The sequence below is a fragment of the Pseudoxanthomonas sp. USHLN014 genome, from assembly GCF_037153335.1.
Taxonomy (GTDB): Bacteria; Pseudomonadota; Gammaproteobacteria; order Xanthomonadales; family Xanthomonadaceae; genus Pseudoxanthomonas_A; species Pseudoxanthomonas_A winnipegensis.
This window is the reverse complement of sequence record NZ_JBBCKO010000009.1, coordinates 113,907-169,161: the sequence shown is the minus strand read 5'-3', so window position 1 is coordinate 169,161 and position 55,255 is coordinate 113,907. Positions and strand designations below refer to the sequence as shown.

The window sequence follows — 55,255 nt, the reverse complement described above, 5'->3', positions numbered from 1 at the left end:
CAGGCCGCGCCGGCGCAGGACGCCAAGGCCAAGCAGCCGTGAGCGCGCGTCCGCTCGAACACCGGCACTTCCTCAGCCTGGAAGGCGGCGAGGGTGCCGGCAAGACCAGCGCGCTTGGCGCGATCCGCGAGACCCTGCAGGCGGCCGGGCACGAGGTGCTGCTGACCCGCGAACCGGGCGGCACGCCGCTGGCCGAGCGCATGCGCGACATCGTGCTGCAGCCGGGCGACGAAGCCCTGGCGCCGGAGGCCGAACTGCTGCTGATGTTCGCCGCGCGCGCCCAGCACGTGCAGCGCGTGATCGCCCCGGCGCTGGCGCGTGGCGCCTGGGTGGTGAGCGACCGCTTCACCGATTCCAGCTACGCCTACCAGGTGCATGGGCGCGGTCTGGATCGCGCGCTGGTGGAAGACCTGGAGCAGCGCGTGGTGCATGTGGCGCCGGCGCTGACCCTGCTGCTGGACCTGGACGTGCGCGTGGGCCGCGCACGCACCGCCGGCCGCGACCTGTGGCCGGACCGCATCGAGCGCGAGCAGGACGACTTCTTCGAACGGGTGCGCGAAGGCTACCGCCGGCGCGCGCAGGCCTTCCCGCAGCGTTTCCGCGTGATCGATGCGGCGCAGTCGCCGCAGGACGTGGCCGCGGCCGTGCGCCAGGCCGTGCAGACGTGGCTGGACGCGCAGGCATGAGCGCGGCCGCGTTCACGCCCTGGCAGCAGCGCGCCTACGATCAGGCGCTGGCCGCGCTGCAGGCCGGGCGTCTGGGCCACGCGCTGGTGCTGGCCGGTCCGGCGGGCGTGGGCAAGCGTGCGGTCGCCGATCGCCTGGCGCGCTACGTGCTCAGCGCAGGCGCGCCCGATGGCGACAGCCGCGACACCCAGCTGATCGATGCCGGCACCCATCCGGACCTGCAGCGGGTGTCCTTCATCCCCACGCGCGATGGCACCAAGCTGCGCACCGAGATCGTGATCGACCAGATCCGCGAGCTCTCGCAGAAGCTCTCGCTGACCCCGCAGTACGGCCGCGCGCAGGTGGCGATCATCGATCCGGCCGACGCGGTCAACACCGCGGCCTGGAACGCCCTGCTCAAGACGCTGGAAGAGCCCCAGCCCGGCCGCTACCTGTGGCTGCTCAGCGCCGAGCCCATGCGCCTGCCGGCCACCATCCGCAGCCGCTGCCAGCGGCTGGAGATCCGCCTGCCGGCGCGCGAGGAGGCGCTGGCCTGGCTGGCGGCGCAGGACTATCCGCAGGGCGCGGCGGCCGAGGCGCTGGACGCCGCGCGCGGGCATCCCGGCCTGGCGCTGTCGTGGCTGGCCGAGGGCGGCATGGCGCTGCGCCGCGAGGTCGCCAGCGATTTGGCCAAGCTCGAACGCGGCCAGGTGTCGGTGGTCGAGACCGCCCAGCGCTGGGCCGGCGACGAGCACGCCGCGCTGCGCCTGCGCTTCGCCGCCGAGCTGGCGCTGACCCAGTCGGCCGATGCGGCCTTGACCGATCCTGCGCGATTGAACAAGCTGGCCGCGTGGTTCGACGCGGCCAACCGCACGCGCGACCTGCTGCGCACCACGGTGCGCGCCGACCTGGCGATCGTGGACCTGTTGCTTGCCTGGCGCGGCACGCGTGATGCGTCGAACGGAGGACGAGGATGAATGCAACAAAGGGCGGCATCCTGTCGCTGACGGTGAAGGACAAGGCCCAGCTGTACAGCGCCTACATTCCCTTCGTGCGCAACGGCGGCATCTTCGTGCCCACGCCCAAGCGTTACTTCCTCGGCGACGAGGTGTTCGTGCTGCTGACCCTGCCCGAGTCCAGCGAGCGTCTGCCGGTGGCCGGCAAGGTGATCTGGGTGACGCCGGTCGGCGCCCAGGGCGCCCGCACCGCCGGCATCGGCGTGCAGTTCAGCGAAGGCGGCGAGGGCGACGCGGTCCGCAACCGCATCGAGACCCTGCTGGCCGGCACCCTCAACGCCGACAAGCCGACGCACACGATGTGAGCGCGCGCTGGCTCCTCGGGCAAGTTCGGGGAGTGTGGCTGGCGTCCTGCCTCTGTCTGGCGCTGTCGACGTCGCCATCGGCGCAGGCGGAGATTCGCCGCATCGAAGTGTGGACGGATCAGGCGCCAACGGCGCTCTGGAAGCGAACCTCGCCGTTCCAGCGTCGCTACACGCTGGAGACCGAACTTGGCGACAGCGTGCGCATGGTCAAGGTGGAGCAGGGCGAAGATACGCCACGCGAAAAGCTCCGGATCCGTTTCCAGTACCAAACCAGTCTGGCGCTCGGTGACGAGGGGCCGCATCTGGATCTGCTGGATTGGAAGCACTGCACGACGGCCTGGCAGTCCATCGCCGACCCGGGTGACGGGCACTTCGATATTCCGCCGCCCACAACGCAGCAAGCCAGTTGCTTTCCGTCGTTCGGTCAGGCCGAACTGCTCGCCGCGGTACGCGCTCATGGCGGCGAAGGGAAGTGGATCACGCTGGCCAAGGACGTCTCGCGCGCCGGGCAGGGCGCGTCCTATGTCGCCCCGAGCCTGCTGCGCATGCAGGTGCAGCGCTGGGACGGTGCGGCGTGGGTGGTCGACCTGGAATTCGATGTACCCATCGCGATGGGCTGCTGAGCCAGAGGCTTGTGCTGGCGTAACGCCTACAGCCCCTTGAACAGGTTGCCGATCAGCAGCACGACCAGCCCGGCGCAGACCAGCCAGAACGCGTACGGCACCAGCGCCGGGATGTAGTGCAGCTTGGCCGCCACGCCCAGGCCGCCGAGCAGCAGCGAGAGGAAGAACATGCCGGAGGTCGGTGGGGACAGATTGAACATGGCGATCGGCTCGCGGTCTTTCGTCAGGACTGAGGCGCCATGATGCCGCAACGCGCCGCCGGGCGGCAGCGCTGGGGTGGATGCTCAGGCTTGAAGATGCATTCGAAGGCGCTTAAACAGGCGCCGGGCCCGCCTTGCTGCATGCTTTGCTGACCGATCCGCTTTGCACTCGACGCCACCAAGAACACCGCTACCGTCGTTCCCGCGAAGGCGGGAACCCAGTGGCTTTCGCAGCGAGCGTCAGAAGCGCTGGATGGTCAGACACGCGTCTGCCAAGAAGCCCTTCCCGCATTTGAGGGAATAATGAGTTTGTAGGTCGTTCTATCCGGCACAGTGCCGCGCTAGGACACCCACCGCCGCAGCGGCTTACGCCACCGGCTCGCGCAGCACCGGGTTGTCCCAACCGGGGCGCGGGGCGAAGCGATCGCCGTGGCGGGCCTGCAGGGCGCGCAGGCGCTCCAGCAGGGCATCGGTGCCGGCGGCACGGATGTGCTGGATCGGACCGCCGCGGAAAGGCGCGAAGCCGGTGCCGAAGATCACGCCGGCATCCAGCAGGTCGGCATTGGCCACCACGCCGTCGTGCAGGCAGGCCACCGCCTCGTTGAGCAGCGGCAGGATCAGGCGATCCTCCAGATCGGCCGGGGCCTGGTAGTCCTTGGGCACTTCGGGTTTGATCGCGCGCCCGTTCTCCCACTTGTACAGGCCCTGGCCGTCCTTCTTGCCGCGCTTGTCAGGCTCGACCGTGGCCAGCGCCGCCGGCACCTGCAGGCCGAGGAAGGGCGAAAGCTCCTTGCCCACGCCGGCGGCCACGTCCAGGCCGACGGTGTCGATCAGTTCGATCGGGCCCATCGGCATGCCGAACTTCACCGCCGCCTTGTCGATCACCGGGCCGGGGATGCCTTCGGCGTAGGCGTTGGCCGCCTCGAGCATGTACGGGAACAGCACGCGGTTGACCAGGAAGCCCGGCGTGCCGGCCACCGGCACCGGGAACTTGTCCAGCGCCTTGCAGAACGCGGCCAGGCGCTGCACGGTCTCCGGCGCGATGGTGTCGTGCTGGACGATCTCCACCAGCGGCATCATCGCCACCGGATTGAAGTAGTGCAGGCCACCGAACTGCGCCGGCTTGTCGATGTGCTCGCGCAGTTCGACCAGTGGGATCGAGGAGGTGTTGGTGGTCAGCAGCGCGTCGGGTTTGAGATTGGGTTCCAGGGTCTCGTACAGCGCGCGCTTGGCTTCCGGGTTCTCGATGATGGCCTCGATCACCAGGTCCGCGCTGGCCACACCCGCGCCGGCCAGGTCGGCCTTCAGGCGCGCGGCCACGGCCGGACGCTTGGCCGGGTCCTTGACCCTCTTCTCGAACAGCGCCTGGGCGCGGGTCATGGCCGGGTCGATGAAGCGCTGCTCGCGATCCTGCAGGGTGACCTCGAAGCCCTTGTAGGCCGACCAGGCGGCGATATCGCCGCCCATCACGCCGGCGCCCACCACATGCACATGCTTGATGCCATGTTCCTTGCCCCCCAGCCCCTTGAGACGCTCGGTGAGGAAGAAGATGCGGATCAGGTTGCGCGCGGTCGGCGTGCCGGCCAGCTTGACCACCGCGCGGCGCTCGGCATCCAGGCGCGCGCCGATGCCCTGGCCGCCGCTGCGCTCCCACACGTTGATCAGCGCGTATGGCGCCGGGTACTGGTCCTTGCGCGCCTTGCGCGCGACCTGCTTGGCCATCTGCGGCGCCAGCAGCTTGCGCGCCGGCCAGGTGTTGGTGGCCCACGCGGTGGCGCGCTGCTTGAACGGGCGCACGGTGCCCTTGAGCGCCAGCGACACGGCGGTGTCGATCAGCACCGCCTTGTCCACGACCTTGTCGACCAGGCCCAGGCCGCGCGCGGCGCTGGCCGAGACGGTGCGGCCGGTGAGCATCAGGTCCATCGCCGCCGGCGCGCCGATCAGGCGTGGCAGGCGCGCACTGCCGCCCCAGCCGGGAAAGATGCCGAGCTTGGTCTCGGGCAGGCCGATGCGCGTGGACGCATCGTTGGACGCCACGCGATAGCGGCAGGCCAGCGAGATCTCGGTGCCGCCGCCCATGCAGAAGCCATGGATGGCCGCCACGGTCGGGCAGGGCAGTTCGGACAGCTTCTGGAACACCATCTGGCCACGACGGATCGCGTCGTTGACCGTGCCGCGGCGGTCGAACTCCTGGAACTCCTTCAGATCGGCGCCGGCGATGAAGCCGCTGGCCTTGGCCGAGGCCACCACCACGCCCTTGGGCGGGTCGATGGCCAGGCGTTCGATGATGTCGCCCAGCTCGATCAGCACGTCCTGCGAGAAGGCGTTGACCGAGGCATCCTGACGGTCCAGCCACAGGACAACCACACCTTCCGGACGGCTCTCCGTGCGCCAGTGACTGAATCGAAGCCCATCGAAGCTGGCTGCCATGAGCGGGACCATCCGTTGCAGTATGGGAAGACCGTTATGATCGGGAGCTTGTCTGGGTCGCGTCAAATCCCCACGTTCGAGGCTCCACCGCCGACAGGCCTGCCACGCGCGATGCGTTATTTTTCCGCTCCGAACCCCTTGCAGCAGGACTGCCATGCCGCCGGTGAACTTTTTTGCGTCGCCGCGGTCTCAGGATCCGGCTCATGACGACGCCCACTTCCGTGCGGCCCGGCATGCGCGACGCTGATCCACCCATCGAGCTGGATCTCGAGCTGGTCAAGCGCGTCCAGCGCGGAGACAGCGCCGCCTTCGATCTGCTGGTGCGCAAGTACCAGCATCGGATCCTGGCGCTGATCGGTCGCTACGTGCACGACTGGAGCGAGTGCCAGGACGTGGCGCAGGAAACCTTCATGCGGGCCTATCGCGCGCTGGGGAATTTCCGTGGTGACGCGCAGTTCTATACGTGGCTGCACAGGATCGCCGTGAATACCGCCAAGAACCATCTGGTCGCCCACAACCGACGCCCGCCCACCGACGATGTGGACGCCGCCGACGCCGAGCAGTACGACGCCGGCGCGCGGCTGCGCGACACCGACACGCCCGAGCGCGAACTGATGCGCCAGCAGCTGGAGCAGTCGGTGATGCGCGCGGTCGATGCATTGCCCGAGGAGCTGCGCACGGCCATCACCCTGCGCGAGGTCGAGGGCCTGAGCTACGAGGAGATCGCCACGAAGATGGGCTGTCCGATCGGTACGGTGCGCTCGCGCATCTTCCGCGCCCGCGACGCCATCGATGCCGAGCTGCGGCCGCTGCTGGACACCGGCAGCGCCACCCGGGAGCAGAAACGATGATCGACGACAAGTTCCAGCAGCATTACCGCCAGCAGATGTCCGCGCTGATGGACGGCGCGCTGGCCCCCGACCAGGCGCGCTTCCTGATGAAGCGCATGGCCGACGACGAGACCCTGGCCGCCACCTGGGAGCGCTGGCAGCTGTGCGGCGACGTGCTGCGCGGCCAGGCCCAGGCGCCGGCGCCGTACGGCTTCGCCGAGCGGGTGGCCGCCGCCATCGCGGCCCAGCCGGTGCAGCCGGCCGCGAACCAGGCGCCGGCCCGCGGCGGGCGCGTGCTGCGCTGGGGCGGCGGTGCGGTCGCCGCCGCCGTGGCGCTGGTGGCGGTCTTCATGGCCGGGCAGCAGAGCGGCCGGCCTTCGGCCTCGCCTGAGACACCTGCGCTGGCCAGCGCGAGCGCGCCAGGGCCGGCGCCTTCGCCCGCAGCGCCGGCACCCGCCGATGCTTCGACCGCCGCCGGATCGGCGCTGCTCGCCTCGGGCATGGCCGTGGCCAGCCTGCCGCGCCGGGCCGAGGACAGCCGCCGGGGCAGCGCCACGCGCAACCAGCAGGCCGCCCGGGCGACCGCGGCGATCACCCAGCAGGCCCTGGCCGCGGTGAACGCGCCGGCACCGCCCATTGCGGCCAGCTCGCAGGATCCGTTCGCCGGCACCCGCCTGGGCCAGCCGGCGGCGCGGCCGTGGCCGCGCTCCAGCCTGTCCCAGCTGCGCGGCAACGGTGCCTACGCCACCGGTTACGCGCCCGGCGAGCAGACCTCGTACTACCCGTTCCAGCCGCGCCTGCCAGTGGCAGAGCCGGCGCCCTCGGCGCAGCCAACCCCGGCGCAGCCGTAAGTCCGGCGGCGGCCCGCGCTGGGCTGCCGCCTCATCCCCACTTCTTCTTCCGACGCAAAAGGCGAGCAGTCGATGAATCCACGTCTCCGCATGGGCCTGATCGGCCTGGTTTCCCTCACCGTCCCGCTGTCCGCCTGCGCGCAGCAGGGCGGCAGCGGCGCCGCCGCAGTGGCGCCCACCATCGCCCAGAGCAGCGCGCCGCAGATCGTCACCGGCCTGCCGGACTTCACCAAGCTGGTCGAGCAGGTCGCCCCGGGCGTGGTCAATGTCGATGCCACCATCGGCGACGACAGCAGCAGCGCCGATGAGGAGATCACCCAGGACGATGACGACGACCAGGGCATGGACCAGTCGCAGATCCCGGAAATCTTCCGCCAGATCTTCGGCCCCGGCATGCAGATTCCGGGGCCCGGTCGCGGCGGCGGCGGCGGCCGTCCGCGCGGCGAGTCGATGGGCTCGGGCTTCATCATCTCGCCCGATGGCTACATCCTGACCAACAACCACGTGGTCGATGGCTCCAAGAACGTGAAGGTCAAGCTTTCGGATGGCCGCGAGTTCAAGGCCAAGGTCGTCGGCGCCGACCAGGGCTACGACGTGGCGCTGCTGAAGATCGACGCCACCGGCCTGCCGTCGCTGCGCATGGGCGAGTCCAACAACCTCAAGCCCGGCCAGTGGGTAGTGGCCATGGGCTCGCCGTTCGGCCTGGATCATTCGGTGACCGCCGGCGTGGTCAGCGCCACCGGCCGCACCCAGGCCGGGATGGGCGGCAGCAACTACGTGCGCTTCATCCAGACCGACGTGGCGATCAACCCGGGCAATTCCGGCGGCCCGCTGCTCAACACCTCCGGTGAGGTCGTCGGCATCAATTCGCAGATCTTCTCCCAGTCCGGCGGCTACATGGGCATCAGCTTCGCGATCCCGATCGACCTGGCCGTCAGCGCCGCCGACCAGCTGAAGAAGACCGGCAAGGTCAGCCGCGCCATGCTGGGCGTGAGCATGAACCAGCGCATCAGCGAGGCGATGGCCAAGACGCTCAAGCTGCCCGACACCAATGGCGTACTGGTGACCCAGGTGACCCCGGGCAGCGGCGCGGCCAAGGCCGGCCTCAAGCCGATGGACGTGATCACCGAGTTCAACGGCGCCAAGATCACCGATTACTCCGACCTGCCCTCGCGCGTGGCGCCGCTGCCGCCGGGCACCAAGGTCACCCTGACAGTCATCCGCGATGGATCCCCGCGCAAGGTCGACGTCACCCTGACCGAGCTGGACCCGAAGCTGGCCATGGGCGGCCGCGGCGGTCCCGGCGCCCAGGACGAGGAGGGCGGCAGCCGCGCGTCCCCGGCGCTGACGGCCAAGGAGCTGGGCTTCTCGGTGCAGGCCGACGGGCGCGGCAAGGTCGTGATCGCGGGCGTCAGCCCGGCGGTCAGCCAGGACACCGGCCTGGAGCCAGGGCTGGCCATCGTCCAGGCCAACCGCCGCGACATCGGCAGCCTGGAGGACTTCAACAAGGCCACCGCCGGCCTGAAGAAGGGCGACGTGCTGATGCTGCTGGTCGAGAGCGGCCGCAGCGGCGTGCGCCAGTTCGTCGCGGTCACCGTCGGCGGCGCGCGCTGAGCGCGCCCGGGTCCTGGCGCCGGGCGATCCCGGTGCCAGGGCCGGACGGCGGGGCGGCGGCGGCCATGCGATAATCTCCGTTTGCCCTTCGACGGCCCCCGCCCGCCGCCCCCATGCCGCCTGAAACGCCCGCTTCGATGCGGAACATCCGCAATTTCTCGATCATCGCCCACGTCGACCACGGCAAATCCACCCTGGCCGACCGCATCATCCAGCTGTGCGGTGGTCTGCAGGCCCGTGAGATGGAGGCCCAGGTGCTCGACTCGAACCCGATCGAGCGCGAGCGCGGCATCACCATCAAGGCCCAGTCCGTCTCGCTGCCGTACAAGGCGCTGGACGGCCAGACCTACCAGCTGAACTTCATCGACACCCCCGGCCACGTGGACTTCTCCTACGAAGTCAGCCGCTCGCTGGCCGCGTGCGAGGGCGCGCTGCTGGTGGTCGATGCCGCCCAGGGCGTGGAAGCCCAGTCGGTGGCCAACTGCTACACCGCCGTCGAGCAGGGCCTGGAAGTGGTGCCGGTGCTCAACAAGATCGACCTGCCCACCGCCGATATCGAGAAGGCCAAGGCCGAGATCGAGGCGGTGATCGGCATCGACGCCACCGACGCGGTCGCGGTCAGCGCCAAGACCGGCCTGAACGTCGAGCAGGTGCTGGAGGCCATCGTCCACCGCATCCCGCCGCCCCAGCCGCGCGACACCGACAAGCTGCAGGCGCTGATCATCGACTCGTGGTTCGACAACTACCTGGGCGTGGTCTCGCTGGTGCGCGTGATGCAGGGCGAGATCGGTCCGAAGTCCAAGATCCTGGTGATGTCCACCGGCCGCACCCACGAGGTGGACAAGGTCGGCGTGTTCACGCCCAAGCGCAAGGAGCTGCCCAAGCTGGGCGCCGGCGAGGTGGGCTGGATCACCGCCTCGATCAAGGACGTGCACGGCGCACCGGTGGGCGACACGCTGACCCTGGCCTCGGACCCCGCCCCCAAGCCGCTGCCGGGCTTCCAGGAGATGCAGCCGCGCGTGTTCGCCGGCCTGTTCCCGACCAATGCCGAGGACTATCCGGCCCTGCGCGAGGCGCTGGAGAAGCTGCGCCTGAACGATGCGGCGTTGCGCTTCGAACCGGAAAGCTCCGAGGCGATGGGCTTCGGCTTCCGTTGCGGCTTTCTGGGCATGCTGCACATGGAAATCGTGCAGGAGCGCCTGGAGCGCGAGTACGATCTGGACCTGATCAGCACCGCGCCGACGGTGGTCTACGAGGTACTCAAGACCGACGGCAGCATCGTCTCGCTGGACAACCCGGCCAAGCTGCCGCAGTCCAACCTGATCGAGGAGGTGCGCGAGCCGATCATCCGCGCCAACATCCTCACGCCGGAAGCCTACATCGGCAACATCATCAAGCTGTGCGAGGAAAAGCGCGGCGTGCAGATCGGCATCCAGTACCTGGCAAGCCAGGTGCAGATCAGCTACGAGCTGCCGATGGCCGAGGTGGTGCTGGACTTCTTCGACAAGCTCAAGTCGGTCTCGCGCGGCTATGCCTCGCTGGACTATTCGTTCCTGCGCTTCCAGGCCGGCCCGTTCGTGCGCCTGGACACGCTGATCAACGGCGACAAGGTCGACGCGCTGAGCCTGATCGTGCACCGCAGCCAGGCAGATCGCCGCGGCCGCGAGCTGTGCGAGAAGATGAAGGAACTGATCCCGCGGCAGATGTTCGACGTGGCCATCCAGGCCGCCGTCGGCGCGCAGATCATCGCCCGTTCGACGGTCAAGGCCATGCGCAAGAACGTGCTGGCCAAGTGCTATGGTGGCGACATCACGCGCAAGAAGAAGCTTCTGGAAAAGCAGAAGGAAGGCAAGAAGCGCATGAAGCAGGTCGGCCGCGTGGAGATCCCGCAGGAGGCCTTCCTGGCCGTGCTGCAGGTGGACAGCAAGTAAGAGGCAGGCCGGCCCTGGCGCCGGCTGCAGGCGGGGCGGGTCGCATGGCCCGCCCTAGTTTTGTGCAAGTACGCGCGATGCCCGCTGCATCACGCGATAAGGACAAGCGATGGTCTGGTTCGAAACAATCCTGGTCGTGCTCACCCTGCTGACCGGCTTCATCTGGCTGCTGGACAAGCTGTTCCTGGCCAAGCGCCGCGCCGCCAAGGCCGGCCTGCTGGACGAAGAGCCGGTGCTGGTGGACTACTCCAAGGCGTTCTTCCCGGTGCTGGCGATCGTGCTGATCCTGCGCAGCTTCGTGGCCGAGCCGTTCAAGATCCCGTCGGCCTCGATGATGCCCAACCTGCTGATCGGCGACTTCATCCTGGTCAACAAGTTCTCCTACGGCCTGCGCCTGCCGATCACCAACACCAAGTTCCTGCCGCTGGGCGAGCCCAAGCGCGGCGACGTGGTGGTGTTCAAGCCGCCGATGGATCCGGAGAACAACTGGGTCAAGCGCATCATCGGCCTGCCGGGCGACACCATCACCTTCTCCGGCAACACGCTGGCGATCAACGGCGTGCCGGTGCAGTACAAGCCGCTGGGCACCTACACCGGCCGCGGCCTGCCGCCGGGCAGCGACCGGGTGACCCTGCTGCAGGAAGACCTGCCGGGCAAGACCCACACCATCTACGAAGACCTGGGCCACTACGTCGGCGAGGGTACCTGGAAGGTGCCGCCGGGGCACTATTTCGTGATGGGCGACAATCGTGATAATAGCGAGGACAGCCGCCTGTGGCCTGACACGCACTTCCTGCCCGAGTCCAACCTGCGCGGCAAGGCGTTCGTGATCTGGCTCAACTGCGAGGGCTGGTTCTGCAAGAACGGGTTCGATCCCTCCCGCATCGGGACCCGGATCGAGTGACGCGGTTCCACAGGGGTGAGGGGAAGGACATGAAGCGCAACCAGAGCGGCATGACGCTGATCGGTTTTGTGATCACGCTGGCGGTGGTCGGATTCGCCGCCTATATCGGCATGAAGCTGTTTCCGATGTACCAGGAGTTCTATTCGGTCAAGGCCGCGGCCAAGGGCCTGTCCGAGCAGTCCGGCTCGGCCGACATGGATCCGGCGCGGCTGCAGGACCTGTTCTTCCGTCGCCTGGACATCAACTACTCCGAGAACGTCAAGCCGGAGAACGTGAAGTTCAAGCGCATCAACAACGGCTGGAACCTGCACGTGCAGTACGAAGTGCGCCGGCCGATGATCGGCAACCTGGACGTGGTCGGCAAGTTCGAGACCTCCCAGGACATCGTGCGGAGCGGTGGTGGCGAAGGTTGAGCCGACGGCCGGCGGTGCGGGCATCGGTCATGTCTTCACCGATCCGCAGCTGCTGGCCCAGGCGCTGACCCATCGCAGCGCCGGCGCGGTCCACAACGAACGGCTGGAATTCCTCGGCGACAGCATCGTCAACCTGCTGATCGCCGAAGCGCTGTTCCAGCGCTGGCCCAAGGCCGACGAGGGCGCGCTGACCCGCGCGCGCGCCGAGCTGGTGCGCGAAGGCTCGCTGGCGACCCTGGCGCGCGAACTCGATCTGGGCGCGCGCCTGACCCTGGGTCCGGGCGAGCTGAAGTCCGGCGGGCATCGCCGCGATTCGATCCTGGCCGATGCGCTGGAGGCGGTCGTGGCCGCGATCTACCTGGACGCCGGCTTCGAGGCCTGCCGCGCCTGCGTGCTGCCCTGGTTCGAATCGGCCCTGGCCGCTCTGCCGGTCGGCAAGCCGGAGAAAGACCCCAAGACCCGCCTGCAGGAATGGCTGCAGGGCCGGCAGAAGGCGCTGCCCAGCTACGAGCTGGTCTCCGAGAGCGGCGAGGAGCACGCGCGCCATTTCCAGGTGCGCTGCGTGCTGACCGACCCCGCGCTGTCGGCCGAAGGCGAGGGCGGCTCGCGCCGCGCCGCCGAACAGGCGGCCGCCGCCGCCGTGATCGCCCAGCTGCCGCGCAAATAGACCTGCTAGAGATTTCGGCCGCGCTTCATGTAGAGCGGAGCTCGCTCCGCTGGGGCGTTCCCCATGGCCTGCACGAAGAGCAGCCGAGCAAGCTCGGCTCTACAAGGGGAGGTCACGATCATTCGCACTCATCCCCGACACGCTCTAAGCTCCCTACCATGACGACTCCACAATCCCACCGTAGCGGCAGCGTTGCGGTCATCGGCCGTCCCAACGTCGGCAAGTCCACCCTGACCAACGCGCTGGTCGGCGCCAAGGTGTCGATCACCTCCAGCCGTCCGCAGACCACGCGCCACCGCCTGCTGGGCATCGCGACCTTTCCGGAAGGGCAGATCGTGCTGGTCGATACGCCCGGCCTGCACAAGCAGCAGGGCAAGTACTCGGCCTCGGCCATGAGCCGGGTCATGAACCGCGCCGCGCGCGGCGCGCTCGAAGGCGTCGATGCCGGCCTGCTGGTGATCGAGGCCGGGCGCTGGGACGAGACCGACACGCTGGCCTACAACGTGCTCAGCGACGCCAAGATCCCGTTGGTGCTGGTGATCAACAAGGTCGACCGGCTCAAGGACAAGTCCGAGCTGCTGCCGTTCCTGGCGCAGGTGAGCGAGGGCCGCAGCTTCGCCGCCGTGCACCCGATCTCGGCATTGAAGAAAAGCGGCCTGGACGCGCTGGTCCGCGACATCCTGGCGCAGCTGCCCGAAGCGCCGCCGATGTACGGCGAGGACGAGATCACCGACCGCAGCGAGCGCTTCCTGGCCGGCGAGCTGGTGCGCGAGCAGCTGATGCGCCAGCTCGGCGCCGAGCTGCCGTACGCCACCACGACCGAGATCGAGCACTTCACCGTGGACGGCAACATGCTGCGCATCGGCGCGGTGATCTGGGTCGAACGCGAGAGCCAGAAGGCCATCGTCATCGGCAAGGGCGGCGCGCGCCTGAAGGACATCGGCAGTAAGGCGCGCCAGCAGATGGAGCATCTGTTCGACCGCAAGGTCTTCCTGGAAACCTGGGTCCGCGTGCGCGAGGGCTGGTCGGACGACGAGACCGCGCTGAAGGCGTTCGGGTACGAATAGGGAAGTGGGCGAAGCGAAGTGAGCAGCGAGGAGCAGCCTGGGCGCACAACACACTGCGCGACCTCAGGCGCCTTGGGTGTCGCTGGCTTTTGCTCATCGCTAACGTCTCTGCGCGCACGTCTGCCTCCATGGAGCTGATCGCCGAGTCGGTCTTCGTCCTCCACACCCGGCCCTGGCGCGAGACCAGTCTGCTGGTCGAGGTGCTGAGCGCCGGCCATGGCCGGCTGGGCGTGGTCGCGCGCGGCGTGCAGGGGCCGAAGAAGCAGGTGCTGCGCGCGGCGCTGCAGCCGCTGCAGCACATACGGCTCGAAGCGCAGCTGCGCGGTGAACTGGGGCGGCTGACCGGCGCCGAGGCGCTGGACGCCGCGCCGCGCCTGCAGGGCGATGCGATGCTCGCCGCGTTCTACATCAATGAGCTGGTGCTGCGCCTGGCCCCGCGCCAGGACCCGCTGCCGGACCTGTATCTGGCGTATGCGCGGGTGCGCGCGCGCCTGGCCCACGACGAGCCGCTGGCGTGGTCGTTGCGCCGCTTCGAGCGCGACCTGCTCGAGGCGATCGGCTTCGGCCTGGTGCTCGATCACGATGGCGATGGCGTGCCGGTCGACCCGGCCGCGCGCTACCGCCTGGACCCCGAGCACGGCCCGCGCCGGCTGCTGAGCGAGCGCAGCGGCGAGCGCGCCTCGGCGCCCAGCGGCCGCGCGCTGTTGGCGCTGGCCTCCGACGCCCAGCCCGAGGCGGCCGACCTGGCCGACCTGCGCCGGGCGATGCGCCAGCTGCTGGCCCACCACCTGGGCGCCCGCGGCCTGAAGTCCTGGGACATGCTGGCCGCGCTGCCGCGCCCGTCGACACCATCGGCCACCAGCGAAGACGCCCCCTGAAACACTGGCGGGAGCGCCTGCCTCTTCCGATCAGATCGCCGCCTCCCTGTAGAGCGGAGCTTGCTCCGCTGGAGGCTTCCCGAGGAGCCGAACGAAGAGCAGCGGAGTCCCCAAGAGGGGATTGCCACAAGCTCCGCTCTACCGACAGGCGGTGGCTCAGGCGCGCGTCTGCTGCCAGGCGGCGTGGAATTCGGCCTGGGCGGCGCGGTCGGGCAGGCTGGCGTCCAGGGTCTTGGCGGCGGCATGCAGGCGGGCGGCGCCGACGAAGCCGCTGCTGGCGCGCAGGCGGTGCAGCTGCTGGTGGGCGCCGGGCAGGTCGTCGGCGGCCAGGGCGGCCTCGATGGCGGCGGCCTGGGCGTCGAGCTCCTGCAGGAACAGCCCGCGCAGCGTCTGCAGATGCTCGAGGTTCCCACCCAGCGCCGACAGCGCCGCCGCGTCGTCCCACACCGGCACCTCGTCGCTGCAGGTGCGGATGGCCGCGGTCTCAGGCGGGGTGCGCGCCTGCAGCGCATCGCGCGCGGCCTGGCGCAGCGAGGCCGCGCCGACCGGCTTGACCACTACCGCGGCAAAGCCGGAGGCGCACAGCGCGGCATGCAGGCTAGGTGAGGGGTCGGCGGTATGCGCCAGCGCCGGCAGCGCAGGCTGGCGCGCGCGCAGGCGGGCCAGCAGGGCATCGCCGCGGCCGTCGGGCAGGTTGGCATCGACCAGACACAGGTCGAAGCGGCCCTCGGTCGCGAGCGCCTCGGACTGGCTGCGGGCGACGGCCACGGTGGCCGGCAGCGTTTCGAGCGCGGCGCGCATGAACTCGCTGGTGGTGGGGTCGTCCTCGACCAGCAGGATGTGGGGCGTGGCGGCCATGCGGGCTCCTTTCGCGGCGGCGGGCCGCGCCGGGCGTCGGCCCCGGCGCTTCTGCGACAATACGCGATTCCCCGCACGCAGCTCATCGCCACGTGGCCCGTTCCCCGCGCATCGACAAGACCCCGTTCGACCTTGAGATCCACGACCTGAGCCACGACGGCCGCGGCGTGGCCCGCCGTCCCCCCACCGTGCCCGGCGAATCGGGCAAGGCCGTGTTCGTCACCGGCGCGCTGCCGGGCGAGCGGGTGCGGGTGGAGCAGACCGCGCGCAGCAAGCACTTCGACGAGGCGCGCACGCTGGAGGTGCTCGACGCCTCGCCCGACCGCGTGACGCCGCGCTGCCCGCACTTCGGCACCTGCGGCGGCTGCGTGCTGCAGCATCTGGAGGAGACCAAGCAGATCGCCTACAAGCAGCACACGCTGCTGGAGAACCTGACACGCATCGGCCACGTCACGCCGGCCAGCGTGCTGCCGGTGCTGCACGAAGGCAGCTGGGGCTACCGGCGCAAGGGCCGCTTCTCGGTGCGGCGCGTGGAGAAGAAGGACAAGACCCTGGTGGGTTTCCGCGAGCAGGATCCGCGCTTCGTCGCCGACCTGCGGCAATGCCACACGCTGATCCCGCAGATCGGTTTCCGCATCGAGGCGCTGGCGCAGTGCATCGACCGCCTGGCCGGGCGCGCGGACATCCCGCAGATCGAGTTCATCGCCGGCGATGCGGCCATCGCGCTGGTGGTGCGCCACCTGGCGCCGCTGGTGCAGGACGACCTGGACATCCTGACCGCCTTCGCCCAGGAGCAGGACTTCGCCATCTTCCTGCAGCCGGGCGGCAACCACACCGTGCATCCGCTGTGGCCGGCGCAGGTGCCGCTGTCCTTCCGGCTGGCGCCGTGGGACATCGAGCTGGCGTTTCGGCCGCTGGACTTCATCCAGGTCAACGGCAAGCTCAACGAGAAGATGATCGCGCATGCCTTCGCGCTGCTGGATCCGCAGCCGGGCGAGCGCGTGCTGGACCTGTTCTGCGGCCTGGGCAACTTCACCCTGCCGCTGGCGCGGCTGGTGGGCGAGGTGGTCGGCGTGGAAGGCGAGGCCGGGCTGGTGGCGCGCGCGCAGGAGAATGCGCAGCGCAACGGGCTGTCCAATGCGCAGTTCTTCGCCGCCGACCTGACCACCGACCAGCGCGATGCGCCCTGGATGCGCGCCGGCTTCGACAAGCTGCTGCTGGATCCGCCGCGCTCGGGCGCGATCGACGTGCTGCGGCAGCTGCCGCTGCAACAGTTCTCGCGCATCGTCTACGTCAGCTGCCATCCCGGCTCGCTGGCGCGCGATGCGGGCTATCTGGTCAACGAGTGCGGCTTCAGGCTGGTGTCGGCGGGGGCGATGGACATGTTTCCGCAGACCGCGCATGTGGAGTCGATCGCGTTGTTCGAGCGGTAGTGACACCGCTCCCTCCCTTTCGCGCAGCGAAGGGGAGCTCGAAATTGCGGCTAGCGATTGAGGGGGAGGCGCGGCCAAGCACGAGCAAGAGCGGAAGCAGCCCCACCCCAACCCTCCCCTTTGCGCTGCGCGCAAAAGGGAGGAGGCAAGAGCAGACGCGCCTCCTTGTCCCCCCACACACAGGCAACCCCATGGGCATCGAAATCGAACGTAAGTTCCTGCTGGCTAACGAGGAGTGGCGCGTGGCGGCGCATCGCGCCATTCCGATGGCGCAGGGCTATCTCAACGACCTGTCGGTGGTGGCCGGGGGTGCGCAGCTGGCCTCGGTGCGGGTGCGCGTGGAGGGCGAGGCGGCGGCGCTGAACATCAAGTCGCGCCAGCTGGGACATACGCGCCAGGAGTTCGAGTACCCGATCCCGGTCGCCGACGCCCAGGCCCTGCTGCAGCTGTGCGTGGGTGGGCGCGTGGAGAAGACCCGGCACCTGGTGCAGGTCGGCGCGCACCTGTGGGAGATCGACGAGTTCGCCGGCGACAACGCCGGGCTGGTGGTGGCCGAGATCGAGCTGGCCCACGCCGATGAGCCGTTCGAACGCCCGGCCTGGCTCGGCGCGGAAGTGACCGACCAGCCGCGCTACTACAACCTGGCGCTGGCCGACCGCCCCTACACGCAGTGGAGCGAGGCCGAGCGCGCGCCTCACAGCTCCGGCACGGCGGGCTGAACCGGGCCGCCTCCCGCGTCTGGCGCCCATGCCGCCCGCCGACTTGTGCTTCTGCGACAATCTTGACCCCCCCGCGCAAACGCGGCCCACGGAGTTTCGACCCAATGCTCGTGATCGGCCTGGCCGGCACCGAACTGGCCCCCAGGGAACGCGACTGGCTGCAGCACGATGCGGTGGCCGGGGTGATCCTGTTCGCGCGCAATTTCGCCTCGCGCGAACAGGTCACGGCGCTGAGCGCGTCGATCCGGGAAGCGGCGCCCCGTCCGGTGCTGGTGTGCGTGGACCAGGAAGGCGGGCGCGTGCAGCGCTTCCGCGACGGCTACGCCGCGCTGCCGCCGCTGGCCAGCTTCGGCGCGCAGTACGCGACCGATCCGGCCGGTGCGCTGGAAGCGGCGCGCGAGCACGCCTGGCTGATGGCGAGCCAGGTGCGCGCCAGCGGCGTGGACCTGAGCTTCGCCCCGGTGGTCGACCTCGGCCGTGGCAACCGTGCCATCGGCGACCGCGCCTTCGCCGCCGATCCGCAGGTGGTGGCCGCGCTCACCCGCGCCTACGTGGCCGGCATGCACGCGGCCGACATGGCCGCCACGCTCAAGCATTTCCCCGGCCACGGCACCGTGCTGGAGGACACCCACGTCGATGTCGCCACCGATCCGCGCCCGCTGGACGAACTGCAGGCGCAGGACCTGGTGCCCTTCGCCGCTGGCATCGACGCCGGGGCCGATGCGGTGATGATGGCGCACGTGGTCTACCCGGCGGTGGCGCCGGAGCCGGCCGGCTATTCGCCGCGCTGGGTGCGCCTGCTGCGCGAGGAGCTGGGCTTCCGCGGCGTGGTGTTCTCCGACGACATCTCCATGGCCGCCGCGCACGCCGCCGGCGGGGTCGCCCGGCGCGTGGCGCTGCACCTGGACGCTGGCTGCGACGTGGTGCTGGCCTGCCATCCCGAGGTCGTCGACGAGGCGCTGCGCGCCGTCGAAGGCCGCTCACTCAACACCGCCGCGCTGATCGGGCTGATCGGCCGCGGCCCGCGCGCGTGGGAAGGCCTGCTGGCCGACACGCGCCACGAATCCGCGCTCGCGCGCCTGTCATTGCCCAAGGGAACCGCCTGATGTCCAACACCGCTCCGACCATCCGCCAGGCCCTGGCCAACGCCGACCTGCTGGTGGATCGCCCGACCATCGATGCCGCCATCACCACGATGGCCGACGCCATCGCGCGCGACTACGCCGGCGAGGTGCCGGTGTTCCTGACCATCATGCACGGCGGCCTGCCCTTCGCCGGCCAGCTGTCGCTGGAGCTGGGCCTGCGCGGCCTGGACCTGCAGTACGACTACCTGCACGCCACCCGCTACCGCGGCGAGACCGAAGGCGGCGAGCTGGTGTGGAAGCACCGCCCGGCCACCGCGCTGTACGGCCGCCGCGTGCTGCTGGTCGACGACATCCTCGACGAGGGCCTGACCCTGCTGGCCGTGCGCCAGTGGTGCCTGGAGCAGGGCGCCACCGACGTGCGCATCGCCGCGCTTACCGTCAAGCGCCACGACCGCGCGGTGGCCGAGGTCTCGGCCGACTACGTCGGCGTGGAAGTGCCGGACCGCTACGTGTTCGGCTTCGGCATGGACGTGCACGAGCACCTGCGCAACCTGCCGGCCATCTACGCGATGAAGGAGGACGCGTGAGCCAGCACATCGACCTGGCCGTCATCGGCGGCACCGGCGTCTACAAGCTGGCCACGCTGGACGATGTCGAAACCCGCCACGTCGACACGCCCTACGGCGCGCCCTCGGGTCCGGTGCGGGTGGGCACGGTGCTGGGCCGGCGCGTGGCCTTCCTGGCGCGGCATGGCGAGGGTCATTCGCTGCCGCCGCACAAGGTCAACTACCGCGCCAACCTGGCCGCGCTCAAGCAGCTCGGCGCCACGCGCGTGCTGGCGCTCAACACGGTCGGCGGCATCACTGAAGCGTACGGCCCGCGCGTGCTGGCCTGCCCGGACCAGCTCATCGACTACACCTGGGGCCGCATCTCCACGCTGTGCGAGGAGGGCGGCGAGGTGCTGCACGTGGACTTCGGCGATCCCTATACGCCGATGCTGCGCCACAAGGTGCTGGCCGCGGCGCGGGTGACGGGGGTGAAGGTGGTCGACGGCGGCTGCTACGGCGCCACCCAGGGCCCGCGCCTGGAAACCAAGGCGGAAATCGCGCGCATGAAGCGCGACGGCTGCGACCTGGTCGGCATGACCGGCATGCCCGAGGCCGGCCTGGCGCGCGAGCTGGGCCTGGACTACGCCTGCCTGGCGATCGTGGCAAACTGGGCCGCCGGCTGCGGCACCGGCGAGGAGATCACCATGGCCGAGGTGCTGGCCAATGTGGAGGCGGCGTCCTCTGGGATGGCGGAGTTGGTGGGCGAACTGGCGCGCGGGTGATTGTCAAGCTCCCCGCGTCTTTGCATACTCGGAATTGCGCGGCTACCTGGCAGCGCAACACCACCGATCCAATCTGGGGATACAAAGAGCTATGCCGTACGGTACCGTCAAGTGGTTCAACGATGCGAAGGGCTTCGGATTCATCGCGCCGGAAGATGGCAGCGCCGATGTCTTCGCGCATCACACCGCGATCAACGCCAAAGGCTTCCGCACCCTGCAGGAAGGCCAGCGCGTGAGCTACGAGGTGACGCAGGGCCCCAAGGGCGCGCAGGCGTCCAACATCACCCCGGCCACCTGAAGAAGCCGATCTCGCACCGTTTTCTTGAACCCCGCTCCGGCGGGGTTTTTTATGGCCGTTCTCCTAAGTTTTGCTGAAATGAGTGCGTGGCCGGTAAGACCACTTCGCCAACCAGCCTCGACCCGGCCGGGCGTGGATCCCCGGCTCGGTCCGCCATCTAAGGCGGACCGAGCCGCGCTTTGCCCCCTCCCTTTCGCCGAAGGCGAAGGGGAGCTCGAAGTCGCGAACTAGCGACTGAGGGGGTGGGGTGCTTTTGCTCTTCGCTTCGGTGGCTTGCCCGGTAAAGCCCCGACCCCTCCCCATCCCTCACCTTCGCCTATGGCGAAAGGGAGGGGGCCTCAAGTTGATCATTTCTCGCCATTGATCGCGTTGCGCGCGCGGGATGGGTTCGAACGACCGCTTGAACCGAAGTCCTGCGATCCGAAGCGCGCGGCAGCGGGCCGGCGGGCGGTGGCCGCGCCTAGCGAGGCAGGATGCCAAGCGCCCGAATCAGGGCAGGATGCCCTGATTGAGGGACAAGCGGACACCGCCCGCCGGACCGCTGCCCCCTCCGAAGCCAGCACGCTCAGACCTCGCGGCCCCGAATCACAAGACGATCCTTCTCACCGGCCCCAGTCCCGGCCGTCGCCAGCCGCAATGGATCGTTGCGCGGCGTGGCGGTACTGTCGGCGGCGCGGCGTCGCCATCATCTGGCCAGACGCAAGCCTTCTGGAGTAACGCCATGAACGACACCGCCCATGCGGCCCGCATCGTCCGTACCGTGCGCGGCATGCCCGCCTCCGACGGCGCCGGGGTCAAGCTGACCCGCGTGATCGGCACGCCCGAACTGCCGGATCTGGATCCGTTCCTGATGCTGGATGAATTCGGCACCGACAAGGCCGAGGACTACCTGGCCGGCTTCCCCGAGCACCCGCACCGCGGCTTCGAGACGGTGACCTACATGCTCGACGGGCGCATGCGCCACCGCGACAACCATGGCAACGAAGGCCTGCTCACCCCGGGCAGCGTGCAGTGGATGACCGCCGGGCGCGGCCTGGTGCATTCGGAGATGCCCGAGCAGGAATCCGGCCGCATGCGCGGCTTCCAGCTGTGGGTCAACCTGCCGGCCAAGGACAAGATGACCGCGCCCAAGTACCAGGAATTCGCCCCCGAGCGCATCCCGGTGGCCACGCCGGCCGCGGGCGTGGAGGTCAAGGTGATCGCCGGTGCGGTCGGCGAGGCGACCGGCCCGATCGTGCAGCCGGCGACCGATCCGCTGTACCTGGACATCGTGCTGGCGCCCGGCGCGCGCTGGACCTACACCCTGCCCGCAGGCCACAACGCCTTCGCCTATGCCTACGAAGGCGAGATCACGGTGGGCGAGGGCGAGGGCGCGCGCGAACTGCCCAGCCGCACGCTGGCGGTGCTCGGTGGCGGAGAGTCGCTGGTCCTGCAGGCTGGTGCGCAGGGCGCAAGCGTGATCCTGGTGGCCGGCCGGCCGCTGCGCGAGCCGGTGGTGCGCCACGGCCCGTTCGTCATGAACACCCGCCAGGAGCTGATGCAGGCCTTCGTCGATTTCCAGGAAGGCCGCTTCTAGCGCGAACTGGTCGGAAAGCCGCCTGCGCTGCCGCCGCAAAACGAAAAGGCCGCCCTCGAGGCGGCCTTTTCGTCGTCGGGGCGATGGCTCAGCGGCGGGTGTTGGCGTCGGCCATCGAGGCCGGGTCGAAGCGCAGGCTGCCCACGGTGGCCATCGCCGCCTGCAGCGCGGCCTCGCTGGGGGCATCGATCCAGACCTGCGCCCAGCGCTCATCGCCCAGCTCGATCACGGCCATGCGGCTGCGCGCGTCGGGGCGATTGGCGATCCGGGTGTGGTACCAGCGCGCCTTGCGGCCGTCGATCTCGGTCTTCTCCTCGCGCGCGCCGGCCGGCTTGTCCGGCTCCTTGGCGGCCAGCATCACGCCGAAGGCCTGCTGGCCGGCGGCGTCGAGGGCCTTGCAGATCACCAGCGCGGCGGTGCCGCTGCGTTCCCAGTGCAGCCCGGTGCCGGCCGGCAACTGCGGGCAACCGGCCGTGGACTGGGCGGACGCGCCGGCGGCGGCCAGCGACAGCAGCAGGCCGGCGGCGGAGGCAAGGCAGGCTTTCATCGAACGATCCCCAATGCGCAAGGCGCATCGCGCCAGGGGCGATGCGCGGTGGATGGAAGACGAACGCCTCGCCCGGGCCGTGCTGCGCACCCTTGGAGCTCCCCTGCGCGCCCGCACGCTGGTGCGGGCCGCCCGGTCGACGCGTCGTGCGGGCGATGCCGGGCGCGCCGGCATCGCACTGCAACATAAGCCAAACCCGGCCCCGCGTGTTGGTCCGGCGGAAGGCTTCGGCGCTGCCGAACGTGCGCCGCGTCAACGTTCCGGCAGGGGGATGAACTCCGGATCGCCGGCGATGCGGCCGAAGCGGCCCTCCAGCCAGTCCTGCTTGGCCTGCTCGATGCGCTCCTTGGAGCTGGACACGAAGTTCCACCACAGATGGCGCGGGCCATCGAGCGGCTCGCCGCCCACCAGCATGGCCTTCAGCGGCGTCTTGGCGCGCAGCACCGGGCGGGTGCCGCGCTCGAGCACGATCAGGTGGCGCGTCGGCACATCGCTTCCGTCCAGCTGGGCCTGACCGTCCAGGATGTAGAGCGCGCGTTCGACCGCACTGTCGTCGATGGCCAGCTCGGCCTCCGGCGCCAGATCCAGGGCGACGTTGAAGGTGTCCGAGTACACGCGCACCGGCGATTCGCGGCCCCAGGCGCGACCGGCGATCACGCGCAGGCGCGCGCCATGCTGGTCCCAGTGCGGCAGGGTGGCGGCGGCATGGTGGTAGAACTCCGGCGCGACTTCCTCATCGGACTTCGGCAGCGCCACCCAGGTCTGCATGCCGTGCAGCGGCGCGTGGTCCACGCGCTCGGCCTGCGGGCTGCGCTCGGAATGGGCGATGCCGCGGCCGGCGGTCATCCAGTTCACGTCCCCGGGCCGGATGACCGTGTCCGAGCCGAGCGTGTCGCGGTGGCCGATGGCGCCTTCCCATAGGAAGGTGACCGTGGCCAGGCCGATATGCGGATGCGGGCGCACGTCGATGCCGTGCCCGGCGTCGAACTCGGCCGGCCCCATGTGATCGACGAACACGAACGGCCCCACGCTGCGCGCCTGCAGGGTGGGCACGGCGCGGCGGACCTGGAAACCGCCCAGGTCGTGCACGCGCGGTTCGATGACGGTGGCGGTCATTGGCGTCTGCTCCGGTTCGAAAGGCCGGCAGGATCGCATGCCGGCCGGGAGCTCGGCCTGACGATCGCGCACAACGGATTGTTGCAGGTCGGGTAGCAAGTCCGTCACGCGGCGGACGGCATCCGGCCGCCTGGCCCATCGCTAAGATGCACGGGAGAAAGCCGGGCGCATGGGCTCGCCTGTCGCGCGGAACGAGTGATGAAGCAGCGGAACTTTGATCTTTGCGCGGTCCTGGCGGTCTTCGTCGCCTATACGGTCACGCTCCGGTTCGCGCTCGGCCTGGATCTGGCCGGATCCCTGCTGGGAGGCCTGGCCAACACCCTGCCGGTGGTCATCTTCGGCCTGGCCGTCAGGCGCATCGTCGTCCGATACCTGATCGGCAAACCCGCCACGGTCCAGCTGCTGGCCCATGCCGCGCTGTGCGCGATGTTCATGCTGCTCTCCTACTGGCTACTGATCGTGCTGCTCGGCTTTTTCTTCGGCGCCGCGCCCGATGGTTTCGTGGTGCGGCCTTTCAAGGGCGGCGGGGCGGCCTGGCAGTCGCTTCAGAACTTCACGACCTACGCGCTGATCGCCGCGGCTTCCTATCTTTCCATGCAGATGCGGGTGGCGGCTCCAGCCGGTGCTGGCCAGGCCGCAGGGGCACCGGCCGGCGACCTCGCGGTCCAGGCGGCCGAGACGGCGCAAGAGTTCGATAGCGCGCCTGCCCTGGACCCTGTGCCGGAACCGGCGCCCTCCCTCACGCCGCCGGAACCCGAAGCCCGGGTGGACGCGGCGCTGTCCCGCTACTTCGTCAGGATCGGCGACGAGCTTCGCCCGCTCGACATCGGATCGGTCGTCTGCATCGGCGGCGCAGGCGACTACGCGGAGGTGACGACCCTGACCGGCAAGCATCTGGTTCGGGTCACCCTGGCCGAGTTCGCCGGTTCCCTGGACCCGGCCAAGTACGTCCGCGTCCATCGCTCCTGGATCGTCAACACCGACCGCATCGCCCGGCTGGAATCGGCGGGCGGGGGGCGGTTGCTGCTGCATCTGGAGACGGGTCAGACCATCTCGACCAGCCGGGAAGGCGCGAGCCTGCTGCGGAGCCGGGTGCTCTGACCGCGGCGAGGTCCCGTTCGCCGTCCGGAAGTGTCCACTCGCCGAATTTCTGACACGACGTCCCGCGGGTTCAGGACGATCGCCGCCCACAACACGATCGGGTGAGCGGGAGGCGTCGCCCCCGGCCCGGTCCGAAAGGAGCGGTCCCGCATGATCCTGTCCCGTTTGCGTTGGGTGGCCTTCGCAGGCTTGTTGGCGTGTTGCATCGGCTGGACGGCACCGCCCGGGCAGGCCGCGGCGGACGCGGCGGCGGCGCTGATCCCTCGTTACGAAGGCGCCAGTCAACCCGACGATCTGGTGACGCTTTACCGGCTGCAGTTGTCCGCTGGGCGCTACGGCGCGGCAGAGGCGACGCTGGAGAAGCTGAGCGACCTGTACCGGTCGGTCGAGCCGCGGCGCGTGCCGGCCTTGGTGCCCTGGCAGCTCTATGCCAGGGCCAAAGGCCACGAAGCCAAGGGTCAGGCGCCCGGCGAGGCGTTGGCGCAGGCGTTCAACGAGCTCGTCGCTAGTTTGCCGGACGACCGCATCGCGCGGATTCTTCCTGCGTTCCAGGTCGACCTCGACGCGCTCCAGGCGGAAGAGGCCAAACAGGCGCGCGCCTGCCCGGATCCGGCGACAGCGAGGTGCGCCGCCCCGGAGGCCCTGATCGCGGCGCGCGCAGCCACGGCGGCCTGGCGCTTTCTCTTGCCTGCGTCGGAGACCTTGCTGAAGGCCGATCTGGAGCGGCGCTTCTCGATGCAGCGGGTCCTGATTCCGACTCCCGATGGCGCCCGGATCGACGCGCTGCTGGTGCGCCAGCGTCACCTGGAGGGTGCGCGGTTGACCGCACTGCTGAACTTCACGATCTACGCGCGGGACGACTGGGCGCTGGACGATGCGGTGCAGATGGCCGGACGCGGCTATATGGGGGTGGTCGCCTTCACGCGGGGCAAGGGGCGGGGCAGCAGTCCGGGCCAGGTGGTGCCCTATGTCCACGATGGCCGCGATGCGGACACGGTCATCGATTGGCTTTCCAGGCAGGCCTGGAGCGATGGCCGGGTGGGCATGTTCAGCGGCAGCTATAACGGATTCACGCAGTGGGCCGCGGCCAAGCATCGTCCACCGGCGTTGAAGGCGCTGGCGACCCATGCGACCAATGCGCCCGGTATCGATACGCCGATGCAGGGCGGCGTCTTCCAGAGCTTCATCTATCCATGGCCGCTCTACACCGCCACGGGCAAGTGGCTGGACGACCAGACCTACGGAGACCGGGACCGCTGGGAGCGGCTGCAGCGGCAGTGGTATCGGAGCGGGGCGCCGTATCGCGACCTGGACAGGATCGAGGGCACGCCCAACCCTGTCTTCGATGCCTGGCTGGACCATCCCGACTACGATCGGTACTGGCAGCAGCTCATCCCCTACGGCCGTGAGTTCGCCGCGATCGACATCCCGGTGCTGGTGCAGACCGGGTATTACGACGGGGGCATGGTCGGTGCCCTCTACTACCTGGAGCAGCATTGCCGGTACAGGCCCGACGCCGATCATCGCCTGCTCGTCGGTCCCTACCACCACATCGCGATGCAGACCGGCGTGCTCGCCAGCGTCAACGGGGAGCAGGTCGACCAGGCGGCCCTGATCGATCTGCAGGAGGTGCGGCTGGACTGGTTCGATCATGTCTTCCGCGGCGCGCCGCTGCCGGACGTCCTGCGCGATCGGATCAATTTCCAGGTCATGGGTGCGAACACCTGGCGACACGTCGCGACCCTGGGAGCGATGGCGACCGAACGTCGACGTCTCTACCTGTCCGGGACGCGGGATGCGGACGGTCTGCTGTTCAGCGCCTTGCCGGTCGGACAAGCCGCGCCGACGCTGTCCGTCGACTTCAAGGATCGTCGCGATGCGGATCTGAGCCTTCCGCGCGGAGTGCCCGATACGCGAAATGCGCTGGTCTTCCGGACCGAAAGATTGCGAGAGCCTCTGGAAATCGACGGCCTGTTCCAGGCAAGACTGCAGTTGGTGACCAACAAGGAAGACTTCGACCTGCAGGTCGACTTCTACGAACAGACGCCCGAGGGTCGCTACCTGGATCTGGCGTCCTATCTGGGTCGAGCCAGCTATATGCAGGACCGAACGCGCAGACACCTGCTGCGGCCGGGGCGCACGCAGGTGCTGTCCTTCCAGAGCCAGACGCTGACCGCGCGCCTGCTGGCGCCCGGAAGCCGCATCGTGGCGGTGGTGGGCGTGCCCAAGCGCCCCTATGTCCAGATCAACTACGGCACCGGCGGCGCGGTGAGCGATGAATCCATCGCCGACGCGGGCCGCCCGCTGCGGATACGGCTGATGCCGCAGAGCTATTTCGAGCTCGGCGTGCGCGAGAAGCCTGCGGATCTCGCGCCCGGCTCGGCCACAGGGCCTGCATCTGTCGCTTCCGATGGGATGCGCGATTGACGATAGCCTGCGCTGGATCGCTGCGACCGCCGTGCGAGGTCCTCGATCCGCGTTGCCCTTTTCGCTGCGCGAAAAGGGGGAGGGCGTGGCTTGCGGCTTGTCTCCCGAGGCGCTGCGCGCTTTGGCCCCTCCCTTTGGCCGCAGGCCAAGGGGAGGGATGGGGAGGGGTGCTCTTCGCAGGGAAGGCAACAGCAAAAGCACCCCCTCCCAGCCTCCCCCTTCGCTGCGCGAAAGGGGAGGGGCTAGCGCTGCGGCTAGGCCAGCGGCAGCTGCGGTGTGTCGCCGGGCATGGGGCCGCGACGCGAGGCGAGGCGGTCGGCCAGGCGCGTGGGTTCGGGCAGGCGGTAGCCGCGCAGCAGGGCGCGGGTCCAGGTGAGCGCGCCGTCCATCGTCATGCCGAAGCCGGGCGAGATGATCAGCGGATTGCAGCGCAGCTTGCTGCGCAGGGCCCAGCCGATCTGTTCGCCGCGATGGATCAGTGGCGTGTGCTCGCCGGGCTGCGGGCCGGGTGCCTCGAAGCGCCCGCACAGCACCTGCTTGGCCACGCCGAGCGTGGGCAGGCTAGTGACCACGCCGAAATGCGCGGCGATGCCCAGCCGGCGAGGATGGGCGATGCCCTGGCCATCGACCACGACCAGGTCTGGTACCTGCGGCAGGAACTCCAGCGCCTGCACCAGCGCGGGCAGCTCGCGGAAGCTCAGCAGGCCGGGGACGTAAGGCATCGAGGTCGGCACGCGCTGAACCGTGCTGGCGATCAGCTGCAGGCTCGTGCCCTCCAGCAGCACGGCGGCCGCGCGCGTGGTGTGGCCTTCGTCCTCGAAGCCGACGTCGAAGCCGGCGATGGTGCGCGGCGCCGCGGGCACGCGGTCCTCCAGCACCACGCGCGCCGCCAGCCGCTCCTGCAGGGCGCGCGCGCCGGCGATGCTGCCGTCCCAGCCGGCGAAGACATGACGCGTCATGGGGCCGGTCCGCCGTAGCGCATGTCCTGCACCTGGGCCGCGGCGCGCGCGGAGAGGTGGATGCGCAGCAGTCGATCGGTCTCGCCGTCGCGCAGCGGGCGCACGGTGCACCCGCACAGCGCATCGGCCAGCGGCGCCAGCGTGCTGGGCTGGCCCACCACCAGCACCGTGTCGTGCGGATGCGCCGCCCGCCACTGGCGTGCGCTGTCGTCGGCCGGTCCGCGCGAGAAGTAGCGCAGGCGCTGCGCCCGTGGATGCTGTGCGGCCACCGGCGCGGCGGTCTGCTGGGTGCGCTGGAACTCGTCGGTGAAGATCGCCGCCAGCGGCGCGTCGGCCAGCGCCTGCGCCAGCCGCTGGGCGCGGGCCAGCCCTGCGGGCGACAGGGGCGGGTCTTGGTCGTTGCCCGCCACGGTGTCGGCGTTGGGCACCAGCAGAAAGGTCGCGCCAGACGCGCTGGAAGCCGTCGGACGCATCGAAGGCGTCGTGCTGCAGCCGACGAGCAGCAGCATCATGCAGCCGGCGAGCGCATGGCGAAGCCTGAGCGTGGGAGCGTGGCGCACCGGCGGCGGATCAGGACTGCTGCGGGCGCGATTCGAGGTGGCGCTTGACCTGGTCGGTGGAAGTGCCGGCTTCCTGCACGGCGGCGCGCAGGTCCTGCTCGTTGACGTTGAAGTGCCGGGTCCAGTAAGCCAGCTCCCATTCCTCGGTCAGCTCGACCTTGGCGATGTCCTTCGGGATCCGGGGATTGTCGGCGGAACTCATGGCGATCTCGCGAGGGAAGACAGACGACCAGCCTGGGAACGTGCACCGTAAAGGCGTGTGAGCCGCGCCGGCTTCATCTGCACACGGCCGCACGCGGCCTCACTCAATGAACTGCAGCCGCGCCAGCTCGGCATACAGCCCGTCCTGGGCCATCAGCGACTCGTGCGTGCCCTGGGCGATGATGCGGCCGCGGTCCATCACCACGATGCGGTCGGCCTTGAGCACGGTCGCCAGGCGATGGGCGATGACCAGCGTGGTGCGCCCGGCCATCAGCCGCTCCAGGGCGCTCTGCACGGCGCGCTCGCTCTGCGCGTCCAGCGCGCTGGTAGCCTCGTCCAGCAGCAGGATCGGCGCGTCTTTCAGCAGCGCGCGGGCGATGGCGATGCGCTGCTGCTGGCCGCCGGACAGGCGCGCGCCGCGTTCGCCCAGCTGGCTGTCGTAGCCCTCGGGCAGTTCGCGCAGGAAGCCGTCGGCCTCGGCCGCCACCGCGGCGGCGTGCAGCTGCTTGTCTGTGGCCTCGAGCCGGCCGTAGCGGATGTTCTCGGCGGCGCTGGCGGCGAAGATCGTCGGCGCCTGCGGCACCAGCGCGATCTGCTCGCGCAGCGCGGCGGTGTCCAGCTGGCGCAAGTCCAGCCCGTCGATGCGGATCGCGCCGGCGTCCACGTCGTGGAAGCGCAGCAGCATCGACAGCACCGTGCTCTTGCCCGCACCGGACGGGCCGACCAGGGCCACCGTCTCGCCCGGGGCGATGTCCAGGGTGAAGTCGTCCAGCGCCGGCGCATCCGGCCGGGTGCGATAGCGGAACGAGACGTGGTCGAACTGCACCTGCCCACGCAGCGGGCGCGGCAGCGGCAGCGGCTGGGCCGGCGGGCGCACGCGCGCCGATTCGTCCAGCAGTTCGCCGATGCGGCCCATGCCGCCGGCCGCGCGCTGCAGCTCGTTCCACACCTCGGCCAGCGAACCGACCGAGCCGCCGCCGATCAGCGCATACAGCACGAACTGCGCCAGCGTGCCGGCGCTCATGCGCCCGGCGATCACGTCGTGCGCGCCGGACCACAGCACCAGCGTGATCGCGCCGAACACCAGCGTGATCGCCCCGGCGGTCACCAGCGACTGGGCGCGGATGCGCTTGCGCGCGGTCTGCACCGAGACCTGCACCGCCGCCTCGAAGCGCGCCTGCTCGTAGGGCTCGCGCGCATGCGCCTGCACCGTGCGCACCGCCCCCAGCGACTCGCTGGCCAGGGTGTTGGCGTCGGCCACGCGGTCCTGGCTGGCGCGCGCGATGCGGCCCAGCCTGCGCGCGCCCAGCACGATGGGCACCACCGCCGCCGGGATGCCGACCAGCGCGAACGCGGCCAGGTGCGGGCTGGCGATGAACATCATCACCACCGAGCCGATCACCGTGACCGAGCTGCGCACCGCCACCGACATCGCGCTGCCGACCACGCTGCGCAGCAGTTCCGAGTCGGCCGACAGGCGCGAGACCAGCTCGCCGCTGCGGGTGCGGTCGTGGAACTGCGCGTCCAGGCCCAGCAGGTGCGCATAGAGCTGGCGGCGCAGGTCGGCCACCACGCGTTCGCCGAGCAGCGAGACGAAGTAGAAGCGCGCGGCGCTGGCCAGCGCCAGCACCACCGCCACGCCGAACAGGCCCAGGAAGGCGCGGTCGATGTTCGCCCCGCTGGAAAAGCCCTGGTCGATCATCTGCTTGAAGGCGTACGGCAGGCTCAGGGTCGCCGCCGAAGCCACCGCCAGTGCCAACAGCCAACTCACGAACAGCCCCATGTGGGCGCGCACGAACGGCCACAGCGCGCGCAGGCTGCCCAGCCGGGCCTTGGGGCGCGCGTCGGGCGCGCCGGTGGCGGGAAGCGTCTGGGCTTGGGAATTCATCGGTGCGGACAACCAGTCGAGAGGGGAGGCGCCGGCGGCGATCCGGCCAACGCGTGCCGGCGGTCGGCGCAGGCGTGGAGGCGTCAGGCCGCGGCGGCCGGGCCGGCGCGCATCCTGCCATGGGTGGCGGTGGGCGGCGGGGTTTTCAATGCGCCGGCGCGGCGTCGCGGCACTGCACGCGCCCGCGGGTGGCCTCGCGCAGGGCGTGTTCCAGCGCCTGGCGCCGCTCGGCCGGCAGTTGCACCTGCAGCACCGCGCCGTCGCTGTCGAAGCGCTCGGCGTCCTTCTGCGCGGCGAACGCCGCCAGCGCCGCGTGCACATGGCCCAGGTCGTCGAAGCCGCAGCCGATCTCCAGCCCGGCCATGGCCACCAGCGGCACGCGCGGCGCCTGCCGCAGCGCGCTGGCGGTGCTGCCGCCGTAGGCGCGCACCAGCCCGCCCACGCCCAGCTTGATCCCGCCGAACCAGCGCGTCACCACCACCGCGATCCGGTCGAAGCCGGCGCCGTCGATCGCCGCCAGGATGGGCCGGCCGGCGCTGCCGCCGGGTTCGCCATCGTCGCTGGAGCGGAACGCCGCGCCGACGCGCCAGGCCCAGCAGTTGTGGGTGGCGTCGGCGTCGCTGACCGCGGCGATGAAGGCCATGGCCGCCTCGGCCGAGTCCACCGGCCCGGCCTGGACCAGGAACCGGCTGTGCTTGACCAGCTGTTCGTGCCGCAGCGGCGCGGCCAGGGTGTCGCTCATGGCAGCAGCGCGCGCAGATCCTCGGGGATCGGCTGCTCGGGATGGGCCTGGACGAAGGCGGCCAGGCTGGCGCGCGCCAGCGCGCCTTCGCCCTCGAAGCGATGCAGGCGGATGCGCTGCAGCCATTGCGCGGGCGGCAGGGCGCGGTCCTCGGCCAGAGCGCGTTCCAGCGCGAGCGGCGTCTGATCGCCGGGCATGTCGATGGTGCGCGGCGCCGGAATGTCCCCGGCGCCCTGAGCCTGGGTCGCGCCCAGCGCTTCCCCGGTCGGCGGCGCGGCGCCTCTGGCCTGGGACCTGCGGTCTTCCTGTACGGCGGCAGTTTCGGCCTGGCGCTCGACCTTGCGCGACAGCGCCTGCATGGCGGCGGGCGCCGGAGGCGGGGGTGGGGGCGGCGGTGCCACGGCATTCGGCGCAGGCGCCGGCGGTGCTGGTGGGGCGGGCGGCGTGTAGAGATCGGCGGCAGGTGTCGGCGCTGGCGGCTGTGCAGTTGCAGAGGCCGGCGGGGGTGCGGGCGCGGCCGAGTACGCCTCTGTCTGGGTGCCATCCGCCGACGGCGCAGGTGCGGCCTGCCCAGCCGCAGCCGGGGGCAGGGGCCTCGCCTGCTCGGCCGGCGCCACGAACGGCGCCTCTGGCGGGGGCGGCACGGCGGCGGGCAGCGGCGGCGGCGCTGCTTCGCGCGTGGCACGGCGCCGGGCGGCGTCTGGTTCGGTTTGGGCCGGAGTCTGAGCCGATGCCGGAGCCGGAGCAGATGCGGGAGCCGACGCGGGATCAAGGGCCTGGACCCGATCCGCAGCCGCCGCGGGCTCGGGCGGCGAGGCGGGCCTCGAGGGCGCGGCCGGCGCCTCTTCGTAGACGACCTGCGTGGTGCGCTGCGGGCGCAGCTGCCAGGCCAGGGTCACGGCCAGCAGCAGCGAGGCGGCCACTCCCAGGCCCAGCGACCAGCGTCGGCGCGGGCGGCGCACACGCGACGCGCCGATGGCGACCGGGGGTGCGGGCGAGCGGGATGGGCCCGCGTCGTGCATGGATGCGGGTTCTTCCACGGCGGCGCGGGCCGCGGCCAGGATGCGCGCGTCCAGCGCCGGGCCGGGCTCGGCGCGCGCATTGCCGGCGGCCAGGCGCTCGGCCAGGGCACGTTCTTCCGGCGTCAGCGGCTCGCGGCTCATCGGCCCAGCCCCGCGCGCAGCTTGTCCATGGCATAGCGCAGGCGCGACTTGACCGTCTCGCGGCCCACGCCGGTGATCTGGCCGATCTCCTCCAGGGTCAGTTCCTGTTCCAGTCGCAACAGCAGCACCTCGCGTTGTTCGTCCGGCAGCGCATCCAGCGCGCGCTGCAGCTCGCGGCGCGATTCGAAGTCGCTGAGCTGGCGCTCCGGGGTCTGCGGATCCTCGACCCGCTCGGTGCGCGCGTCGGCGTCCTCCGGCGCCGGCGGACGATGCCTGAGCGCGCGCCAGTGGTCATTGAGCCGATTGTGGGCGATCCGGTACAGCCAGGTCGCGAAGCGCGCCTCTGGCTGCCAGCTGGCGCGCGCGCCGATCACCCGCTGCCACACGTCCTGGAACAGCTCGTCGGCGGTCGCGCCATCGCGCAGCTGGCGCAGCAGGAAGCGGTACAGCGGCCCGCGATGGCGCGCGTAGAGCAGCTCGAAGGCGCGCACGTCGCCGGCGGCGTAGGCCAGCATCAGGGCGTCGTCGGCGGGCTCGGCGGCATCGTTCACCGCCGCTAGCCTACGGGGTGAGGCCTGCGTCTCAAAGTCGGCGGGCCGCCACGGGCCGCGGCCTCGCGTGCGGGGCGGGCGTCCGTATACTCGCGCGTTCGGTCGGGCCGCAGGCATGGAAGGAGCAACGTTCATGTGCCCGGTGCGGGGTCGCGCCACCGTCACACGGCCAGCTGGAAGCTGGCACGAAGTGTGCATCTGCTCTGTGTAATCGCAGTGACTGGGGGGGAATCGATGTCGGGCCAGACCGCCACTGCCGTGCAGCAGGCCGGGATCAGCGCCGTGGCGGCGGACGCCGTGGCGCAGGTCCTGTGCGGCCTGCTGCCCGACGGCTCGCAGGTCGTGGCCTGCTGGCGGGACTGGGCGATCGGCGCCGGTGGCGCGGCCAGCGAAGGCGCCGGCCCGGCACTGCGCCGGCGCGCCGAGCAGGCGCTGTGGGACAACCCCCAGCACGTGGTCCGCAACGAGGACGAACTGCTGCTGGCCTGGTCCAACGTGGAAGGCAATGCGCGCATGTCCCTGGCCGCCAGCCTGGCCGCGCCGCTGACGCCGGCGCAGGTCACTGCGTGGAAGGCGGCCGCCCAGGCGCTGATTGGTGCCGTGCTCGAGGCCGAGCGCGCCGCCGCCCGCGTGGTCACCCTGGAGAAGTCCAAGCGCCTGCAGCAGGCGCTGTACGAGATCGCCGACCTGGCCAGCGCCGATCTGGAAATGAGCGAGATGCTGGCCCGCATCCACGCCGTGGTCGGCACGCTGATGTACGCGGAGAACTGCTACATCGTGCTCTACGACGAGGTGCGCCGCACGATGCGCTTCCTCTACTTCGCCGATCTGATCGACCCCTACGTGGCCGACCCGGAGCGCGAGTTCGGCGAGGAGGAGATGCGCAACAGCATGACCCTCGCCCTGCTGCACCACGGCAAGCCGATGCGCGGGCCGTCGGCGGCGGTGAGCCAGCGTCTGGGAGTGACGCTGGACGCCAGCCATGGCCCGGAAAGCGTGGACTGGCTGGGCGTGCCGATGCGGCGCGACGACCGCGTCTGCGGCGCGATCGTGGTGCAGAGCTACGACACCCCGGCCAGCTACACCGACGAGGACCGCGCGCTGCTGAGCTACGTGGCCCAGCACATCCTCACCGCGCTGGACCGGCGCCACGCGCACGAGGAGCTGGAGGCGCGCATCGAGGCGCGCACCCGCGAACTGCAGCTGACCAACCGCGAGCTGCAGGCCGAGATCCAGGAGCGCCGCCGCGCCGAGAAGCTGCAGACCGCGCTGTTCCGCATCACCGAGCTGGCCAACACCTCGGCCTCGCTTGAGGAGTTCTACGCCGCCGTGCACGGCGTGGTGGACGAGCTGATCGTGGCGCGCAACTTCTACATCGCGCTGCTGGACGACGATGGCCAGACGCTGCATTTCCCGTATTCGGTCGATCAGCAGGATCCGGCGCGCCGGTCGCGGCGCGCCATCCGCGGCCTGACCGAGTACGTCATCCGCACCAGCCGGCCGCTGCTGGCCGAGGCCGAGGACGTGGCCGAACTGGTGGCCAGCGGGCAGGTGATCCAGCACGGCCCGCCCTCCTACAGCTGGCTGGGCGTGCCGCTGGACCAGGGCGGGGAGACCCGCGGCTGCGTGGTGGTGCAGAGCTACTCGAGCGAGGTGCACTACACCTTGCACGACCAGAACCTGCTGTCCTTCGTCGCCCACCATTTCGGCGCCGGCCTGGCCCGGCAGCGCGCGCGCGAATCGCTGCGCGCCGCGCACCTGGAGCTGGAGGCGCGCGTGGAGGCGCGCACCTTCGAACTGGCCGAGGCCAACGCCAAGCTGATGGCGCAGATCGGCGAGCGCCTGCGCGCCGAGCAGCGCCTGACCTACCAGGCCACGCACGATGCGCTGACCGGGCTGCCCAACCGCGCCTTCCTGCTCGAGAGCCTGACCGCCGCCATCGCCCGCGCCCAGGCCAATCCGGGGCATCACTTCGCGGTGCTGTTCATGGACCTGGACCGCTTCAAGCTGGTCAACGACTCCATCGGTCATGCCGCCGGCGACGAACTGCTGATCGAGGTGGCGCGGCGCATCACCTCGCAGGTGCGCGAGGGCGACCTGGTCGCGCGCCTGGGCGGCGACGAGTTCGCCATGGTGATCGCCTGCCGGCGCGGCGCGTACGAGGCGGTGGAGTTCGCCTCGCGCCTGCTCGAAGCGCTCAACCGGCCGATGTGGGTGGCCGGGCGCGAGCTGTTCCCGGCCGCCAGCATCGGCATCGCCGCCTGGCATCCGCGCTACCAGCGCGGCGAGGACCTGCTGCGCGACGCCGACGCGGCGATGTACCGGGCCAAGGCCGAAGGGCGCGAGCGCAGCGCGGTGTTCGACGAGCACATGCGCGAGGCGGCGATGCAGAGCCTGGACCTGGAGGCCGACCTGCGCCGTGCGATCAACAGCCAGCACTTCAGTCCGCATTTCCAGCCGATCCTGCGCGTGTCCGATGGCGCGGTGGTCGGCCACGAGGCACTGCTGCGCTGGCACCACGAACGCCGTGGCCTGCTGCTGCCGGGGCAGTTCCTGGCACAGGGCGAGGACAGCGGCCTGATCGAACAGATCGACTGGCTGCTCTACGAACAGGTAGTCAGCCGCATCAGCGCCGGCGTGGACGGCTACGTCTCGGTCAACGTCTCGCCGCGGCACTTCCGGTCGCCCGATTTCGCCAGCCGGCTGCTGCGGCTGCTCGACCAGCACCATGCCGATCCGGCGCAGCTGCGCGTGGAGATCACCGAGATCGCGCTGCTGGACGATGCCCCGCGCGCGCTGCGCATGCTCGAACAGCTGCGTGCGCGCGGCGTGCTGGCGCAGCTGGACGATTTCGGTACCGGCTTCTCGGCGCTGTCGTATCTGCATCGCTTCCCGATCTCGGCGCTGAAGATCGACCGCAGCTTCATCGCCGGCCTGGGCGAGGAGCATCGCGAGGAAAGCCTGGCCCTGGTGCGCGCCATCCTGGCCCTGGCCGGTACGCTGGGCATCGAGACCATCGCCGAAGGCGTGGAGACCACGCCCCAGCTGGCCGCCCTGCGCGAACTGGGCTGCAGTTACGCGCAGGGCTATCTGCTCGGCCGCCCCGGGCCGGTGCTGGGCGAACGCGCGCTCTAGCGCACCACCGCCGGCACCGGCGCCACCGCCATGCCTTCATCCTGGCTCGGTGCCACCAGCGCGCGGGCCTGGCCCGCGAGTTCGACGAACTCATGGCGCAGGCCGTCCGCATCCTCGCCGCTGGCCGCGCGCGCCGTGGCGATCACCTGGTCCCAGCCCCAGCCGTCGAAGCGCGTGCCGCCGCGCAGCAGGTCGGCATAGCCGGCCACCGCGCTGGCGAAGCGCAGCGCGTCGCCGGGCTGGGCCTGCGCGGAGGACGCCAGGATCGGCACCTCGATCAGGCGGCTGGTGTCCTCGCCGGGGCGCTTGTAGCGCAGGCGCAGGTCGGCGACCTCGCGCGCATCGCCGGAAGGCTTCGACGAGGCGCCGTAGCGCAGCGCCGGCAGGCGCGCCGCGCCCGATCCGGCCGGGGTCAGCTCGTACAGCGCGGTTACCTCGTGGCCGGCGCCGATGTCGCCCGCATCGACCTTGTCGTTGGCGAAGTCCTCGCGCGCCAGGGCCCGGTTCTCGTAGCCGATCAGGCGGTACTCGGCCACCGCCGCGGGGTTGAACTCCACCTGGATCTTCACGTCGCGCGCGATGGTCAGCAGCGTGCCCTGCAACTGCTGCACCAGCACCTTGCGCGCCTCGCGGTCCGAGTCGATGTAGGCGTGCTGACCGTCGCCGACATCGGCCAGGCGCTCGGCCAGTTCATCGTTGTAGTTGCCCTGGCCGAAACCCAGCGTGCTCAGCGCCACGCCCGCCTTGCGCGCATCGCCGACCAGGGTCTCCAGCGCGCGCTGGTCGACCGTGCCGACGTTGAAGTCGCCATCGGTGGCCAGCAGCACGCGGTTGCTGCCGCCGGGGATGAAGGCCTGGCGCGCCATCGCATAGGCCAGGGCGATGCCGGCGCCGCCGTTGGTGCTGCCGCCGGCCTCCAGCCGGTCCAGCGCGGCCAGGATTTTGGCGTGGGCGTCGCCCGGGGTCGGCGGCAGCACCAGTCCGGCCGAGCCGGCGTAGACCACGATCGAGACGCGATCCTGCGCGCGCAGCTGCGGCACCAGCAGCGCCAGCGACTGCTTGAGCAGCGGCAGCTTGTCCGGCGCGTCCATCGAGCCGGAGGTGTCGATCAGGAACACCAGGTTGGACGGCGGCAGCTCGCGCTTGGGCAGCGCGTAGCCCTTGATGCCGATCATCAGCACCTGGCGCTGGGAATTCCACGGCGCCGGGGCCAGTTGCGTGGTGACGCGGAACGGGACCTGCGGGCTTTCGGATGCGGGATGGTGGTAGTCGAAGTAGTTGATGAACTCCTCTGCACGCACCGCGTCGGCCGGCGGGCGCTCGCCGGCGCGGACCATGCGCCGCACGTTGCTGTAGCTGCCGGTGTCCACGTCGATCGAGAAGGTCGAGACCGGCTGCTCGTCGGTGCGCCGCACCGGGTTGTCGTCCTGGTGGGCGTAGCGCTCGGTATCGACCGCGGGCGGTGGCGGCACGGCGGCGGGCAGGGGCGCCGCGATCCCGGCGGCCGCCATGCGCATGGCGCGCTGCGGCATCGGAGGTGGCGGTGGCGGGGCCGGCGGTGCAGGAGGTGAGAACAGGCGGGCGGACTGGTAGGAGTCCGCGGCGATAGCGGCCTGCTCGGCGGCCTCGGCCGCCATCGCACGCTCCCGGGCGGCGGGCGACGGCGGCGTGGAGGAGCAGGCCGCCAGCGCGGCGGCGATCAGCAGGGACAGGCAGGTGCGGGGCGTGCGGCGCATGGCGGTGGCTTCCTGGGTTGGACGACAGGCAGGCAAACGCGCCAGCCGCCGTAGCGGGGTTGCGGGGCTGCGCGATCCGGGCCAGCTCAACCGCGACAGAACGGACCCGGTGCGGGTCTTCACGCCACGACAACATTTCGCTAGGCTGCGGCACCTTTTTTGCCGTCTGGAATCGCGATGCGCCTCCGACCCTGGGTCCGCTGGACGCTGCTGGCCCTGCTGTTGAGCGTCTGTGCCTGCGTGGCGCTGGCCTCGCATCTGCGCCGGGATCACCTGGGCAAACCGTTCGGCGTGGCGCTGACCTTCGAACCGGCCGGCAAGGCGCGCGGCGTGGTGGTGGTGATGGCCGAGCGCGCCCGACGGCGCAGCGAGGCGGCGCAGCTGGCGCAGTCGCTGGCCGACCGCGGCCTGCTGGTGGCGCTGGTGCCGGCCGGCCAGGCGCTGGCGCACGTCGATCCGCATCATTGCGAGCTGGTCGCCAACAGCGTCGAGCGCGTGGGCCGGCGCCTGATGCGCCAGGGCGGGGTGGATGCCTACTTCGCGCCGATGCTGGTCGGCGCCGACGCGACCGGCGGCGCGCTGGCGCGCTTGGCGGTGGCCAATGCGCTGCCGCAGACCGTGGTCGGCGCGGTCCTGAACGGACCCGCCGCGGCCGCGCCCGCGGGCTGTGCGCTGGCGCCGTCCTCGGCCGAGCAGGGCTTCGTGCTGGAGCAGGTCGGCCCGCAGGCGGTGGCCGATGCGGTGGTGGCGCACCTGCCGCGGCCGGAGCCGGCGTTCCGCGGCCTGCCGCTGATCGAGCTGCCGGCCGCCGGCAGCCATCGCCTGGCGATCTTCATTTCCGGCGACGGCGGCTGGCGCAGCCTGGACAAGGGCGTGAGCAGCGGCCTGCGCGCGCAGGGCGTGTCGGTGGTGGGCTGGGACAGCCTGCGCTACTTCTGGTCGCGGCGCACGCCCGAGGAGACCGCCGCCGACCTGGCCGCGGTGATCGACGAATACCGCAGGCGCTGGCATGCCGACGAGGTCGAACTGATCGGCTACTCGTTCGGCGCCGACGCCATGCCCTTCCTCTACAACCGCCTGCCGCCGGCCACGCGCGCCAGCGTGCGCTCGATCTCGCTGCTGGGCTTGGGCCATGACGCCTCGTTCCGCGTCTCGGTCGGCGGCTGGCTGGGTACCCCGTCCTCGGACGACGCGCCGGTGGAGCCTGAGCTGGCCAAGCTGCCGCCCGGCATGCTGCTGTGCGTCTACGGCGAGGAAGAGAAGGACACGCTGTGCCCGGCGCTGGCCGCGCGCGGCATCCGCGTGGCCAAGACCGGCGGTGGCCACCATTTCGACCACAACATCCCGGCCATGGTCGAGCGCCTGCGCGCCAACTTCGAGCGCAACGCGCCCGCCGGCGCACCCGCTGCCAAGTAGGGGTTCGAGCGGTGCGGTCTTCCCGCGCCGGGCCCCTCGCCGCCCCGCTGACGAAATTCCCGCAAGTCCGCGCCGGGCCGATTGGCCTTCGGCCGCGGCCCGTTGCGTTGTTGGGGGATGAACGTGCCGTGGGGTCGTGCAGGGGAAGGGATGTGAAACGTGTTGGCTGGATTGCCGCGGCCGTGGTGGGCGTGCTGGTGTTGGGGGGATGGGGCGGCTACCGCCTGCTGCAGCTCAAGCGGGTCGGGGGGCCGTTCGGCCTGGTCCAGGTGCAGCGGCCGGCCTCGGCGCCGCGTGCGCTGGTCCTGCTGCTGGGCGAAGGCCGCGACACCCCGCGCCTGGCGGCCGATGCGCAGGCGCTGACCGCCGCCGGCGCGGTGGTCGGCGTGGTCGATGTGCGCCGTTACCTGGCGCGGGCGGGCCAGGACTGCGCCCAGTACGCGGTGGATCTGAACTGGCTCGGCGAGCGCGTGCTGCGCGGCGCCGGTGTGGACGACTACATCGCGCCGCTGCTGGTGGGCGTGGGCCAGGGCGCGCAGATGGCGCGGGCGGCGCTGGTGCACAGCCGCAGCCCGGACGTCAGCGCCGGGGTGGTCGAGCGCGTGGCCGGCGCGGCACCGATCGCCTGCCAGGCAGGCACAGCGCCGGGCCTGGGCGAAGTCGTCGAGGCCGCGCCGGATGCCGTGGTCGCCACCAGCGTCGCGCGCTTCGCCCCGCCGGCGGCGCCGTTCCGCGGCCTGCCGCTGGTGGAGATGCCGCATGCGGACGCGCAGCGGCTGGTGATCCTGATGACCGGCGACGGTGGCTGGCAGCCCATCGACCAGCAGATTGCCACCGCGCTGCACGACCAGGGCGCGGCCGTGATCGGCTGGAGCAGCCTGCGCTATTTCTGGAAGGCCAAGACGCCCGAGCGGACCGCGGCCGATCTGTCGGCGGTGATCGCCGAGTACCAGCGCCGCTGGCATGTGTCGCAGGTCGACCTGGTGGGCTATTCGTTCGGCGCCGACGTGCTGCCGTTCCTGTACGGGCGGCTGCCGGCCGCCCAGCAGGGGCAGGTGCGGCGCGTGGCGCTGCTGGGGCTGGCGACCAACGCCAACTTCACCGTGCGCATCGGCGGCTGGCTGGGGTGGAGCGCGGGCAGCGCCTATCCGATCAAGCCGCAGCTGGCCAGGATCCCCGCGCAGAAGATCCTGTGCGTCTACGGCCAGGATGAGGACGAGGACGCCACGCTGTGTCCGTCGCTGCGCGGCACCGGCGTCGATGTGCGCATGGCGCCGGGCGGCCATCACTTCGAGACCGGCCAGGTCGCCGGCTGGATCACCGGTCCGGCGCCCGGCGTGGCGGTCGCCGGGCTTACTTCGGCGGCAGCACCTGCACGCTGAGCGTGCCGTCGGCCAGTCGCGCCTCGAGCCGATCGCCCACTGCCACCTGCGTAGTCGAGCGCACCAGCGTGCCGTCCTCGCGGCTGACCAGCGCGTAGCCGCGGGCCACGGTCGCCAGCGGGCTGATGGCCTCCAGCGAGCGGGCCAGTCCGGTCAGGCGCAGGGCCTCGCGCTGCAGCTGGCGGCCGATGGCCGCCTGCGGCCGTGCCTGCAGGGCGGCCAGACGCTCGGCCAGCGCGGCCAGGCGCCGCTGCGGTGAATGCGCGCGCAGCACGCCTTCGGCCTGGCCCAGCCGCGCGCGGCGCCGCTCCAGCTGGCGCTGCCACTGCGCCTGCAGGTGACGCAGCGCATCGGCATGACGGCGGCGCATCAGCGCCAGCCGCGCCTGCGGGCCTTGCGCCTGCAGGCGCAGCCAGGCGCGGTCCACGCGCTGCTGGACGCGGTCCATGTGGTGGGCGTGCAGGGTGTGCAGGCGCCGGCCCAGGCCGCGCAGGCGGGTGCCCAGGTCGGCGATGGACGGCACCAGCAGCTCGGCCGCGGCCGAGGGCGTGGGCGCACGCAGATCGGCGGCGAAATCGCACAGGGTGAAGTCGGTCTCGTGACCGACCGCCGACACCGCCGGCACGGCGCAGGCGGCCACCGCGCGCACCAGCGCCTCGTCGTTGAACGCCCACAGATCCTCGATCGAGCCGCCGCCGCGCGTGACCAGCACCGCGTCGTAGCGGCCGCTGGCCCCGGCCGCCTGCACCAGCGCGGCGACCTGCGCCGCGGCCGTGGTGCCCTGCACCTGGGTCGGCAGCACGTCCACCTCCAGCAGCGGGAAGCGTCGCCCCAGCACGCTGATCACATCGCGCACCGCCGCGCCGCTGGGCGAGGTGATGACCGCCAGGCGGCGCGGGAAGGCCGGCAGCGGGCGCTTGCGCGCGGGGTCGAACAGGCCCTCGGCCGCCAGCCGCGCCTTGAGCTGCTCGAAGGCGCGCCGCAGCGCGCCTTCGCCGGCCTCTTCCATGTGGTCCAGCACCAGCTGGTACTCGCCGCGCGCCTCGTACAGCGTGACTCGCCCGCGCGCCAACACGCGCAGGCCCTCGCGCGGGATGAACTTCAGCCAACTGCTCTTGGGCTTGAACATCGCGCAGCGCACCTGGGCGCGCGCGTCCTTGAGGGTGAAATACAGATGCCCCGACGCCGGCCGGGTGACGTTGCCCAGCTCGGCCTCCACCCAGATCGCCGGGAAGCTGCCTTCCAGCAGGTCGCGGGCCAGGGTGTTGAGCTGGGACGGGGTCAGGACGTCGCGGTCGGGCAGGTCGTTCATCAGCGCGCCAGTGTAGCGGTGTGCATGTGGTTGGGTCGGAGCAACTGTCTCTCAGGTCAAGCCGCGGCCTCCTTGTAGAGCGGAGCTTGCTCCGCTGCGTTCCGACCGGATCACCGGAAAGGCTCAGCGGAGCAAGCTCCGCTCTACAGAGGCATGCCCGTCTAGCCCCATCCCCGGTAAAGCCCCGTCGCCGCCGTGGCGGCTCCCACACCTGGCACGGGCTAAAATGCGCGCCATGAACGCCATTCCCACGCCGCTGCCCGTGTCCGAACCCATGCCCATCGCCGCCGGCAGCCAGCCGCGGCGCGTCACCCATGGCGTGCACGTGGGCAAGGTGCAGCTGGGCGGCGGCGCGCCGGTGGTGGTGCAGTCGATGACCAACACCGACACCGCCGACGTGGCCGCCAGCGTCAAGCAGGTGGCCGAGCTGTGGCGGGCCGGTTCGGAGCTGGTGCGCCTGACCGTCAACACGCCCGAGGCCGCCGCGGCCATCCCGCGCATCGTCGACAAGCTGGCGATGATGGGCATCGAGGTGCCGCTGATCGGCGACTTCCACTACAACGGCCACCAGCTGCTGGCGGGCGAGCCGGCCTGCGCCGAAGCCTTGGCCAAGTACCGCATCAACCCCGGCAACGTCGGCTTCGGCAAGAAGAAGGACACCCAGTTCGCCCAGCTGATCGAGTTCGCCATCCGCTACGGCAAGCCGGTGCGCATCGGCGCCAACTGGGGCTCGCTGGACCAGTCGCTGGCCGCCGCGCTGATGGATCAGAACGCCCAGCGCGCCCAGCCCTGGGACGCCACCGCGGTGCTGCGCGAGGCGCTGATCCGCTCGGCGCTGGACTCGGCCTACCGCGCGGTGGAGCTGGGCCTGCCGGCCGACCGCATCGTGCTCTCGGCCAAGGTCTCCGGCGTGCAGGAGCTGATCGCGGTCTATCGCGACCTGGCGCGCCGCAGTGAGTTCGCCCTGCACCTGGGCCTGACCGAGGCCGGCATCGGCTCCAAGGGCATCGTGGCGTCCTCGGCGGCGTTGGCCGTGCTGCTGCAGGAAGGCATCGGCGACACCATCCGCATCTCGCTCACGCCCGAGCCCGGCACCTCGCGCACCCAGGAAGTCATCGTCGCCCAGGAGCTGCTGCAGACCACCGGCCTGCGCGCGTTCACGCCGATGGTCACCGCCTGCCCGGGCTGCGGGCGCACTACCTCTGAGTTCTTCCAGGAGCTGGCCAAGGTCGTGCAGGAGCACGTGCGCGGCAAGATGCCCGAATGGAAGATCACCCGCCCCGGCGCCGAGCACATGACCCTGGCGGTGATGGGCTGCGTGGTCAACGGCCCGGGCGAGTCGCGCCACGCCAACATCGGCATCTCGCTGCCGGGCACGGGCGAGGCGCCGTCGGCGCCGGTGTTCATCGACGGCGAGAAGGCGGTGACCCTGCGCGGGGAGAACATCGCGCATGAGTTCGTCGCCCTGATCGACGAGTACGTCGACCGCCATTACGCGCGCAGTGCGGGCTGAGCGTCCCGGAGGCGGCGCGGGCGTCGTCGGTCGCATCCTGCGGCGCATCGGCTGGCGCATGGGCCTGCTGTTCGCGGCGATCCTGCTGCCGCTGTGGGGCTTCGCCGAGTTGGGCGAGGAGGTGCACCAGGCCGAGCGTTTCGTCTTCGACGATCCGATCCTGCTGCGCGCCAAGGCGCTCTCCGGGCCCTGGCTGGACCAGGCCTTCCTGGGCATCAGCTGGGCCGGCTACCAGGGCGTGATCCTGGTCGATGCGCTGCTGGTGACCGGCCTGCTGCTGGCGCGGCGCTGGCGCGAGGCGACCTTCGTCGGCGCGACCGTGGTCGGCTCGGCCCTGCTGAACATGGGCACCAAGCAGCTGTTCGGGCGCGCACGGCCGAGCCTGTGGGAATCGATCTCGCCCGAGGACACCTTCAGCTTCCCCAGCGGCCATGCGATGGGCTCGATGACGCTGATGGTGGTGCTGGTGCTGCTGGCCTGGGGCACGCGCGGGCGCTGGCCGGCGCTGGTGCTGTGCGCGCTGTTCGCGCTGGCCGTCGGCGCCTCGCGCGTCTACCTCGGCGTGCATTACCCCTCGGACATCCTCGGCGGCTGGGCGGCGGCGATCGCCTGGACGGTGGGCGTGTACGCGGCCATCTTCCGCGGCGCGCGGCGGCCGTGGAAGACCCCGCAGGTCGAACCGCCGGCGCGCTGATCAGTCCAGTGCGCGCAGCGCCGCGGCGCGGGCGTGCAGGGTGGTGGTGTCGAACAGGGGTACGGTGGCATCGTCCTGGCCGACCAGCAGGGAGATCTCGGTACAGCCCAGGATGATGCCCTGGGCACCGGCCTCGACCAGGCGCGCCATCACCTGGCGATAGGTCGCCCGCGAGGTCTCGTCGATCACGCCCTGGCACAGCTCGTCGTAGATGATCCGATGCACGTGGTCGCGATCCGGCGCCGGGGGCACGAGCACTTCCAGCCGGCGCGCTTCCAGCCGCTTGCGGTAGAAGTCCTGCTCCATGGTGAAGCGCGTGCCGAGCAGGCCGACGCGGGCGATGCCGGCATCGAGCAGCGCCTGGGCGGTGGCATCGGCGATATGCAGCAGCGGCAGCGGCGTGGCGGCGGTGATCGCGTCGGCGACCTTGTGCATGGTGTTGGTGCACAGCACGATGAAGTCCGCGCCGCCGGCGTGCAGGCGGCGCGCGGCGTCGGCCATGGCCGCGCCGGCCGCGTCCCAGTCGCCGGCGTGCTGCAGCAGCTCGATCTCGTGGAAGTCCACGCTGTACAGCAGCACCTTGGCCGAGTGCAGGCCGCCGCGCGCCTCGCGCACGGTCTGGTTGATGAGGCGGTAGTAGGGCAGGGTGGATTCCCAGCTCATGCCGCCGATCAGGCCGATGGTCTTCATCCGTGCGTTGCGCTCGTTGTCCTGTGGAAGGTCACTTTGCGCGGCGGGGGGCGGTGCGACAAGTCGCCGTCATGCGGGGCTGGGCCTCACCAGCTGGAACTGGCGCCGCCGCCGCCGGAGCTGCCACCGCCGGAGGAGGAACCGCCGCTCGAAGAAGACGCACTCTGGCTGGCGTAGTAGGCGGTGGTATAGGCGTACGCGCCAGATTCCGTCCGCGCGACGTGGCCCTTGCGGATCAGGCTTTCCCGTTCGCTGGCCACGCGGCGGAGAAACTCACGGAAACGGGCTTCGCTGCGGTAGCGCCGGCCCGCGTGGTAGAGGGTGAGCATGAGGAACAGCAGTTCCAGCGCGATGATGATCGCGAAGGCGGGCGCGAACGTCGCCGACAGAATGAGGACGAAACACCCCGGGTTGAGGGTCATGAATCCCTTGATGAACAGACCGAGGTAGCGTCTGGGGCGGGCTTGGGCGCGGGCGACTTCTTCATCCTCCCCGATCAGCTCGGGGTGTCGCGCCATCAGCCGGGCGCGCCGCCGGCTGGCCAGCCAGCGGACGAGCGGCTGGAACAGCCACACCAGGGCCGCGAATCCGGCCCAGGCCGCCAGACCACGGTTCCACTTGCCTCGCTTCTCCGCCTGCGCCTGCGCCAGCAGCTCCAAGGTGGCCGGATCCTTCGCCGCCACGCGGGCCATGAAATCGAAGGCGTCGATGATCGCGCCCGCGATATCGCCCTGTCGCATCTTCGGAGCCAGGGCATCGTCCAGCGCGCGCTTGGCGACCAGGTCCGGCAGGGTGCCTTCCAGACCATAGCCGACCTCGAAGCGTGAGCGCCGCTCCTGGATCGCCAGCACCAGCAACAGGCCGTTGTCCGCGCCGCGCTTTCCAAGCCGCCATTGTTCAAAGGCGGTGGCCGCCACCTGCTCGATGCTTTCGCCCTCCAGCGACGGCGCCAGATACACCGCGCCCCAGATCTGCTGGCCGTTGCGGATCTCCGCCAGGGCGTGGTTGATACGCTGCGTGTCGTCCTCGCTGAGCAGGCCGGCCGGGTCGACGACATTGGGCGTGTACGCGGGAATCTGGAGCGCGCGTGCCGCCAGGGGCACCAGCAGCAGGACCAGGATCAAGGTGCACAGCAGGCGGTGCGGTTTCATCTTGGTCCTCGGGCGCATGAGGAACGTCGAACGGGCGTGCCGCAGGCGGCGCGATCATCGCAGGATCGCGGCCGAACCAGAACCGGCGTGCTGGCCGCCGCGATCGTCCCGCGCGCCGGCCGCGACGGCAAGCGTCCGCGTGGTGGTCCATCTGGCCGATCCGGTCATCACCTCGGGCGCCTCGCGGGAGATCCTGTATCTAAACGCTGGCGGCGAGGCTCATTCGCCCGGCTTGGCGCCTTCCACCGGGGCGGTGGTCGCCGCGCGCCGGGCCAGGGTCGCCTCGCGCTGGGCGATGTAGGCCGTGGAGGCCAGGATGATGCCGGCGCCGACCGCCGTCCACACATCCAGGCGTTCGCCGAACAGCCAGCCGCCCAGCACGATCACCAGCGGCAGTTGCATGAAGCTGATCGGCTGCAGCGCCGAGACCTCGCCCAGCTTCAGCGCGCGCGTCCAAAGCAGCTGGCCGCCGGTGCCGAACACACCGCAGCCCACCAGCCACAGCCAGGTGATGCCCTGCGGCCAGCGCCAGTGCGCCAGCGCCAGCAGCAGCGACATCGGCACCCAGAACACGTAGGTGTAGAACACCACCGTGTCGGGCGGATCGATGCGCGAGAGCTGCTTGATCTGGATCGCCACCACCGCGCTGGTCACCGCCGCGGCCACCGCCACCAGCAGCCCGGGCGAGAACTGCGAAGAGCCCGGGCGCAGGATCACCAGCACGCCGATGAAGCCTGCCGCCACCGCCAGCCATCGCCGCACGTGGACGCGCTCGCCCAGCCAGAACACCGCCGCGATGGTCGCGAACAGCGGCGTGGAATAGGACAGCGAGATCGCCTGCGACAGCGGCAGGTGGGCGATCGCCCAGAAGCCGCACAGCATCGAGCACAGCCCGATCAGGGTGCGCACCAGATAGTGCGGCAGATGCGCGGTGCGCGGCGCTGGCCGGCCCGGGCGCAGCACCATCGGCAGCAGCACGGCCAGGCCGATGGCGTTGCGGAAGAAGGCGATCTCGGTGGTGCCCAGCGACTGGGAGGCCAGGCGGATGCTGATGGCCATCAGGCCGAAGGACAGCGTGCTGGCCAGCATCAGCAGCGCCGCGCGCAGCGGCGCGACCGGCGCCGGGGCGATCACCACGCGGCGCCGACGATGCGCGGCTCGGGTTCGATGGCCACGCCGAAGCGCGCCTGCACCGAGGCGGCGATGCGCCGGGCCAGCGCCAGCAGCTGCGCGCCGCTGGCGCCGCCGTGATTGACCAGCACCAGCGCGTGGTCCGGCGAGACGCCGGCATCGCCGTCGCGCTGGCCCTTCCAGCCAGCCCGTTCGATCAGCCAGGCCGCCGAGAGCTTGCGCGTGTCCTCGGCATCGCCGGGGAACACCGGCAGGCCGGGGAAGTCGGCCGCCAGCCGCTCGGCCAGCGCCGCCGGCACGATCGGGTTCTTGAAGAAGCTGCCCGCGTTGCCCAGCACCGCCGGGTCGGGCAGCTTGCGGCTGCGCACGCGGATCACCGCCTGCGCCACCTCGGCCGGGCCGGGTTCGGCCACGCCCATGGCGTCCAGCTCGGCGCGCAGCCCAGCGTAGTCCAGGCGCAGGTCCGGCACGCGCGACAGGGCGAAGGTCACCGCGGTGATGATCCAGCGCCCGGGCTGGCGCTTGAACACGCTGTCGCGATAGCCGAAGGCGCACTCGGCCCGCGACAGCCGGCACCAGTCGGCGGCGCGGGTATCCCAGGCCTCGACGCTGTCGATGTGCTCGCCCACCTCCACGCCGTAGGCGCCGATGTTCTGGATTGCGCAGGCGCCGACGGTGCCGGGGATCAGGGCCAGGTTCTCCAGGCCGAATGCACCCTGCGAAAGCGTCCACAGCACCAGCTCGTGCCAGACCACGCCGGCCTCGGCGCGCACCCGCACGCCGGCCTCGTCGTCGTCGAGCAGGTCGATGCGCCGCGCGTCGAAGCCCAGCGCCACGCCGTCCAGATCGCCCGCCAGCAGCAGGTTGCTGCCGGCGCCGATCGGCAGCAGCGGCTGGCCCTGGATCGCCGGCAGGGCCAGCGCCTCGGGTAGCGCGGCCAGGTCGGCCACCTGCAGCAGATAGCGCGCCTGCGCGGCGACGCCGAAGGTGTTGCGGGAGCGGAGCGGGGCGTGCTCGGTCAGCAGCCAGCGCGATGCGCTCATGCCGGGGCGACCGGGCCGCGGCTGGGCTGCTCGCGGCGACGGCGGATGGCTTCCACGCATTCGTAGACCAGCGAGGGCCCGCGATAGACCAGGCCCGAATACAGCTGCACCAGCGAGGCGCCGGCCGACATCTTGGCTACCGCATCGGCGCCGGAGGTGACGCCGCCCACGCCGATCAGCGGGATCTCCTGCGGCAGTCGCGTGCGCATGCGCCGCAGCACCAGCGTGGACTGGCCCATCAGCGGCGCGCCGGACAGCCCGCCGGCCTGGCCGGCATGCGGATGGGCGAGCACCGCGCTGCGATCGACGGTGGTGTTGGTGGCGATCACACCGTCCACCGACAGGTCGGCCAGCACGCGGCACACCGCATCGATGTCGTCGTCGGACAGGTCGGGCGCGACCTTGACCAGCATCGGCACGCGCTTGCCGTGCTGGGCGCCCAGCCGCTCCTGCGCCTCGCGCAGCGTGCCGATGAGCTGGCGCAGGGACTGCTCCTCCTGCAGCTCGCGTAGCCCCGCGGTGTTGGGCGAGGAGATGTTGATGGTGATGTAGTCGGCCAGCGGGTAGACGCGCTCCAGGCAGAACAGGTAGTCCTGCGCCGCATCCTCGTTGGGCGTGTCCTTGTTCTTGCCGATGTTGATGCCCAGCAGGCCGCCCTTGCGGCGCGCGCGCTGCACGTTGCGCACCAGCGCATCGACGCCCTCGTTGTTGAAGCCCAGCCGGTTGATCACCGCCCGGTGCTGCGGCAGCCGGAACATGCGCGGCTGCGGATTGCCGGCCTGCGGGCGCGGGGTGACCGTGCCAACCTCGACGAAGCCGAAGCCCAGCGCCAGCAGCGCATCGATATGCGCGCCGTTCTTGTCCAGGCCCGCGGCCAGCCCGACCGGATTGGGGAAGTCCAGCCCCAGCACGCGCGTGGGCATCGGCCCGGGCTGGCGCGTGGCCAGGCCGAGCGTGCCGCTGCGATAGGCCAGCTCCAGCGCCCGCAGGCCGGCGCCGTGCGCCTGCTCGGCGTCCAGGGCGAACAGGAACGGGCGCGCCAGGGAATACATCGGAATCATGCGGTCCTTTAGTTGGCGTACGCGGCCAGCGCCGCGATGCCGCCGAAGAACAGGAACAGCGCCGCGATGCCCAGCACCAGCAGCACCAGGTGCAGCCAGCCCAGCACCAGCCCGGCCACGGCCATGCCGTCGCCCTCCAGCGCGCCCTGGCTGCGGCGGATCTCGGCGCGGGCCATGTGCCCGGTGATGACCGCCACGAGCGCGCCGATGGTGGGCAGCAGGCTCCAGCCGAGGATGCCGAACACCAGCGAGACCACGGCTAGGCTGCTGGTGGGACGTGCGATGGCGTTCATGCGGCGGTTCCTTCAGGAAGTGAGCGCAAGGGTACCGGCAAAGGCCCGCGTGTCGTAGTCGAACGACACCGTCCCGTCCACCGCGGTGGCGTCGAACAGCGCGCGCAGCGCGGCCATCATCGGCGCATGGCGCGGATGACCGGCCTGCGGCGCATAGGACGAGGACAGCAGGCGCCCGCGCAGCGCGTCGAAGTCCAGCCGCTGCCCATGGTCGAAGCGCACCGTGCCCTTGAGCCCGCCGCCGAACCAGGCCGTCATCGCCGCATCGTCGCTGTAGCGCTCGGCCACGCTGGTGTAGTCCAGACCGTAGTCCAGCAGCAGCTGCTCATAGCCTTCCAGGAAGGGCGTACCCGTCAGCCGGCGCGAATTCCAGAACACCACCGCCAGCCCGCCGGGCCGCAGGATGCGCGCCCACTCGCGCCGGACCGCCTGCTGGTCGAACCAGTGGAACGCCTGCGCCGCGGTCACCAGCCCGACGCTGGCATCGGCCAGCGTGGTCGCCTCGGCCGTGCCGTCCACCGCGGCAAAGCGCGCATCGCCGCCCAGCCACTCCACCGCCGCCGCGCGCATGGCGGCATTGGGCTCCACCGCCGTGACCGGATGGCCACCGTCGAGGAACAGCCTGGAGGAAATGCCCGTGCCGGCGCCGATGTCGGCCACCGGCGCGTCGCGCGCCACGCCCATCGGCCCGTGCAGCCAGTCGATCAGCGCCGGCGGGTAATCGGGCCGATAGCGCACATAGTCGGCCACGCGTGAGGTGAAACGTTGGGTTGAATCCAGCGACATGCCCATCTCCCGGTAACCCGCCCGGGAAACGTCCGGACTGCGATCGGTCCGCAGATTTTAGGCCTTTCGCCAGCGCGCGGGGCTGGGAGGACTCGCCTCGCTCACCAGACTCGACCCGGGAGGATTCAGGTTCTGAGACGCCGCCCGCCGGACCGCTGCCCCTCCGAAGCCAAAAAACGCTCAGACGCCGCAATCTCTAGCCGAGATATGCCAACAGCGAAAACGAACGGATATCAGCACGTCGTCTACGCGCTGGCCACTCGGCTCCAGGCTCACCAGAACACGGCGTACAGACCGATCAGAATCACCACCACCAGCAGCGCGGCCAGATTGAAGCCCTTGCTGGTGGTGTAGTCGATGTCGTCCAGTTCCACGTTGTAGCGGCTCTGGCCACCGCGCTGCAGCAGCGAGATCACCACCGCCAGCGCGATGCAGGCCAGGAACACGAGGCCGACCCGGTCCATGAAGGCCACCGAAGGCAGCCACAGCTTCAGCGCCAGCGACAGCACCGCCGAGGCCACCGCGGCCACCAGCGCCGCGGTGGCCGTGGTGCGCTTCCAGAACATGCCCAGCAGGAAGATCACGCAGATGCCCGGCGTGAAGAAGCCCGTGAATTCCTGGATGTACTGGAACGCCTGATCGAAGCTGCCCAGCAGCGGACGCGCCGAGAAGATGGCCAGCACCAGTGCCAGCGCCGCGGCGATGCGGCCCACCCGCACCAGCTGCTTCTCCGACGCCCCGCGCCGCAGCGGCCGATAGACGTCCATGGTGAAGATGGTCGCGATCGAGTTGATCTTGGAGCCCAGCGACGCGATCACCGCCGCCATCAGCGCCGCGAACACCACGCCCAGGATGCCGTTGGGCAGCAGACTCATCAGATGCGGATAGGCCGCGTCCGGGCGCTCCAGGCCCGGCGCCAGCAGCACCGCCGCGATGCCCGGCACCACGATGATCAGCGGCATCATCAGTTTCAGGAACGCCGCCAGCACGATGCCCTTCTGCGCCTCGCCCAGGCTCTTGGCGGCCAGCGCGCGCTGGATGATGTACTGGTTGAAGCCCCAGTAGGACACGTTCATCACCCACATGCCGCCCAGCAGCACCGACAGCCCCGGCAGATCCTTGTAGTGCGGATTGGAGCGGTCCAGGATCATGTGGAACTTCTCCGGCGCACGCTGCAGCAGCACCTGGAAACCGGCGACCACGCCCGCCCCATCGGCCACCTTGTCCAGCGCGATCCAGGTGATGAGCAGCCCGCCCAGCACCAGCAGCGAGACCTGCACGAAGTCCGTCAGCGCCACCGCCTTCAGCCCGCCGTAGAGCGCATACGCACCGGCGAACAGGCCTAGCGCGACCAACGCCACGTCCACGTCCACCCCGGCCACGGTATGCACCGCCGTGGCGCCCAGCCACAGGATCGAGGTCAGGTTGACGAACACGTACACGCCCAGCCAGAACAGCGCCATGACCGTGCGCACCGTCGGGCTGTACCGCTTCTCCAGGAACTCGGGCATCGTGTAGATGCCGTTCTTCAGGAAGATCGGCAGGAAGAACTTGCCGACGATGATCAGCGTCAGCGCCGCCATCCACTCGTAGGAGGCGATGCCCAGGCCGATCACATAGCCCGAGCCGGACATGCCGATGATCTGCTCGGCCGAGATGTTGGCCGCGATCAGCGAGGTGCCGATGGCCCACCACGGCAGCGCACGGCTGGCCAGGAAATAGTCCTGCGCACTGCGCTGCCCGCCGCGCTTCTCGCGCGAGACCCACTGGGCCAGGGCGAAAATGAAGATCGCATAGAGGACGACGATGCAGGTGTCGAGAGGGGACAGGCTCATGGTGTGCGGGTTCCAGGCAGGACCGCTTGGCCGCGCCACCGATGGTGGGAAGCGGACGCTGCGGCACAGGGGCGGCGGACGTTCATCGAGTCAGGTGGAACAACCCGCAGGCGGCAAGATCCTCGCCGTGCAGGTGGCTGTCGATTCCCAGTAAGTCGAAGGCCTGTCGGTAGCGCGCACCGAGCGTTGGCCCACCGATCAGGTGCACCGGCGCCTGCAGCGGCAGCTGCGCGCGGACCTCATGGCCGATCAGCAGCCCGGACAGGTAGGCGGGCGCCTGCGCCGGCCCGAGCCGGTCGAACAGGCCGAGCGTGCGCACGCCGAACAGGTGATGCAGCAGCCCGCCCGGCTCGCCGCTGCGCCGCACGCCGGCGGCGAAGGCCTCCGCGTCGAAGACCTCCGGCTCGGACGTCGGCGGCATGCTGCGCGCGAGCATGCTGTGCTGCCGGTACAGCGCGTAGGACTCGCCGGTCATGGCCGTGTGCACGCTGGCGATCGCGCCGGCTTGCAGCGACACCCACTTGCTGTGGGTGCCGGGCAGACAGGCCTGCGCCGCATCGGGGCATTGGCTGAGCAGGCCGACGATCTGCGTCTCCTCGCCGCGCATGACGTCGGGCAGGGCCTGGCTGCCGCCGCGCACGCCGGGCACGATCCGCGCGCGGCGACCCTGCAGCGCGGTGCCCTGCGTCGGGACTTCCTGCAGCGCCTGCGCCAGCGCCGCCGGCGTGGCCGGACAGGGCAGGTAGGGCGCCTCGGACCAGCCGCCGCGTGCGCCGACCATGCCGCACAGCAGCAGCTCGGTGTCGTCCCAGCCCTGCAGCGCATCGGCCAGCAGTGCCGGCGTCGCCGCGCCATGGCCGAGCGCGCCCAGATCCGCGCGCCGTGTGTCCACGATCGCGCCGTTCGCGTCGAGCCGCCAGGCGCGCAGGCTGCTGCTGCCCCAGTCGATGGCGATCATGCGCGCACCCGGCCTTCGGGCAGGCCGACGACGCCGGGTTCGCAGGCGAACAGCCCGCCGGCGTGCGGCGTGCGCTCCAGCTCCTCGGTGGTGTGGTCCAGACGCGAGCTGATCGCGAACAGGCGCCCCAGCGCAGGTCCGCCGAAGGCCGGGCAGGTGGGATGCTTGACCGGCATCGGCACGATCCGCTCGATCCGGCCATCGGGCGCATAGCGCGCCACGCGCCCGGCGCGCCACTGCGCATTCCACAGATGGCCCTCGGCATCGATCACCGAGCCATCCGGCTCGGCGCCCTGCACATCGACCTGCGCGAACACGCGCGGATTGGCCGTCCAGGCGCGGTCCGGATCGTAGTCGCAGCACAGGATGCGCGGCTGCAGCGAGTCGCAGTAGTACAGCGTGCGGCCGTCGCGGCTGAAGCAGATCGAGTTGGGAATCGACACCCCGCCCAGCGGCAGCCGGCGCAGGCCGTGGGCGAAGGAGAACTGGTAGAAGGCGCCGCGCTCGGCCTTGTCGGCATGCTCATCCATGGTGCCGAACACGAAATGGCCGTGGCGGTCGGCGCGGCCGTCGTTGCTGCGGGTATGCGGCTGATCGGCCTCGACCGCGCACACCGTCTGCAGCGGCAGCGCGCCGGCGAGCGCGTCCGGGTCGGCCAGCGCGATCGACTTGGCCAGCACCACCAGCAGCCGGCCGTCTTCCATCAGCCCCAGGCAGGCCGGACGATCGGGCAACGACCAGGCGCGGGTGAGGGCGTCGAGCGGGTCGTGGCGCCACAGGCGCTGCCCGCTGATGTCCACCCAGAACACGGCCTGCCGGCGCTCGCACCACAGCACGCCTTCGCCGTGCGCGCAGCGGCTGTCCACCGCCAGGGCGACGCTGGGCGCGGCGCTCACCGGCTCACCATTCGGCCACGCTGCCATCGGCATGGCGCCAGAGCGGGTTGGCCCAGTCCGGCGGCGTGCGGTTGGCGTGGATCAGCCGCTCCTCGTCGATCTCCACGCCCAGACCCGGCTTGGGCAGGGCGGCGATGTAGCCGTCCACGCAGGCGAAATCTTCCTTGTTGATCAGATAGTCCAGCAGGTCGGCGCCCTGGTTGTAGTGGATGCCGATGCTCTGTTCCTGCAGCACCGCGTTGTGCGAGACCAGGTCCACCTGCAGGCACGCGGCCAGCGCGACCGGGCCGAGCGGGCAGTGCGGCGCCAGCGCCACGTCGTGGGCCTCGGCCATCGCCGCGATCTTCAGGCATTCGGTGATGCCGCCTGCATGCGACAGGTCCGGCTGCAGCATCGCCAGGCCGCCCTGGGCCAGCACGTGCTTGAACTCGAAGCGCGAGTACATGCGCTCGCCGGCGGCCAGCGGGATGCTGGTGGTATCGGCCAGGCGCGCGTAGTGCTCGTAGTGTTCGGCCAGCACCGGCTCTTCCACGAACAGCGGCCGGTAGGGCTCCAGTTCGCGCAGCAGCGTCTTGGCCATCGGCACGCCGACGCGGCCGTGGAAGTCGATGCCGAAGTCCACCGTATCGCCCAGTGCCGCGCGGATGCCGGCGATCTTGGCCACCGCCGCATCGACCGCGCGCGGGCTGTCGATCAGCCGCATCTCCTCGGTGCCGTTGAGCTTGAAGGTGTCGTAACCCAGCGCCTGGTGGGCCTGCATCTGCGCCACGATGTCGGCCGGGCGGTCGCCGCCGACCCAGCGATAAGTCTTCATCCGGTCGCGCACCAGACCGCCGAGCAGCTGGTACACCGGCACGCCCAGCGCCTTGCCCTTGATGTCCCACAGTGCCTGGTCGATGCCGGCGATGGCGCTCATCAGGATCGCGCCGCCGCGATAGAAGCCGCCGCGGTACAGGGTCTGCCAGAGGTCGTTGATGCGCGCCGGGTCCTGGCCGATCACGTACTGCGACAGCTCGTGTACCGCCGCCTCGACGCTGCGCGCCTTGCCTTCGATGACCGGTTCGCCCCAGCCGGTGATGCCCTCGTCGGTCTCGACCTTGAGGAACAGCCAGCGCGGCGCGGCGTGATAGGTGGTCAAGCGGGTGATCTTCATCCCTGGGCGTCCTGATAGGCCTGCACGAAGGCACGCGCGTGCGCGGCGGTGGTCTCGGGCGTCTGGCCCGGCCGGTACAACTCGCCGCCGATGCCGGCCCCGGCCGCGCCCTGGGCGAGGAA

General features: G+C 70.8%; 54 protein-coding genes (2 of these 54 only partly in view). 28 read left to right on the top strand and 26 right to left on the bottom strand.

Going from position 1 to position 55,255, the window contains the following annotated elements; translation table 11 throughout:
• The 5 genes in view from mltG to WFQ05_RS16195 are tightly spaced (at most 32 nt apart) and all read left to right on the top strand, a layout consistent with a single transcriptional unit that may run on beyond the window.
• Positions 1–42, top strand: partial view of an endolytic transglycosylase MltG gene (mltG, locus tag WFQ05_RS16215; protein ID WP_337054556.1) — the end only. It extends 1,086 nt beyond the left edge of the window; only the last 42 of its 1,128 coding nucleotides appear in the window; its start codon lies off the left edge, out of view; it ends in the stop codon at positions 40–42.
• Positions 39–686, top strand: coding sequence for a dTMP kinase (gene tmk, locus WFQ05_RS16210; protein ID WP_130523528.1), 648 nt, complete (start codon positions 39–41; stop codon positions 684–686). The genes mltG and tmk overlap by 4 nt, the downstream gene beginning before the upstream one ends.
• Positions 683–1,642, top strand: coding sequence for a DNA polymerase III subunit delta' (locus tag WFQ05_RS16205; RefSeq protein ID WP_337054555.1), 960 nt, complete (start codon positions 683–685; stop codon positions 1,640–1,642). The genes tmk and WFQ05_RS16205 overlap by 4 nt, the downstream gene beginning before the upstream one ends.
• Positions 1,639–1,986, top strand: coding sequence for a PilZ domain-containing protein (locus tag WFQ05_RS16200; RefSeq protein ID WP_130520096.1), 348 nt, complete (start codon positions 1,639–1,641; stop codon positions 1,984–1,986). The genes WFQ05_RS16205 and WFQ05_RS16200 overlap by 4 nt, the downstream gene beginning before the upstream one ends.
• A gap of 32 nt (positions 1,987–2,018) precedes the next feature.
• Positions 2,019–2,609, top strand: a complete 591-nt coding sequence (locus tag WFQ05_RS16195) for a hypothetical protein (RefSeq protein WP_337054554.1) — start codon at positions 2,019–2,021, stop codon at positions 2,607–2,609.
• Positions 2,610–2,635: 26 nt separating this feature from the next.
• On the opposite strand, the gene WFQ05_RS16190 is transcribed toward WFQ05_RS16195, so the two are convergent.
• Together WFQ05_RS16190 and WFQ05_RS16185 are read right to left on the bottom strand one after the other, a co-directional pair.
• Positions 2,636–2,809: a hypothetical protein gene (locus tag WFQ05_RS16190; RefSeq protein ID WP_165394575.1), complete on the bottom strand. Its 174-nt coding sequence runs from the start codon at positions 2,807–2,809 to the stop codon at positions 2,636–2,638.
• Between the two features lie 366 nt (positions 2,810–3,175).
• Positions 3,176–5,239, bottom strand: coding sequence for a 3-hydroxyacyl-CoA dehydrogenase NAD-binding domain-containing protein (locus WFQ05_RS16185; RefSeq protein ID WP_337054553.1), 2,064 nt, complete (start codon positions 5,237–5,239; stop codon positions 3,176–3,178).
• A gap of 233 nt (positions 5,240–5,472) precedes the next feature.
• Here WFQ05_RS16185 and rpoE point away from each other — a divergent pair, with 233 nt between their 5' ends.
• From rpoE to recO, 9 genes are all read left to right on the top strand, one after another.
• A complete protein-coding gene (rpoE, locus tag WFQ05_RS16180) occupies positions 5,473–6,090 on the top strand; it encodes an RNA polymerase sigma factor RpoE (protein ID WP_130520214.1) in 618 nt (205 codons plus the stop codon).
• Positions 6,087–6,920, top strand: coding sequence for a sigma-E factor negative regulatory protein (locus tag WFQ05_RS16175; RefSeq protein ID WP_337054552.1), 834 nt, complete (start codon positions 6,087–6,089; stop codon positions 6,918–6,920). The genes rpoE and WFQ05_RS16175 overlap by 4 nt, the downstream gene beginning before the upstream one ends.
• A 72-nt stretch (positions 6,921–6,992) precedes the next feature.
• Entirely contained in the window at positions 6,993–8,534 is a 1,542-nt protein-coding gene (locus WFQ05_RS16170; protein WP_337054551.1) for a Do family serine endopeptidase, read from the top strand.
• A 137-nt stretch (positions 8,535–8,671) separates the two neighbouring features.
• Positions 8,672–10,465 carry a translation elongation factor 4 gene (gene lepA / locus WFQ05_RS16165; protein WP_130534445.1) on the top strand — a complete coding sequence of 598 codons (1,794 nt, stop codon included), beginning with the start codon at positions 8,672–8,674 and terminating at the stop codon, positions 10,463–10,465.
• A 109-nt stretch (positions 10,466–10,574) separates the two neighbouring features.
• The gene (gene lepB, locus WFQ05_RS16160) at positions 10,575–11,369 is read left to right on the top strand and encodes a signal peptidase I (protein WP_130520105.1); all 795 of its coding nucleotides are present in this window, start codon (positions 10,575–10,577) and stop codon (positions 11,367–11,369) included.
• A gap of 29 nt (positions 11,370–11,398) precedes the next feature.
• The gene (locus tag WFQ05_RS16155; RefSeq protein ID WP_130520107.1) at positions 11,399–11,782 is read left to right on the top strand and encodes a DUF4845 domain-containing protein; all 384 of its coding nucleotides are present in this window, start codon (positions 11,399–11,401) and stop codon (positions 11,780–11,782) included.
• Positions 11,769–12,449, top strand: coding sequence for a ribonuclease III (gene rnc / locus WFQ05_RS16150; RefSeq protein WP_337054549.1), 681 nt, complete (start codon positions 11,769–11,771; stop codon positions 12,447–12,449). The genes WFQ05_RS16155 and rnc overlap by 14 nt, the downstream gene beginning before the upstream one ends.
• A 158-nt stretch (positions 12,450–12,607) precedes the next feature.
• Positions 12,608–13,516 (top strand): GTPase Era, encoded by a 909-nt coding sequence (gene era / locus WFQ05_RS16145; RefSeq protein ID WP_130534440.1) that lies wholly within the window; start codon positions 12,608–12,610, stop codon positions 13,514–13,516.
• 128 nt (positions 13,517–13,644) lie between these two features.
• A complete protein-coding gene (gene recO / locus WFQ05_RS16140; RefSeq protein WP_337054548.1) occupies positions 13,645–14,394 on the top strand; it encodes a DNA repair protein RecO in 750 nt (249 codons plus the stop codon).
• 156 nt (positions 14,395–14,550) lie between these two features.
• Here the strand turns inward: recO and WFQ05_RS16135 are convergent, their stop codons facing one another.
• Positions 14,551–15,252, bottom strand: a complete 702-nt coding sequence (locus WFQ05_RS16135) for a response regulator (RefSeq protein ID WP_337054547.1) — start codon at positions 15,250–15,252, stop codon at positions 14,551–14,553.
• Between the two features lie 92 nt (positions 15,253–15,344).
• Here WFQ05_RS16135 and rlmD point away from each other — a divergent pair, with 92 nt between their 5' ends.
• The 7 genes from rlmD to WFQ05_RS16100 all read left to right on the top strand — a co-directional run bounded on the left by rlmD (position 15,345) and on the right by WFQ05_RS16100 (position 21,693).
• Positions 15,345–16,685 (top strand): 23S rRNA (uracil(1939)-C(5))-methyltransferase RlmD, encoded by a 1,341-nt coding sequence (rlmD, locus tag WFQ05_RS16130; protein WP_337054545.1) that lies wholly within the window; start codon positions 15,345–15,347, stop codon positions 16,683–16,685.
• Between the two features lie 191 nt (positions 16,686–16,876).
• Positions 16,877–17,404, top strand: a complete 528-nt coding sequence (locus tag WFQ05_RS16125; protein WP_337054543.1) for a CYTH domain-containing protein — start codon at positions 16,877–16,879, stop codon at positions 17,402–17,404.
• 104 nt (positions 17,405–17,508) lie between these two features.
• Positions 17,509–18,510: a beta-N-acetylhexosaminidase gene (nagZ, locus tag WFQ05_RS16120; protein WP_130529257.1), complete on the top strand. Its 1,002-nt coding sequence runs from the start codon at positions 17,509–17,511 to the stop codon at positions 18,508–18,510.
• On the top strand, positions 18,510–19,076 hold the full coding sequence (locus WFQ05_RS16115; protein WP_130534432.1) for a hypoxanthine-guanine phosphoribosyltransferase: 567 nt from the start codon (positions 18,510–18,512) through the stop codon (positions 19,074–19,076). Before nagZ ends, WFQ05_RS16115 begins: the two co-directional genes overlap by 1 nt.
• Positions 19,073–19,819, top strand: a complete 747-nt coding sequence (locus tag WFQ05_RS16110; protein ID WP_130523541.1) for an S-methyl-5'-thioinosine phosphorylase — start codon at positions 19,073–19,075, stop codon at positions 19,817–19,819. Before WFQ05_RS16115 ends, WFQ05_RS16110 begins: the two co-directional genes overlap by 4 nt.
• Positions 19,820–19,910: 91 nt before the next feature.
• Positions 19,911–20,117, top strand: coding sequence for a cold-shock protein (locus WFQ05_RS16105; protein WP_130520125.1), 207 nt, complete (start codon positions 19,911–19,913; stop codon positions 20,115–20,117).
• 721 nt (positions 20,118–20,838) lie between these two features.
• A complete protein-coding gene (locus tag WFQ05_RS16100; RefSeq protein WP_337054541.1) occupies positions 20,839–21,693 on the top strand; it encodes a pirin family protein in 855 nt (284 codons plus the stop codon).
• A gap of 88 nt (positions 21,694–21,781) precedes the next feature.
• Here WFQ05_RS16100 and WFQ05_RS16095 read toward each other — a convergent pair whose 3' ends face one another.
• Both WFQ05_RS16095 and WFQ05_RS16090 read right to left on the bottom strand, forming a co-directional pair.
• Positions 21,782–22,240, bottom strand: coding sequence for a hypothetical protein (locus WFQ05_RS16095; RefSeq protein WP_337054540.1), 459 nt, complete (start codon positions 22,238–22,240; stop codon positions 21,782–21,784).
• 252 nt (positions 22,241–22,492) lie between these two features.
• Positions 22,493–23,356 carry a pirin family protein gene (locus WFQ05_RS16090; protein ID WP_337054539.1) on the bottom strand — a complete coding sequence of 288 codons (864 nt, stop codon included), beginning with the start codon at positions 23,354–23,356 and terminating at the stop codon, positions 22,493–22,495.
• A gap of 198 nt (positions 23,357–23,554) precedes the next feature.
• Here WFQ05_RS16090 and WFQ05_RS16085 point away from each other — a divergent pair, with 198 nt between their 5' ends.
• Positions 23,555–24,457: a LytTR family DNA-binding domain-containing protein gene (locus WFQ05_RS16085; protein ID WP_337054538.1), complete on the top strand. Its 903-nt coding sequence runs from the start codon at positions 23,555–23,557 to the stop codon at positions 24,455–24,457.
• A gap of 150 nt (positions 24,458–24,607) precedes the next feature.
• The gene (locus tag WFQ05_RS16080; protein ID WP_337054537.1) at positions 24,608–26,884 is read left to right on the top strand and encodes a CocE/NonD family hydrolase; all 2,277 of its coding nucleotides are present in this window, start codon (positions 24,608–24,610) and stop codon (positions 26,882–26,884) included.
• 254 nt (positions 26,885–27,138) lie between these two features.
• Here the strand turns inward: WFQ05_RS16080 and nfi are convergent, their stop codons facing one another.
• The 7 genes from nfi to WFQ05_RS16045 all read right to left on the bottom strand — a co-directional run bounded on the left by nfi (position 27,139) and on the right by WFQ05_RS16045 (position 32,948).
• On the bottom strand, positions 27,139–27,843 hold the full coding sequence (gene nfi / locus WFQ05_RS16075; RefSeq protein WP_337054536.1) for a deoxyribonuclease V: 705 nt from the start codon (positions 27,841–27,843) through the stop codon (positions 27,139–27,141).
• Positions 27,840–28,316, bottom strand: a complete 477-nt coding sequence (locus WFQ05_RS16070) for a phosphoglycerate mutase family protein (RefSeq protein ID WP_337054535.1) — start codon at positions 28,314–28,316, stop codon at positions 27,840–27,842. The genes nfi and WFQ05_RS16070 overlap by 4 nt, the downstream gene beginning before the upstream one ends.
• A gap of 97 nt (positions 28,317–28,413) precedes the next feature.
• Positions 28,414–28,605, bottom strand: coding sequence for a DUF3606 domain-containing protein (locus WFQ05_RS16065; protein ID WP_337054534.1), 192 nt, complete (start codon positions 28,603–28,605; stop codon positions 28,414–28,416).
• 99 nt (positions 28,606–28,704) lie between these two features.
• Complete coding sequence (locus tag WFQ05_RS16060) at positions 28,705–30,492, bottom strand: ABC transporter transmembrane domain-containing protein (protein ID WP_337054533.1); 1,788 nt, start codon at positions 30,490–30,492, stop codon at positions 28,705–28,707.
• Positions 30,493–30,637: 145 nt separating this feature from the next.
• Positions 30,638–31,234, bottom strand: coding sequence for a YigZ family protein (locus tag WFQ05_RS16055; protein WP_130520144.1), 597 nt, complete (start codon positions 31,232–31,234; stop codon positions 30,638–30,640).
• Positions 31,231–32,397 carry a hypothetical protein gene (locus WFQ05_RS16050; RefSeq protein WP_337054532.1) on the bottom strand — a complete coding sequence of 389 codons (1,167 nt, stop codon included), beginning with the start codon at positions 32,395–32,397 and terminating at the stop codon, positions 31,231–31,233. Before WFQ05_RS16050 ends, WFQ05_RS16055 begins: the two co-directional genes overlap by 4 nt.
• Positions 32,394–32,948 (bottom strand): RNA polymerase sigma factor, encoded by a 555-nt coding sequence (locus WFQ05_RS16045; protein WP_337054531.1) that lies wholly within the window; start codon positions 32,946–32,948, stop codon positions 32,394–32,396. Before WFQ05_RS16045 ends, WFQ05_RS16050 begins: the two co-directional genes overlap by 4 nt.
• A gap of 234 nt (positions 32,949–33,182) precedes the next feature.
• On the opposite strand from WFQ05_RS16045, the gene WFQ05_RS16040 reads away from it, so the two are divergent.
• Positions 33,183–36,083, top strand: a complete 2,901-nt coding sequence (locus tag WFQ05_RS16040) for an EAL domain-containing protein (RefSeq protein ID WP_130529276.1) — start codon at positions 33,183–33,185, stop codon at positions 36,081–36,083.
• Here the strand turns inward: WFQ05_RS16040 and WFQ05_RS16035 are convergent.
• Positions 36,080–37,819 carry a VWA domain-containing protein gene (locus tag WFQ05_RS16035; RefSeq protein WP_337054530.1) on the bottom strand — a complete coding sequence of 580 codons (1,740 nt, stop codon included), beginning with the start codon at positions 37,817–37,819 and terminating at the stop codon, positions 36,080–36,082. The two genes, WFQ05_RS16040 and WFQ05_RS16035, sit on opposite strands and share 4 nt — an antisense overlap.
• A gap of 177 nt (positions 37,820–37,996) precedes the next feature.
• Here WFQ05_RS16035 and WFQ05_RS16030 point away from each other — a divergent pair, with 177 nt between their 5' ends.
• Both WFQ05_RS16030 and WFQ05_RS16025 read left to right on the top strand, forming a co-directional pair.
• The gene (locus tag WFQ05_RS16030; RefSeq protein WP_337054529.1) at positions 37,997–39,235 is read left to right on the top strand and encodes an AcvB/VirJ family lysyl-phosphatidylglycerol hydrolase; all 1,239 of its coding nucleotides are present in this window, start codon (positions 37,997–37,999) and stop codon (positions 39,233–39,235) included.
• A 152-nt stretch (positions 39,236–39,387) separates the two neighbouring features.
• Positions 39,388–40,617, top strand: a complete 1,230-nt coding sequence (locus tag WFQ05_RS16025; protein WP_337054528.1) for an AcvB/VirJ family lysyl-phosphatidylglycerol hydrolase — start codon at positions 39,388–39,390, stop codon at positions 40,615–40,617.
• On the opposite strand, the gene xseA is transcribed toward WFQ05_RS16025, so the two are convergent.
• The gene (gene xseA / locus WFQ05_RS16020; RefSeq protein WP_337054527.1) at positions 40,589–41,929 is read right to left on the bottom strand and encodes an exodeoxyribonuclease VII large subunit; all 1,341 of its coding nucleotides are present in this window, start codon (positions 41,927–41,929) and stop codon (positions 40,589–40,591) included. The genes WFQ05_RS16025 and xseA overlap by 29 nt on opposite strands.
• Before the next feature lie 274 nt (positions 41,930–42,203).
• On the opposite strand from xseA, the gene ispG reads away from it, so the two are divergent.
• Complete coding sequence (gene ispG, locus WFQ05_RS16015) at positions 42,204–43,442, top strand: flavodoxin-dependent (E)-4-hydroxy-3-methylbut-2-enyl-diphosphate synthase (protein WP_337054570.1); 1,239 nt, start codon at positions 42,204–42,206, stop codon at positions 43,440–43,442.
• Positions 43,443–43,476: 34 nt separating this feature from the next.
• Positions 43,477–44,136 carry a phosphatase PAP2 family protein gene (locus WFQ05_RS16010; RefSeq protein WP_337054569.1) on the top strand — a complete coding sequence of 220 codons (660 nt, stop codon included), beginning with the start codon at positions 43,477–43,479 and terminating at the stop codon, positions 44,134–44,136.
• Here the strand turns inward: WFQ05_RS16010 and WFQ05_RS16005 are convergent, their stop codons facing one another.
• From WFQ05_RS16005 to WFQ05_RS15950, 12 genes are all read right to left on the bottom strand, one after another.
• Positions 44,137–44,826, bottom strand: coding sequence for an aspartate/glutamate racemase family protein (locus WFQ05_RS16005; protein WP_337054526.1), 690 nt, complete (start codon positions 44,824–44,826; stop codon positions 44,137–44,139). It lies immediately after the preceding gene.
• Between the two features lie 86 nt (positions 44,827–44,912).
• Entirely contained in the window at positions 44,913–45,977 is a 1,065-nt protein-coding gene (locus WFQ05_RS16000; RefSeq protein ID WP_337054525.1) for a TPM domain-containing protein, read from the bottom strand.
• Between the two features lie 219 nt (positions 45,978–46,196).
• Positions 46,197–47,108, bottom strand: a complete 912-nt coding sequence (locus WFQ05_RS15995) for a DMT family transporter (protein ID WP_268960428.1) — start codon at positions 47,106–47,108, stop codon at positions 46,197–46,199.
• The gene (gene murB, locus WFQ05_RS15990; RefSeq protein WP_337054524.1) at positions 47,108–48,151 is read right to left on the bottom strand and encodes a UDP-N-acetylmuramate dehydrogenase; all 1,044 of its coding nucleotides are present in this window, start codon (positions 48,149–48,151) and stop codon (positions 47,108–47,110) included. The genes WFQ05_RS15995 and murB overlap by 1 nt, the downstream gene beginning before the upstream one ends.
• Positions 48,148–49,203: a quinone-dependent dihydroorotate dehydrogenase gene (locus WFQ05_RS15985; protein ID WP_130529850.1), complete on the bottom strand. Its 1,056-nt coding sequence runs from the start codon at positions 49,201–49,203 to the stop codon at positions 48,148–48,150. Before WFQ05_RS15985 ends, murB begins: the two co-directional genes overlap by 4 nt.
• A gap of 17 nt (positions 49,204–49,220) precedes the next feature.
• Positions 49,221–49,505 carry a DUF4190 domain-containing protein gene (locus WFQ05_RS15980; RefSeq protein WP_130523561.1) on the bottom strand — a complete coding sequence of 95 codons (285 nt, stop codon included), beginning with the start codon at positions 49,503–49,505 and terminating at the stop codon, positions 49,221–49,223.
• A gap of 12 nt (positions 49,506–49,517) precedes the next feature.
• Positions 49,518–50,291: a class I SAM-dependent methyltransferase gene (locus tag WFQ05_RS15975; RefSeq protein WP_130520168.1), complete on the bottom strand. Its 774-nt coding sequence runs from the start codon at positions 50,289–50,291 to the stop codon at positions 49,518–49,520.
• Between the two features lie 272 nt (positions 50,292–50,563).
• Positions 50,564–52,126 carry a sodium/sugar symporter gene (locus tag WFQ05_RS15970; protein ID WP_337054523.1) on the bottom strand — a complete coding sequence of 521 codons (1,563 nt, stop codon included), beginning with the start codon at positions 52,124–52,126 and terminating at the stop codon, positions 50,564–50,566.
• Between the two features lie 82 nt (positions 52,127–52,208).
• Complete coding sequence (locus WFQ05_RS15965) at positions 52,209–53,084, bottom strand: 2-dehydro-3-deoxygalactonokinase (RefSeq protein ID WP_337054522.1); 876 nt, start codon at positions 53,082–53,084, stop codon at positions 52,209–52,211.
• Positions 53,081–54,007, bottom strand: coding sequence for an SMP-30/gluconolactonase/LRE family protein (locus tag WFQ05_RS15960; protein ID WP_337054521.1), 927 nt, complete (start codon positions 54,005–54,007; stop codon positions 53,081–53,083). The genes WFQ05_RS15965 and WFQ05_RS15960 overlap by 4 nt, the downstream gene beginning before the upstream one ends.
• The gene (gene dgoD, locus WFQ05_RS15955; protein WP_337054520.1) at positions 53,985–55,133 is read right to left on the bottom strand and encodes a galactonate dehydratase; all 1,149 of its coding nucleotides are present in this window, start codon (positions 55,131–55,133) and stop codon (positions 53,985–53,987) included. The genes WFQ05_RS15960 and dgoD overlap by 23 nt, the downstream gene beginning before the upstream one ends.
• Positions 55,130–55,255, bottom strand: the 3' portion of a protein-coding gene (locus tag WFQ05_RS15950) for a 2-dehydro-3-deoxy-6-phosphogalactonate aldolase (protein ID WP_337054519.1). Its footprint extends 501 nt past the window's final position; the window shows 126 of its 627 coding nt (coding positions 502–627); its start codon lies beyond the right edge, outside the window; it ends in the stop codon at positions 55,130–55,132. Before WFQ05_RS15950 ends, dgoD begins: the two co-directional genes overlap by 4 nt.

What these genes read in the sequence shown, in the direction of transcription:
- WFQ05_RS16205 (WP_337054555.1), top strand. Translation starts at nt 683, where the DNA reads ATGAGCGCGGCCGCGTTCACGCCCTGGCAGCAGCGCGCCTACGATCAG.
- WFQ05_RS16200 (WP_130520096.1), top strand. Translation starts at nt 1,639, where the DNA reads ATGAATGCAACAAAGGGCGGCATCCTGTCGCTGACGGTGAAGGACAAG.
- WFQ05_RS16190 (WP_165394575.1), bottom strand. Translation starts at nt 2,809, where the DNA reads ATGTTCAATCTGTCCCCACCGACCTCCGGCATGTTCTTCCTCTCGCTG.
- WFQ05_RS16185 (WP_337054553.1), bottom strand. Translation starts at nt 5,239, where the DNA reads ATGGCAGCCAGCTTCGATGGGCTTCGATTCAGTCACTGGCGCACGGAG.
- rpoE (WP_130520214.1), top strand. Translation starts at nt 5,473, where the DNA reads ATGCGCGACGCTGATCCACCCATCGAGCTGGATCTCGAGCTGGTCAAG.
- WFQ05_RS16175 (WP_337054552.1), top strand. Translation starts at nt 6,087, where the DNA reads ATGATCGACGACAAGTTCCAGCAGCATTACCGCCAGCAGATGTCCGCG.
- WFQ05_RS16170 (WP_337054551.1), top strand. Translation starts at nt 6,993, where the DNA reads ATGAATCCACGTCTCCGCATGGGCCTGATCGGCCTGGTTTCCCTCACC.
- lepA (WP_130534445.1), top strand. Translation starts at nt 8,672, where the DNA reads ATGCGGAACATCCGCAATTTCTCGATCATCGCCCACGTCGACCACGGC.
- lepB (WP_130520105.1), top strand. Translation starts at nt 10,575, where the DNA reads ATGGTCTGGTTCGAAACAATCCTGGTCGTGCTCACCCTGCTGACCGGC.
- WFQ05_RS16155 (WP_130520107.1), top strand. Translation starts at nt 11,399, where the DNA reads ATGAAGCGCAACCAGAGCGGCATGACGCTGATCGGTTTTGTGATCACG.
- era (WP_130534440.1), top strand. Translation starts at nt 12,608, where the DNA reads ATGACGACTCCACAATCCCACCGTAGCGGCAGCGTTGCGGTCATCGGC.
- recO (WP_337054548.1), top strand. Translation starts at nt 13,645, where the DNA reads ATGGAGCTGATCGCCGAGTCGGTCTTCGTCCTCCACACCCGGCCCTGG.
- WFQ05_RS16135 (WP_337054547.1), bottom strand. Translation starts at nt 15,252, where the DNA reads ATGGCCGCCACGCCCCACATCCTGCTGGTCGAGGACGACCCCACCACC.
- WFQ05_RS16125 (WP_337054543.1), top strand. Translation starts at nt 16,877, where the DNA reads ATGGGCATCGAAATCGAACGTAAGTTCCTGCTGGCTAACGAGGAGTGG.
- nagZ (WP_130529257.1), top strand. Translation starts at nt 17,509, where the DNA reads ATGCTCGTGATCGGCCTGGCCGGCACCGAACTGGCCCCCAGGGAACGC.
- WFQ05_RS16115 (WP_130534432.1), top strand. Translation starts at nt 18,510, where the DNA reads ATGTCCAACACCGCTCCGACCATCCGCCAGGCCCTGGCCAACGCCGAC.
- WFQ05_RS16105 (WP_130520125.1), top strand. Translation starts at nt 19,911, where the DNA reads ATGCCGTACGGTACCGTCAAGTGGTTCAACGATGCGAAGGGCTTCGGA.
- WFQ05_RS16100 (WP_337054541.1), top strand. Translation starts at nt 20,839, where the DNA reads ATGAACGACACCGCCCATGCGGCCCGCATCGTCCGTACCGTGCGCGGC.
- WFQ05_RS16095 (WP_337054540.1), bottom strand. Translation starts at nt 22,240, where the DNA reads ATGAAAGCCTGCCTTGCCTCCGCCGCCGGCCTGCTGCTGTCGCTGGCC.
- WFQ05_RS16090 (WP_337054539.1), bottom strand. Translation starts at nt 23,356, where the DNA reads ATGACCGCCACCGTCATCGAACCGCGCGTGCACGACCTGGGCGGTTTC.
- WFQ05_RS16085 (WP_337054538.1), top strand. Translation starts at nt 23,555, where the DNA reads ATGAAGCAGCGGAACTTTGATCTTTGCGCGGTCCTGGCGGTCTTCGTC.
- WFQ05_RS16080 (WP_337054537.1), top strand. Translation starts at nt 24,608, where the DNA reads ATGATCCTGTCCCGTTTGCGTTGGGTGGCCTTCGCAGGCTTGTTGGCG.
- nfi (WP_337054536.1), bottom strand. Translation starts at nt 27,843, where the DNA reads ATGACGCGTCATGTCTTCGCCGGCTGGGACGGCAGCATCGCCGGCGCG.
- WFQ05_RS16070 (WP_337054535.1), bottom strand. Translation starts at nt 28,316, where the DNA reads ATGCGTCCGACGGCTTCCAGCGCGTCTGGCGCGACCTTTCTGCTGGTG.
- WFQ05_RS16065 (WP_337054534.1), bottom strand. Translation starts at nt 28,605, where the DNA reads ATGAGTTCCGCCGACAATCCCCGGATCCCGAAGGACATCGCCAAGGTC.
- WFQ05_RS16060 (WP_337054533.1), bottom strand. Translation starts at nt 30,492, where the DNA reads ATGAATTCCCAAGCCCAGACGCTTCCCGCCACCGGCGCGCCCGACGCG.
- WFQ05_RS16055 (WP_130520144.1), bottom strand. Translation starts at nt 31,234, where the DNA reads ATGAGCGACACCCTGGCCGCGCCGCTGCGGCACGAACAGCTGGTCAAG.
- WFQ05_RS16050 (WP_337054532.1), bottom strand. Translation starts at nt 32,397, where the DNA reads ATGAGCCGCGAGCCGCTGACGCCGGAAGAACGTGCCCTGGCCGAGCGC.
- WFQ05_RS16040 (WP_130529276.1), top strand. Translation starts at nt 33,183, where the DNA reads ATGTCGGGCCAGACCGCCACTGCCGTGCAGCAGGCCGGGATCAGCGCC.
- WFQ05_RS16035 (WP_337054530.1), bottom strand. Translation starts at nt 37,819, where the DNA reads ATGCGCCGCACGCCCCGCACCTGCCTGTCCCTGCTGATCGCCGCCGCG.
- WFQ05_RS16030 (WP_337054529.1), top strand. Translation starts at nt 37,997, where the DNA reads ATGCGCCTCCGACCCTGGGTCCGCTGGACGCTGCTGGCCCTGCTGTTG.
- xseA (WP_337054527.1), bottom strand. Translation starts at nt 41,929, where the DNA reads ATGAACGACCTGCCCGACCGCGACGTCCTGACCCCGTCCCAGCTCAAC.
- ispG (WP_337054570.1), top strand. Translation starts at nt 42,204, where the DNA reads ATGCCCATCGCCGCCGGCAGCCAGCCGCGGCGCGTCACCCATGGCGTG.
- WFQ05_RS16005 (WP_337054526.1), bottom strand. Translation starts at nt 44,826, where the DNA reads ATGAAGACCATCGGCCTGATCGGCGGCATGAGCTGGGAATCCACCCTG.
- WFQ05_RS16000 (WP_337054525.1), bottom strand. Translation starts at nt 45,977, where the DNA reads ATGAAACCGCACCGCCTGCTGTGCACCTTGATCCTGGTCCTGCTGCTG.
- murB (WP_337054524.1), bottom strand. Translation starts at nt 48,151, where the DNA reads ATGAGCGCATCGCGCTGGCTGCTGACCGAGCACGCCCCGCTCCGCTCC.
- WFQ05_RS15985 (WP_130529850.1), bottom strand. Translation starts at nt 49,203, where the DNA reads ATGTATTCCCTGGCGCGCCCGTTCCTGTTCGCCCTGGACGCCGAGCAG.
- WFQ05_RS15980 (WP_130523561.1), bottom strand. Translation starts at nt 49,505, where the DNA reads ATGAACGCCATCGCACGTCCCACCAGCAGCCTAGCCGTGGTCTCGCTG.
- WFQ05_RS15975 (WP_130520168.1), bottom strand. Translation starts at nt 50,291, where the DNA reads ATGTCGCTGGATTCAACCCAACGTTTCACCTCACGCGTGGCCGACTAT.
- WFQ05_RS15970 (WP_337054523.1), bottom strand. Translation starts at nt 52,126, where the DNA reads ATGAGCCTGTCCCCTCTCGACACCTGCATCGTCGTCCTCTATGCGATC.
- WFQ05_RS15965 (WP_337054522.1), bottom strand. Translation starts at nt 53,084, where the DNA reads ATGATCGCCATCGACTGGGGCAGCAGCAGCCTGCGCGCCTGGCGGCTC.
- WFQ05_RS15960 (WP_337054521.1), bottom strand. Translation starts at nt 54,007, where the DNA reads ATGGCAGCGTGGCCGAATGGTGAGCCGGTGAGCGCCGCGCCCAGCGTC.
- dgoD (WP_337054520.1), bottom strand. Translation starts at nt 55,133, where the DNA reads ATGAAGATCACCCGCTTGACCACCTATCACGCCGCGCCGCGCTGGCTG.